Source organism: Aeromonas sp. R4-1, assembly GCF_040908325.1.
GTDB lineage: Bacteria > Pseudomonadota > Gammaproteobacteria > Enterobacterales > Aeromonadaceae > Aeromonas > Aeromonas veronii.
On the sequence record NZ_JBFODM010000098.1, the window covers coordinates 138,470 to 195,853 of the forward strand.

Genomic DNA, 57,384 nt, shown 5'->3' on the forward strand with positions numbered 1-57,384 from the left:
AGAATAATCAGCCCTTTACCCTTGTAGCTCTGGTAGAGCTTCTCCAGATCGCGGAACTGGCCGCTGTAGCCGCAGTAGGAGGCGGTATTGACCACCAGCACCACCTTGCCCTCGGTCAGCTGACAGAGGTTGTGGCGCTGGGCATTGTTGAGTTCCCGCATCTCCACATTGAAATAATCGGGGCACGCCGCAGAGGCCGCGCCGGCCCCCAATAACAGCAACAGAGTGAACCATTTCATCGCCAAGACTCCTTTTGTTTTGTCCATCATACGCGGTTGCCAGAGCCGCAGTTCACTCTCAATGCAATGGAATGCCGGTCAGCCAGCCGTGGCCCCAGAACACCAGCAGCGCAGTGGCAGCCAGGCCCGCCCCGACGCTGATGCCAGTGCCCGTCCAGTTAGCCGCCGGGCGGGGATATCGCTGCCAGTCCCGCACCGAAATCCAGACCATGCTCACCAGCGCCCACAGCCCGATGCCGCCAAACAGCACCAGAGATCGCGCCTCGCTATTGACCAGCAGATGGGCCACCGCCCAGAGCAGGGTACCGAGCAGTTGGGGATGCACCAGCCAGCGCCGCAGATGGTTGGGCCCCTGGCCGGAGAAAAAGAGGATCAGCGCAAAGGGCATCATCACCGTCATGGTCATCGGCCCCCACTCCGGCAGGAAGTAGAGCGGCAGCGAGCTGGCCGAGCGCCAACCGGCGATGATGCAGGCGATGGCGACAAACACCAGCAGGGAGAAGAGCCCCTTGTAGCGGTTCTCACCCAGCCGCTCGCGCAGTCGCGCCCGATGGGCCACCGCAAAACAGGGGTAGAGATGGATCAGGGTAAACAGCGCAACCCCCAGGGTCAGCAGGAACATGAGTCTCTCCTTGTACTTGGTACGACCACTATGCCGTAAAGGGAGATGTGCGCCTATCAAAACCGCGCTGACCCATGGAGTCAAAAGTGTGGCAAGACAAAGGAACGGAAAGAAAAGAGCCGATCACGATGGATCGGCAAATAAGTGCCAGGGCAGTCAGACATCTCGCGGGATGGGAGATGCCCCAAACGGGGATATTGAGTGGCCGATGGCGCGCATCGGCCGAACCGGATCAGCCCTTGAGCTGATAGAGCGCCGCTACGTTGCGCGCAGTGAGTTGAATATTGGTGCAGGCGCTCTCCAACGCCTCCGGCAGGGACATGGCGCGGTTGACCACGGCGAATACCGCGTCCAGCCCGTGCTCGTGTACCACACCGCAATCATCGGTCAGGCAACCGGAGATACCGATCACCGGCTTGCCGAACTGCTTGGCGCAACGTGCGACACCGATTGGCGTCTTGCCATGGATGGTCTGACTGTCGATGCGCCCTTCGCCTGTGATGACCAGATCCGCATCGGCCACTTCCTCGGCCAGTTTCAGCGCTTCGATGACGATCTGAATGCCGGGCTTGAGCTCGGCACCGAGCAGACCGACCAGTGCGGCCCCCATGCCACCGGCAGCGCCCGCCCCCGGAATATCCTTCACCTGCTTGCCGAGCGACTGCTCGATGCAGTCGGCATAACGGGAGAGGTTGGCATCGAGTTGTGCCACCATCTCGGGGGTCGCCCCCTTTTGCGGGCCAAACACCGCAGAGGCGCCTTTCGGGCCGCAGAGCGGGTTGTTCACATCGCACGCTACCTCGATAACCAGATCGCTCAGACGCGGATCCAGACTGCTCAGATCGATGGTCGCGAGCTCACCGAGACCCGCGCCACCCAGCTCGATGGCAGAGCCATCGGCTTTGAGCAACTTGCCGCCGAGCGCCTGGATCATACCGGCTCCGCCGTCATTGGTGGCGCTGCCGCCGATACCGAGGATGAGGTGCTTCACTCCCATCTCCAGCGCAGCCAGGATCAGCTCGCCGGTACCGAAGCTGGAGGTGAGCAGCGGATTGCGCTGCTCGGGCGCCACCAGATGGATACCGGAGGCGGCGGCCATCTCGATGACGGCGCGCTCGCCATCGCCCAGCAGGCCGACGAAGCCCTGTACCTTGTTGCCAAGGGGCGCGGTCACTTCGACCGGCAGGATGCGGCCACCAGTGGCATCCACTAGCGATTGCACCGTGCCCTCGCCGCCATCGGCCATCGGCAATTTGACGTAGGTGGCGTTCGGCAGCACCTGCTTGAAACCGGCCTCGATGGCATCAGCCACCGCCATGGCGCTCAGACTCTCCTTGAATGAATCGGGGGCAATAACAATTTTCATATCAATTCCTTAGGCGAGGCCAAACACGCCAAACATCAGGGTGGAGACAGTGGCAATGGTCAGACCGACTGCGGTTTCGTAAGGGATAAGTTTCAGGCGCTCACCCACCCCCATGTGGACGCTGCCACCGGTGGCATGGAAAAAAGAGCCGTGGGGCATGTGGTCAAACACGGTGGCACCGGCATGGATCATGGCCGCTCCGGCCAGACTGCTGATCCCCAGTTCAATCAGGGTGGAGCTGAATACGTTGGAGGCCACCACGGTACCGGCGGTGGTCGAGGCGGTCGCTAGCGACATCAAAGCACCGGAGATAGGCGCCAGCAGGTAAGAAGGCAGACCGGAGGCGGTCAGGCCGCTGATCAGCACATCTTTCAGGCCGGAGTTGGCGATGATGCCTGCCAGGGTACCGGTACCCAGCAGCATGATGGCAACCGGCGCCATGCGGGCGAGGCCGGAGACCGCAAACTGGTTCACCTTGCTGAATTTACCCATCATCAGGGCACCAACCAGACCACCGAGGGGCAGTGCAATCAGCGGATCCACCACGATACCGGCGACCGGCCGCAGGGCCAGCAGCAGGATGGCGACCAGCGGCGCGCTGATGGCGGCGGCAAAGCCCGGCAACTTGGCACCGGCAAAGCTCACCACTTCATCAGCAGCAACCTTGCTGCCCTTGTTGTTCAGCCGCTTAGCCAGCCAGTAGGCCATCACCAGACCGAACAGACCCGGAATGATGCCTGCCGCCATCACAGAGGTGAGGGGCAGATGGAAAGCATCAGCCGCGGCAATGGCGTTGGGGTTGGGGGACATCACGTTGCCCGCCTTGCCGCCGCCGATCATCGCCAGCAGGATGGCCGCCTTGGAGAGGTCGGCACGGCGGGCGATGGCCAGCGCGATGGGGGCGACCGTGATAACGGCCACATCCACGAATACGCCGACCGCAGTCAGGATCAGAGTCGCCAGCGCCAGTGCCAGCAAAGCGCGGGTTTCACCCAGCTTCTTGACGATGGTCTCGGCGATAGTGGTGGCCGCACCCGATTCGATCAGCACGCCCGCCAGTACACCGGCCGCCAGGATCCGCATCACCGCAGTGGTGATCCCCTGGGCGCCGCCGATCATCAGGGCGACGGTCTGGGTCAGGTCGGCACCGCCAATCAGGCCACCGGCCAGGGCACCCACGATCATGCCGTAAGCGGGCGGCACCTTCTTCAAAATGAGGATGATGGCGATGGAGAGCGCCGCGATGGCGCCAAGGGCTGAAACCGGGATCATGACGGACACCTTCAATGGGAGTGAATGGCCGCCATTATGGAGATCTGCAATCAGAATTCTTTGGCTGAATAGCCAAAAATCACGTCATGTAAAAGTGGTTTTTTGTCTAAATTTACAATCGCAAGTCGAGATTAAGGCCGAGATAGAGCAAAAATTTGTCGTCTAACTTGTTGAAATTCAATCCAGTTATCTGCTCTATCCGCCCCAGCCGATAGCGCAGGGTATTGGGGTGAATGAACAAGGCTTCGGCACAGCGATGCAGATCACAATCCTGCAAGAAATAGTGGCGCAGGGTCTTCTGCAGCGCCCCCTTGCTATCTTCCCGGGCCAGTTTTTGCAGCGGTGTGCGCAGCTGATCCGCCTGCCAGGAGTCCGCCAGACTGCCGAGCAGCACTGGCAAACGGTAGTCCTCAAAGAAGTAGACCTGTTTGCGCGGCGCCTGCCGCATGCCACTGCGCAGGGTATCGCGCGCCGTCTGGTAAGAGCGCGCCAGCCCGTCGATCCCGGCGAAGTAATCGCCCACCGCGATATGCACCTTGAAGTGGGGAATGCGGGCCAGCAACTGCTTGATCCGGCTGCGCTCCTGCGCCGATTGCCAGACGCCATCACTCAATTGCGCCGGTTTGAGCACCACTATCTCATCGAGCCCGTTGATGGCGACCAGATTGTCCCGCTCCGGGTTCTCCAGCTGATGAACCAGCTCCCGCAGACGCGCCGGATCCGCCTCCTCCAGCGCCAGCACAGCTACCACCCGAGGCTGGGCCAACTCCAGTCCGAGAAAGCGGGCCGCCTGCTGCAATTGATCGACTCGCCCCTCGCCCCGAATGAGCTGCAACACCAGCTCCTCTTTGTGGCGCTTGTCCCACTGCAACTGCTCGGTGAGCGCCGCCTGCTCCAGGATCAGTTCGGCGGTCATTCGCACCAGCTCGGCGTAAGCGCGAACTTCCTCCGGATCGCCGGAGATGCCGATCACCCCGATCAGCTCCCCCTGATAGGAGATGGGCAAATTGATGCCTGGTCGCACCCCTTTGAGCTGCAAGGCAGTCGCTTCGCTGATCTCCACCACCCGGTTTTCGGTGAGCGCCAGCACGGCCCCTTCGTGGCGCTGATGGATCCGCTCCGGATTGCCGGACGCAATGATGAGACCGTGTTCGTCCATCACGTTGACCGAGAACGACAGGATCTTCATCGCCCGTGCGACGATCTGGCGGGCAAGATTATCGTTTAGCTGCATAACATCTCCGGACAAGGGGCTGATCTGGCTACGCCACCACGGGCCGATTCAGGGCACATGGGCGCAAAGATGCCACATCATCAAGACAAGCGAGAGGGGGATCGCTAGAATAGGCCACTTTACCCGATGTGTGCCCCGCCATGGAGCAGGAATTGCGTTCTTGCACCCGCCTGCCCGTGATGGCCCATCCCTCCGATCTGGACTGTGCTATGGATTATGAATTTCGCCGCGACCCGTTTGGTGGCTATCGCGCCCGGTTCTCCATGGGCCATGAAGCCATCGGTCAGTGGCTGATCGACGAGGTTGGCAAGGATGAGGAGAAGCTCGATGAGCTCTTCTCCATCATTGATCAGCTCTCCAACCGCACCCGAGTCGAATACCGGCTCAACGGCGGTGACTACTCCCTGCTGCTGACCCATGAAGAGGCGGAGGTGAAAGCCAACGCCCTCAATATCGAGCTCGGTGAGGATCTTGACGATCTCGCCTACTACGATGATGAACAGCTGGCCATGTGCGGGCTGGAAGATTTTGCCCAGGTGCTCACCTCCTGGCGCGCCTTTATCCGTAACGAGGATATGGGCTGATTGACCCAATGTCGGATTACTATGTCGGGCAAACGTGCCCTTTTGCCTAACTCAACAGGATTGACTATGTCTATTTACGATTTTGATGACGAACTGCCGGAAGACGAAGAACAGGAATCCACCAAGAAAGCGGCTGCACCTGCCAAGAAGAAAGGCAAGCAGGTGATGAACACCCAGGTCAACCTGAGCCCGCGCGATGCCAGCCGTCTGAACGGCATGCACGTTGAAGCGATCGCCACACTGGACGACGTCAGCCTGCCGAAGAACGTCATCTTCAAGGCTGGCCTGATCGCCCTGGGCGAACTGGAAGCCGGCAAGCGCGCCGATATCATCGCCCGCGTCATCGCCGAATCAGGCCGCTAATCGCCTCTGAAACAATTAAAGAAAGCCGGAGCCACTGCTCCGGCTTTTTGTTTTCCGGCCGTGCACTCTCAACGGCAATCGATCCCCTTTCCGGCTCGGGAGATCAGTTGGTCATAGCGACCATCGGCACGGGCGGCAGCCAGGGCATGATTGAAGCGCTCAAGCAGGCTGGTGGCCTCCGGGTACTGCCGTGAAATGATCAGATAAAAAGTGTCGCTCTGGCGAAAGTGGGGCAAGGCCTGCAGATGGCAGGGGTCGCCAAACAGTTGGCGGCTGGCATCCCGAGTCACCGTCTCGTTCATCGGCAGCAGATCGATCCGTTTGCGATCCAGCAGTTGCAGACACTGTGCCAGGGTCTTGGGGCGCTGCAGATCCAGCCCGAAACGCTTGATCACCCCGTCGGCATGGCTGGTGCTCCACCCCAGCGGAATGCAGACTCGAAGCCCTTGCCAGCGGCCAGCCTGAATGGCCTCTCTCCCCCGATAGGTAAACCAGGAGAGGCGATCAATATGAATGGGAGCGCTGTAGTGGAAGAGCTTGGCCCGCTCGGCAGTCCAGGCGTAGGGGAAGGTGGCCGCGACCAACCCATTGCGGGTCAACTGATAGCCGCGGGGCCAGGGCAGGTAGTCGACCTGGATCTCCCGATACCCGGCCTCTTGCAGCAGGGTCGTCACCAGCCTGGTGCTCTCGCCACCTTCAGGTAGTGCCTTGCCGGTATAGGGGGTGAACTCACCGGTCACCAGCAGCAAGGGTGCCGCCTGCAGCCAGACACACCAACAACACAACAACCACAGACAGTGCTTCATCAGTTGCTCTCCCTTTACCCTGTTGATGAGTATAGAGAAGGGATCCGACCACCTCCTGCGCGGTTGTCCTGCTGACGCCCACTTGTTAAGGTTGCCGCCTGCCTCGATCAAGGAGATCCAATGTTACCCCTCCCCGACTCATTTATCTGGGGCGCGCTGGCGCTGGCCGTGCTGCTTGCCCTCTTCCGCCAGCGTCTTCCCGCCTTTGCTCTGCTGGGACTCTCCCTGCTGCTGGCACTGTGGCTTGAGCGAATGACGCTACCCGCCCTGCTGGTCTCGGTCGCAGGATTACTGCTGGCGTGGCGTACGCCAACCCTCCCCGCCCGCTGGGCGATGGCGGCCAGAGTGGTGCTGATCCTCTGGGCGATTGCGCTGACCCTGCACCTCATCCCCGGCTTCAGCAATCTCAAGGTGCTGGATCAGGCGCTGGCAGGCCCCGCCAGCGTGCCGTTCAACATGTATCTGAACCTCGACAAGCCGCTGCTGCTCTTTGGCTTGCTGCTGGCCTGCCCGATGCTGCTGGGTAAGGGGGGCGCAATCCGCTGGCGCTCTTTGGCCCTGTTGCTGCTGCCGCTGGGTGCCCTGCTGGTCATCGCCTGGCAGTTGGGGGCACTGAAACCGGAAGTGGGTCTGCCCCACTGGTGGTGGCTGTTTGCACTCAACAATCTGCTGTTCACCTGCGTGGCGGAAGAAGCGCTGTTTCGTGGAGCTATCCAGCAGGAGCTGACCGAGCGTTACCGCCTCTGGATTGGCATCGTCGTGGCTGCGCTACTGTTCGGAGCCATCCACCTGCCCGGTGGCCCACTGCTGGCGCTGTTTGCGACCCTGGCAGGCTGCTGCTATGGCCTGGCCTTCCAGCTAAGCGGCCGTCTCAGCGTCGCCATCGCAGTACACTTCGCCTTCAACTTCGCCCATCTGGCGCTCTTCACCTACCCGCTGGCCCACCGCTAACTCCTGAAGGCGCCTGACACGGGCGCCTTCCCTCGCTCTTCCCTCTCTCTTTAAGCGTGCTGCCTCGCTCGCTTTACACCTCCACAAAGCTCCAAACAAAACCAATTCATTTGCTTGTAACCAAAATGTAAACAAACTGACCTCTGCATTCGCCATAACAGTCACTTTCCATTGCCCTGCAACCAAAAGGATCCTGTGATGCAGAAAACCCTCAGTTATGCCGCCCTGCTGCTGGTCAGCCAGTTCCCGCAACTGGCACTGGCCGATACCGATGTCTATCTCACCAACAACAGTCCTGAACCGCTTCAGATCGACATCCGCCAAAGCGGCAGCGGCCAGCTGCAACCCGGCAGTCAGTGGAGCCAGCACCGCACCGAGCTGGGCCCGTGGGAGAGCGCCATGGTACTCAGCTTCAATCGCTATGAGGGGGTCAAGGCGGGCAAGAGCTATCTGTTCGAAACCCGCGTGACCACAGCGGGTGGCGACGTCTATCGGCTCAACCAGCTGATGGAGGGAACCTGGTGGAACACCACCTTGCAGCACGGTGGCGAAACGCCAACCGGCGCATCTGGCTGGCAAAACGATCGGGCGATCCATCGCGTTGCCGGGCCACAAGAGCTGGCCTTTGCCGCCAAGTTCACCGGCCGCTACGACGATCTGCACTATATGATCACGCCCCCCCAAAAACAGGAGCAACCGGAACCGGCAGAACACAGGCTCAAGGTGGCCAGCTACAACGTCTGGGCACTGCCGGTCATCGCCTCCAGCATCGGCGAGCGGTTGACCTTGCTGCCTGATTATCTCAAGGGTTATGACGCCCTGCTGCTGCAAGAGGTATTCGATGGCCGCCGCGAGGGCTTTTTGCAGGCGCTGGCGAAAGAGTACCCCTACCAGACCAAAGTACTCGACAAGCCCGGGGTCAACATTCATGACGGCGGCGTGGTGATCGTCAGCCGCTATCCCATAGTGCGAGAGGGCCAGCTGGTCTATCCCCAATGCACCGGCACCGACTGCTTCGCCGACAAAGGGGTGATGTACGCCGAGGTGATCAAGGGGGGCAAGGCGTGGCACCTGTTCGCCACCCACACCGCCAGCTTCGACACCGACGAGGCGCGCAAGCTGCGCCAGATCCAGTTCGGTCAGATCCGCTCTCTGGCTGCCAGCCTCAAGATCCCCGCCAGCGACACCGTCATCTACGGCGGTGACTTCAACGTCAACAAACGCAAATTTGCCGATGACTACGCCAACATGCTGGCCAATCTGAACGCCCATGAACCCGCCTATGGCGGCTATACCGAAGCCACCTTCGACCCCAGGATCAACCCCTATGCCGGTGGCCCGCTCTCCGGTGGCGCCAACATCGAGTATCTGGACTACCTGGTAGTGAGCCGGGAGTACGGCGCCGTACGCCACAACCTCAACACGGTCTGGATCCCGCGCAGCAACGCCGCCAGCCTCTGGCCCGCCAGCAACCTCTCCGATCACTTCCCGGTCAAGGGAGAGATCAGCCGATGACTCGCCGTTACGGGATACTGGCACTGGCTATCCTGACCCTTTTGCTGGTGAATCTGGGCTGGCAGGAAGAGCAGTCCCCGCTATCGCCAGAACGGTCGGCAACGCCTTCTCCGGCCGATGTGCAGTTGCCAGCAGAACCGGGGAGCCCGCCTCCCCGCATACCAAACGCTGAGGGGATGGATGGCAAAAGCAAAGAAGTGCCCAGCAGCTGGCAGGCGATGCCGGATGAACTGATCAACCAGCTTGCCAGCGAGATCAGCGACAGCGAGTTGCCGCTGGCGCAGCGCGTGAGCAATCTGGAAGCAACAGAGGCCGGGTGGCTGAGCGAGGGGGAGAGTCTGATCCGGTTACAGGGGCGCTATGCCCTGGCGCTGGATCAGTTGGCACAGGAGAGCGAGCAGTTACCGTTGGCCGAGCGGCTGGACGCCCTCAGCCGCTTGCAGGATCGGTGGGCGGTGGATCATCCGGATCTGGCAGGCGAGCTGTTCAACCCTGATGCCCGCCTGCAGCAAGCTCGTCAGCTGTGGGGAGATGAGGAGCTGGCCACCCTGGCCCATCACTTCCTGCCCGCAGAGCAGGCCGAAGCCACGCTGGCGTTTGCCGGGGCGCGCCAGCAACAGCTGGCTCAACGCAGCCGCTACCAGCGAGAGCTGGCCGAGCTGGAGCAGCAACTGGCGGCCAGCCAACAGCAGATGGATCCTGCGCTGTGGCAACAACACAAGGAGGAGGTGTTGAGCCAGTGGCGTCGTGACTTCTTCGCGCGGGAGCAAGGCAAACCCTGAGGTCAGCGCTTGCCCTTGAACTGCTTGACGCTGCGTTTGGCCTGAGTACGGCGATTGGCCTGCTTGTCACGAGGGGGGCGCTTGCCCCCCCGCTGGCAGGCTGGTCGGTAACCGGGAATCCAGCCAGATCGCCCAACGACAGCTCGCGGCCGGTCAGGGTGCGAATGGCTTGCAGCATGTCACTCTCGCCATGACAAACCAGCGAGATGGCCAGCCCCTCGCGGCCAGCCCGGGCGGTACGACCAATGCGGTGTACATAGACAGGGGCGCTGGCGGGCAGATCCAGATTGATCACCACCGGCAGCGCCTCCACATGGATGCCGCGCGCCATCAGGTCGGTGGCCACCAGCACCCGAATTTTGCCCTCTTTGAAATCGCCGAGCGCCTGCTCGCGAACCGCCTGCTCCTTCTCGCCATGAAGGGCGGCCACCGCAATGCCCGCCTTGGCCAGCTTTCTGGCCACCCCGTCGGCATCATCCCGCGCACTGATAAAGACCAGCACCTGCGGCCATTCCTGCTCCTTGAGCAGGCTTATGAGCGCTGGCACCTTGCTGCTCTTGTTGACCAGATAGAGTCGCTCTTCGATCTCGTTCACCACGCTGTTGAGGGGATTGGCCTCGATACGGGTGGGCTCGCACAGCAGGCCGTTGGCCAGCGCCTCCAGCTCGGCAGGCAAGGTGGCGGAGAAGAGCAGGGTTTGGCGATCCGCCGGAATAAAGCCGAGCAGCGCCTTGATGTCGGGAGCAAAGCCCATCTCCAGCAGGCGATCCGCCTCATCCAGCGCCAAGAGTTGCAAACCATCCAGCCCCAGCACCTGTTGGGTCAGCAGATCCCGCAGCCGCCCCGGCGTCGCCACCAGCAGCTGTGGCCCCAGCGCCAGCTCGGCCTGTTGCCGCTCCTGCACAACGCCCCCACACAACGTCACGATGCGCAGCCCCAGCGCCTCGGCGCCCTCTTCAAGCGCGGCAGTGACCTGAGTCGCCAGCTCGCGGGTTGGCACCAGCACCAGACCCTGCACCTGACTGGAGGAAGGATCCAGCCGTTGCAGCAGCGGCAAGCCAAACGCCAGGGTCTTGCCGCTGCCGGTCTGGGCCAGTGCCAGCAGATCCTGCCCCGCCAGCGCCGCCGGAATGGCCAGCTGCTGGATGCGGGTCGGCGTCTGCAAGGTGACGGGCAACGAGGCAAGCAGAGCGGGATGAAGGGCAAGTTCGCTAAAGGTCATGGCGCTACGTCAACAAAGAAGTGGGAGGCGAAGTCTAGTGAGCGGGGGCCGAGAAGTAAAACCCTATCCATGATGGCCTGGCCGAGGGACGCTGGCGACCGGCTGACTACACTTTAGCTGACCCATCACCAAGAGAGACCGGCCATGACCAGACACATCCCCCTTCTGCTGCTCGTGGTCACCCTGCTCGGCAGCGCCACCCTCGGCCTGTCGCAGACTCCGAAGAACGACGCTGCCCCCGAGCCGCCTAAACCGGCGCGCATCCTCAATGCCCACCTTGGCGAGCTGCCGGGGCTGATCAATGCCGACAAGACAGGCCCCTTTGTCGACCTGGTGCACGCCATCGATGATCTCTACCCCGATGTGACCATCAAGATCACCATCTACCCCATCGCCCGTGCCATGGCAGGGGTGATCTCCGGCAAGGCTGATCTGGGGCTGCCCGCCATCCGCAACCTAAAGGATATCGATATGCTGGCTTATCGCTTCAGCACCCGCAGTTTTGGCAAAGTTGCCCATGTGATTTACAGCAATACCGCCTATCCGGTCACCACAGATATGGCCTACGGCATAGTGCCCACCAAACGGGACCTGCTAATCGAGGCGGTTCCCGACTATATGCCCTTCCCGGTGCAGCGATCGATGAGTATCGAGCAGTCACTGCGCAAGCTCTCACGCGGCCGTATCGACGCCTTTGTCTGGGCGCAAGAGGAGGCCGACCTGATGCTCAAGCAGCTGGGGCTGACCAATATCAGGCGAGAATTTTTCGGGGATTTCGAGGATGTCTTCATCATCCAGAAAGGGGCTGCAGGTGATGAGATGGACGAATTTCTCCGGCAAGCCATCGATCAGCTGGCTGCCACCGGCAAACTGGCCGAGATCTACGAGAAGATCCACCGCCCCTATGTGGAGTGGCAACCCTCCCCACCCGCCAAGGCTGAACCGGCAACCACCCTGCCCGCAACCCCCTGAACAGACAATTCCCGCATAAAAAATCCCGCCGAAGCGGGATTTTTTTATGGCTTGCAGCCTTACAGCACGGCCAGCGCCGCAGCGTAGTTCGGCTCGTCGGCCACTTCGGCGACCAGCTCGCTGTGCAGCACCTTGTTGTCACCATCCAGCACCACGATGGCGCGAGCGGTCAGCCCTACCAGCGGGCCGGAAGAGAAAGCAACACCGTAATCTTCCATGAAGGCCGCACCGCGCAGGGTGGAGAGGGTCACTACCTTGTCCAGACCTTCGGCGCCGCAGAAGCGGGACTGGGCGAACGGCAGATCGGCGGAGATGCACAGTACAACTGTGTTATCCAGCGCGCTGGCCTGCTCGTTGAACTTGCGCACAGAGGTCGCGCAGGTCGGGGTATCGACGCTCGGGAAGATGTTCAGGATTTTGCGCTGACCGGCAAAGCTTGCCAGGGTCACGTCGGAGAGATCCTTGGCCACCAGGGAGAAGGGCTTGGCTTGCTCACCGGCGACCGGGAAGTGACCAGCGACGGAAACCGGGTTGCCTTGCAGAGTGACTGAGTTGCTCATGTGTTATGTCCTTTATTGGTGTAGTAAAAATCCGGGTGATCAGTATAGGGGCGGCGGGACCAGACAAACACCCGCGAAGACAAGGGATATAAAGGGGTTGACCTTGGACTTAACACCAAGGTTTAGACTCCTTCTCAGTAATCAGGGATCTCGCAGGGGCGGGATCCATCAAGAGGGACTCATCATGAGCAAATCCTGCTGCAATCATCAGCACGCCGCCCCCATCAAGGCCGTCAGCAAGGCGGCCCCCGGCCAGAGTGAACATCACCACGATAGCCACTGCTGCGACAACACCACGCCCGTCAGTTGCTGTTCAACCCAGACGCCTCATGAGCACACATCCCGTGACGGCAATGAATCCCCCGGGGATGAAGAGCCTCCCCGAGGAAGCTGTCACGCTCAAGCGTGCTGCAGCGCCCCCTTATCGCCAGCTCACGATCATAAGCATGAGCATGAGCATGAGCATGAGCATGAGAACGATATGCCCCCTGCCGACCCGCTGGTTGCGCCGGTGCAAGGCAACAGCCGCCACAGCTGGCAGGTATTGGGGATGGATTGCCCCAGCTGCGCCCGCAAGATCGAGACCGCCGTCAGCCGGGTGAGCGGCGTGCAACAGGCGCGCGTGCTGTTTGCCACCGAGAAGCTGGTAGTGGATCTGGCACCCGGCCTCTCCCCCGATCCCGTCACCGCCGCCGTGCTGGCCGCCGGTTTCCAGCTCAAGGGGGAAAGTGCTGACAAGCAGGCAGCTGGCCGTAAGCAAGCGTCACAACAGCCCCTGCAAGGCAATCTATTCGGTAACTTTTTGGGCAAATATTGGCAGCCCCTGTCACTGGCCGGCCTGATGCTGGTCGCCGCCCTACTGCCGAAAGAGTTCGGTCAGCCACTCTTTACCCTGGCCACCCTCTGGGGTCTGTGGCCCATCTCTCGCAAGGCGTGGGCGCTGACCAAAAGCGGCTCCCCCTTCGCCATCGAGACGCTGATGACAGTCGCCGCCGTGGGCGCCCTGTTCCTCGGTGAAACCGCCGAAGCGGCCATGGTGCTGCTGCTCTTTATGCTGGGTGAGCATCTGGAGGCCTACGCCGCCGGACGCGCCCGGGCCGGGGTGACCGCCCTGATGGCGCTGGTGCCTGACAAGGCGCTGCGGATCCGTACCACTGCCGAGGGCGAGGTGCGGGAAGAGGTAGCTGCCGATGAGCTGCGTCCCGGCGATATTATCGCAATCGCCCCGGGTGCCCGCTTGCCTACCGACGCCCGCCTGCTCGATGAGCTCGGTGCGTTTGACGAGAGCGCCCTGACCGGTGAATCCATTCCGGTGGAACGCCGTCAGGGTGACAAGGTGCCAGCCGGCAGTCTGGCTGCCGATCGGGTGCTGCGTCTTGAGGTGGTATCGGAACCGGGCAACAACGCCATCGACCGCATCCTGCACCTCATCGAGGAGGCCGAGAGCCAGCGCGCCCCCATCGAGCGCTTTATCGACCGCTTCAGCCGTTGGTATACCCCGGCCATGATGCTGGTTGCCCTGCTGGTGGTGCTGGTGCCGCCCCTTGCCTTTGGCCAGAGCTGGGACGAGTGGATCTATCGCGGACTGGCGCTGCTGCTGATCGGCTGCCCCTGCGCGCTGGTCATCTCCACCCCGGCAGCGGTTACCTCGGCGCTGGCTGCGGCAACCCGTCAGGGGGCCCTGATCAAGGGTGGTGCCGCGCTGGAGCGATTGGCCCATATCGATACCGTCGCCTTTGACAAGACCGGCACACTGACGCTGGGCAAGCCGCAACTGACCGAGCTGGTGAGCCTCAATGGCCAACCGGAAACCGAACTGCTGGCACTGGCGGCTGCCATCGAGCAGTGCTCCCACCACCCGCTGGCCCGCGCCGTGGTCGCCAACGCGACCGAACAGGGGCTGACGCTGGCGGAGGCTCGCGACCTGCGTGCCCTGCCGGGCATGGGGGTTGAGGGTCGCATCAACGGTCAACTGTGGCAACTGCTGGCACCGAGCCGGATAGCTACGCTGAGCAAAGATCAACAGGCCCAGATTGCCATGCTGGAGAAGCAGGGCAAGACGGTGGTCGTGCTCTGCCAGAGCAGCAGCGAACAGGCTCTGCCGGTGGCCCTGCTGGCCCTGCGGGATCAGATCCGGCCGGAAGCGGCAGAGGCGCTGCAAGAGCTCAACCGACTCGGCCTGCAGAGCATCATGCTGACCGGCGACAATCCCCGCGCCGCCGAGGCCATTGCCGGTGAACTCGGGATGGGCTGGCGCGCCGGCCTGTTGCCGGAGGGCAAGGTCGATGAGATTGCCAAACTCGCCAGCTCGCAGAAAGTCGCGATGATCGGTGATGGCATCAACGATGCCCCTGCCATGAAGCGGGCCAGTATCGGCATCGCCATGGGTGGCGGCACCGACGTGGCACTGGAGACCGCCGATGCGGCGCTGACTCACAACCAGCTCGGCGGCATCGCCGCGATGATCCGCCTCTCCCGCTCTGCGCTGGCCAATATTCACCAGAATATCGCGCTGGCGCTGGGACTGAAGGCCATCTTCCTGGTCACCAGTCTGCTCGGCATCACCGGCCTGTGGATTGCGGTGCTGGCCGATACAGGTGCCACCGCACTGGTCACCGCCAACGCCCTGCGCCTGCTGCGCAAGCGTTAAGCCAGCCGATAGCATCCCAACCAAAAGCCGTACCCCAACCGGGACGGCTTTTCTTTTTCCTCTCATTTCTCTCACTGCTCCCCGTAAAAGAAAAAGCGCGCCTGCCGGTCGGCAGTCGCGCTTTGCTTACTCTCTCGGAGTTATCCCACCCTTGGCAAGGTGGAATTCAACCCGGGGGCGCCGAGCCATCCCCCGGACTCAATGGCTTGCTTACTTGACGCTGCACTCCTGAATGACGGCAGTACCCGCCTTGACGCCAGCCGGGTCAACCTTCACCAGCACACTCCACAGCCCCTGCGGCAGGGTGATGCTGTTATTGGCACTGCCCCCCTTGGAGAAGGCGAACGAATAACCGGTTTCAGCGTTCACCGCGCCGCCACCGTTGAGCAGGTACTCCTTGCTCCAGTCCTCGTTGGCGACCTTGAACTCGGTGCTGCCGGCATAGTTGAACGCCGCCTGATAGATGGCGAGATCGCCGTCCATCCCCTTGTAGCTCAGCTGGTACTGAGGTTGGGCATTCCAGCCTGAAAGCTCACCCTTGACGAACAGGTTGTAGCCGAGCGGATTGCCCGCCACCGTATCCAGCACCTTGCAGCTCTGCACCGGCTCGGTGAAGCTGACGCTCAGGGTCGGTTTGTCCTTGTTCATGGCGGTAAAGACAAACTTGTAGCTGCCTGCCTTGGCCAGATCGACACCGATATTGCCGGTTTCTCCCCCCTTGCAAAGGGTCAGCGGAGTGCCGACCACCAGCTTGTCACCAGCGTTGCAGCTGCCGTAGTTGACCGGCCCCCAGCTGGCGTCAGCGATCTTGACGTTGGTGGTACCCAGCTTGTCGGTGCTCACCTCGGTAGTGAACTCATACATAAAGTTGCCGCTGAAGGTCATCTGGTTGGTGTTACCCCACTCATCGAGGAACCCCTTCAGATAAATATCGGTGTTGCCAAACGGTGGCAGGGTGCTCAGGTCGGTCTTCTTGCTGACCGGCAGGCCCGCGCCCTGTGCACCAGACTGCGGCTTGACGAACACGGCGGCAGACCAGGCCCCCAGCGTCAGCTGGCCGTTATCATAGGCGGCGCCACTGGCGATGCTGTCGACAGCGCGATGCTTGCTGCTTAGCACCATACCGCTCAGATCGATGGGCTGATCGTTGCCATCACGGAAATCGCCGATGCTCTGGCTCTGGTTGCTGGCGTTGATCATCACCACCAGACCGTCGATGGCCGGATCCATATCCGCCCCGGCACTGACGCCATCATCCACCGTCATGACGATAAGGCCGGGCACCTGATCCGGGCCGGTATTGCGGAAGTCGACCCGCTTGATCACCTCGGCGCCACTGCCCAGACGCAGCAGGCGGGAGGAGTTGCGCAGCTCCGCCAGCTCCTGATAGAAGCTCACCATCTGCGCCATCTCGGCCGAGCCCGGCTTGGCATGCTTGCCGAGCACCTGCTCGATCAGCGGATAGTTGTCGCCATCCTTGTCCTTGCGCGGCAACCCCTTGTCGAAGTTGTTGTCGCCCAGGGTGTAGTCGACCTTGTTGTACCAGTCGCCCGAGTCATAGCTGTCCCGCTCCATGGATTTGGAACGCAGCAGCTCGACACCGGCGTGGGTGAAGGGAATGCCCTGACCCAGCATGGCTGTCGCCAGCGATACCCCCTGCATCCGCACCAGATCGGCTCCGGCAGATGCCTTGTAGATCAGGTTGTCGAACAGGGTCTGGTTGTCGTGCTTGTCGACATAGTTCTGCACTTCCACCGGATCCTGGGCATAACCGGCAGGCTGACCGTTGTAGTCAATCTCGGCGCCTTTCTTCGGCATGCCATCCTTGTCGGTCAGCACGAACTCCTTGAGGTTGCCCGCCATGCCGAGCCGCACCAGATCGGACTGGTGCAAGGCCGTCGCCAGATCCACCTTGCTCATTTCGTTAGGATCGACGAAGGCACCGTTGCCAAAGCCCTGGGTCTTGCGAATGGAATCGCCACCGTCGAACGGACTGCCGCCGCGCACCGCATCGCGCAAGCGGTCGGAGAAGGAGCCGATACCGGTACCGCCCAGATGCTTCTGGGTAGCCTGCACGAAGCGCTTGTCATCCTGCACTTCGCCGAAGTTCCACCCCTCGCCGTAGAAGTACATCTCGGGATTGACCTTCTTCACCGCGGCCAGCGCCTGCACCATCTGATCTTTCGGATGGTGGCCCATCAGGTCGAAGCGGAAGGCGTCGATCTTGTAGTCGCGCGCCCAGGTGACCAGAGAGTCATCCATCAGCTTGGCGAACATGGCGTGTTCCGGCGCCGTGTTGGAACAGCAGGTGGAGTTCTCCACCGAGCCGGTCTCCGGATTGAGGCGCTGATAGTACCAGGGCACTATCTTGTCGAGCACCGACTTGGGGCCGAGCCCGGATTCGTTGGTGTGGTTGTAGACCACGTCCATCACCACGTTCATGCCGATGTTCTGCTTGATGGCCTTGACCATCTCGCGGAACTCCAGAATACGTTTGGTGCCCTCGGCGTTGGTGGCGTAGGAGCCTTCCGGCGTGGTGTAGTGGTAGGGATCATAACCCCAGTTGAAGGAGTCGACGCCGCGCAGATAGCCGGAGAGCTCCTGCACCTGCGGATTATCCTTGCTGTCGCCCCCTTGCAGGTCGGCCAGCACATCTCCCACGGTCTGACCGCCACCGCAATAGCCGCCAAATTTGGATGTTTTCACATCCGGATTGACCTGACAGAGCTTGCTGAAGTCATCGCCGAGATTGGCCACCTTGGCCGGGTCCTCGTTGACGGTGGCGATATCGAACACCGGCAGCAGGTGCAGGTGGCTGACGCCGCTTTTTGCCAGCGCTTTCAGATGGTTGACCGGTACAGAGTCGGGCTGGGTCAGACCGACAAACTTGCCGCGCTTCTCTTCATCGGTGGAGGCATCGTTACCGGTCAGGTCGCGAATATGGGCCTCATAGATGGTGATGTCGGCGGGGTTCTGCTGGCTATGTGGCGCCTTGAGGCTGTCCCATCCTTCCGGTTTCAGGGCCGGATCGTCGAGATCCACTACCTGACTGAACTCGGAGTTCATCGCGAGGCTCAGGGAGTAGGGATCGGTCACCTCATAGTGCTCAACCTTGCGGCTCAGCGGGTGGTAGACCTCCATGTCGTAGCGGTAGAACTGACCGATCAGCTCGCTGCTCCCCTCGTAGCTCCAGCTGCCGCTGGCGCTGTCGAAAGTCATGGCCACTTCACCACTCTTCTGGTGGCTGGCGTTGTAGAGGGCCAGCTTGACCGACTTGGCGGTCGGCGCCCAGAGGCGGAAGGTCACCCGGTTGCCCTCTACCACGGCGCCATAGCTCAGCTTGGTCGCCTCTGGGGCATAGAGCGCATCGAGGGCGCCGGCGCTCTGCACTAGGGTCGCTCCTTGCAGGATACCGTCGGCATCGGTGCCGATAGCCACCAGTTCCCCCTTGAGCAGGGGCTTGAGATCTTTACCGGCAGGCAGGGCAAAGGCGGCGGCATCCTTGAGATGCGGATATTTGGCCTGCTGCTCGGCAGTGAGGCTGGTCGCGGTCAGGCTGATATAGGGGAAATCGAACACCCCATCGGCATTAGCCTTGATGGTGCCCGAGTCGGTGTAATAGAGGCGAACGTGGGGCTTGTCCTTGCCCCCTTGCCCCCTTGCCAAATCAGGGTATTGCCATCGATAAGATGAGCGCTGGCCCCCGCCACGCCAAAGGCGGCGGTAAAGGCTTCGGCACGGCTGCCAAACAGATCTTTCTTGCCCGCGACGATAGCCACGGTGCGATCCGGATGCTCACTGAAGCTCACCTTCATATCGCTGCCGGTCAGGTTGGCCAGATCGCCGTTGCGAGCGATAAAGTTGATGCACCCTTCCACATTTTTGAGCGGCACGACCCAGGCCGGACCAAAGCTGTCGGCAGTGGCAGGAGTCTTGCTCTTGTCATCCCACCCGGTATTCAGGCCGCTATCAGAGGTAGCGTTACAGGCATCGTTGTTCCAAAGGTGCAGGCTGTGGCTGTCAAACGGTGCCTTGGCCCCTTTGGCTGCCGACTGGGTATCCACCAGCGCAATGACCACCTGATTTTCGCCGGCAACCAGCAACTCTTTCGGGGGATCCATCTTGGGCAGACGAGCGACAGGCCCATCGGTGACTTCAGGTGTAGGCGGTGTAGGGGGGACGGGGTTCACACCGGAGGCATCAGAGCTGTTGTCATTACAGCCAGACAAAAGCGCGAGCAGTGAGGCTGTTACCAGCGCCACTTTGGTCTTTTTCATATCCATATTTTTATAATTCCCGCTGTAGTTAGTCTCGATAGTCGAGCACCCGGTCATTGCCAGGCGGTGCCATATTAATCAGCGGAAATCGATTCAAATGTGAGCGGAAAGGCAAAAAAACCATCCAGTTTCAACAAGATAACGTTTTCAGGCTGAAACTTCGATCTGGCTCACAGACCTCGCAGCCATTTGGCCTCATATCTGGAAAACGGCAGTCACGGGGTCAGAAAAGCAATGTCTGATCAAGTGGATAGACAAGGAGTAAACAATGAAACGGATTGAAGAACAGGCAAGACGACTCGATCAGGAGTATCAGGCGATCGGGCAACTGTTCGACCAGTTTTGCCAGCAGGCGGGCGCCCTGGCCGAGCAGTATCACTTCTTCAACTGGCCCGATTATGAAGACTCGCCCCCGCTGAGCCGCGCCTTCACCCTGCTGGGGGAACCCCGCGAGCTGCGGCTGCGCTGTCAGCCCGGCGAGCGCTCCGCCCTCAATGGCCTGATCCAGGTGGTCTCGGAGGATGGCACCATAGATGCAAGCCTCGGGTTTCGCGCCGATGGTCAGCTGCTGCTGGAGTCCGGCAAGCTGCTGGACAACCCGCCCGGACTGCTGCTCAAGCTGCTGCTCGGCGCTGTGTGGCAACACAAGCCCCAGGATGAGATCACCGGGCAGTCGCACTGACATCAGAGTGCCAACAGCACTGAAACCAAGGGGGCCAACGGCCCCCGTTATTTATCCTGTTCGCTGGCGATCTCGATGGTCACATGCACCAGCTCTTCATGGATCGCCAACCGTTCGCGGATCTGCTGCGCCGGTAGCGGATTGACCATCAGCAAAGAGAGCACGCAGGCATACTGCTGCTGCCCTACCCGCCAGACGTGCAGATCGCGGATCTCGGTCTGTGGCAGTTCGGCGATGACCTCGCGGATCTCCGCCACCAGCGGGGTATCCATCTCGGCATCCAGCAGCACCCGACCGGAGTCGCGCAACAGGCCCCAGGCCCATACCGCGACCAGTCCGGCACCCACTATGCCCATCAGCGGATCCAGCCAGTCGGCCCCCCACAACATACCCCCAGTCAGCGCCAGAATCGCCAGCACGGAAGTGGCCGCATCCGCCAGCACGTGGATATAGGCGGCGCGCAGGTTGAGATCCTGATGGCCGTGGTGATCGTCATGGTCATGATGATGATCGTGGTCGTGATGCTCATGATGGTGGCCATGCCCATGGCCGTGGTGATGGTGGCCGTGATCATCCTTGAGCAGCCAGGCACAGGCGAGGTTTACCAGCAGCCCCACCAGCGCGATAGCGATCGCCTGTTGATAGTGGATCGGGCTGGGATCGAGCAGCCGGAACACCGACTCGAACAGCATCAACCCGGCCACTCCCACCAGTAACAGGGCGCTGGTGAAGCCACCCAGCACCTCGATCTTCCAGGTGCCGAAGCTGAATCTGTGGTCGCGGGCAAAATGGCGGGCGGCGCGGTAGGCCAGCACCGAGAGACCGAGCGCTAGCGCGTGGGAGCTCATGTGCCAGCCGTCGGCCAACAGCGCCATGGAGTTGTAGAACCAGCCGCCGCCAATCTCCGCCACCATCATGATGACGGTCAGCAATACGGCCCAGCGGGTCTTCTGTTCGGCCAGCGGATTGCCCTCGTGGATGACGGGTTGATGGCAGTGTGATTGAGTGAGGGATGACATGGATTTCTCCTGAGAGCGACGATGCAATATACTATACCCCAGTATAGTTTTATTGATCGAGAGGATCCGTCATGTCCCACACCATTCACGACAAAAAGAAGTTGCTGGCACGGGTGCGCCGCATCAAGGGACAAGCAGGTGCGCTGGAAAGCGCGCTGGAGCAGGAGAGCGACTGCACCGCCATTTTGCAGCAGATCGCCGCCATCCGCGGCGCCGTCAACGGCCTGATGCTGGAGGTACTGGAAGGGCATATGCGCGAGCATCTCGGCGCCCCCGATGCCACCCCGGCAGAGCGGCTGGAGGATCTGGATCAGGTGGTCAGCGTCCTGCGATCCTATTTGAAGTAAGCAGGATGGCGGCACCATCCCTTCAGGCTCGACCAGTGTTGGGCTTGAGCCACTGCCAGCTTTGCGCCATGATGTCCAGCCCGGCTGACCGCCGGTTTTACTGGACAGTCAATTTCAAGGATCCCCCATGTTTGAACACGTCGATGCCTATGCTGGCGACCCCATCCTGACGCTAGTCGAGACCTTCCACAAAGACACCCGCGAGCAGAAGGTGAACCTGGGGATCGGCCTCTATTACGACGAGCAGGGCCGCATTCCGCTGCTGCCGTCGGTGCAGCAGGCCGAAGCCCAGCGCGCCGCCGCCCCGGCCCCGCGCCCCTACCAGCCGATGGAAGGCGCCGCCAACTACCGCACCGCAGTGCAACACCTGCTGTTTGGTGCCGACCATGAAGCGGTCAAGGCGGGACGTATCGCCACCATCCAGACCATCGGCGGCTCGGGCGCCCTGAAGATCGGCGCCGATCTGCTCAAGCGCTACTTCCCGACCTCCGAAGTGTGGGTCAGCAACCCGACCTGGGACAACCACAAGGCGATGTTCGAGGGAGCCGGCATCAAGGTGCATGACTACCCCTACTACGATGCGGCTACCGGCGGCGTGCAGTTCGATGCGATGATCGACTGCCTGAGCAGCCTGCCGGCCAAGAGCATCGTGCTGCTGCACCCCTGCTGCCACAACCCGACCGGGGTGGATCTCTCCCGCGCCCAGTGGGATCGGGTGATCGCGCTGGTGGTCGAGAAGAACCTGATCCCCTTTATGGATATCGCCTATCAGGGCTTCGGTGACGGGCTGGAAGAGGATGCCTACGCCATCCGCGCCATGGTGGCCGCCGGCGTCAGCTTCTTCGTCAGCAACTCGTTTTCCAAGAACCTCTCCTTCTACGGCGAGCGCTGTGGCGGTCTGTCGGTCATCTGCAAGGATGCCGAAGAGGCGAGCCGGGTGCTCGGCCAGATGAAGGCCACCGTGCGCCGCAACTACTCCAGCCCCCCCACCCACGGCGGTCAGATCACCGCGGCGGTGATGAGCCAGCCCGAACTGCACGCCATGTGGGTCGGTGAGGTGACCGAGATGCGCACCCGCATCAAGGGGATGCGCCAGAAGCTCTACGAGGTGTTGAGCGCCAAGGTGCCGGGCCGCGACTTCAGCTACTTCATCAACCAGCGCGGCATGTTCAGCTATACCGGCTTCACCCCGGAGCAGGTTGACAGACTGCGCGAAGAGTTCGCCGTCTATCTGGTGCGCTCCGGCCGCATGTGTGTGGCGGGCCTCAACAGCCGCAACGTCGACTATGTGGCCGACGCCATGGCGGCGGTGCTCAAGGGCTAATCCGTATCAGCCCCGCTTTGGCGGGGCTTTTTGTCTGTTGCGTTCGCGGTCACCTCTTGATGGGTCTGCTCACCCTCCCCCTGCTGTGAGAGAATGCCAGCAGGTCACGTTGAATCTTTCTGATTCCAAGCCTGTTTATCTTCATCAATTTCAGGAGCCACTATGGATCTGATCGCTCTCTCTCGGCTGGGAGGTCGCCATCTGGTCACCCTGCACCTGTTGCTCGACAACCAGAGCGTCACCCGCACCGCCGAGCGACTCTGCACCACCCCTTCCACCGTCAGCAAAACCCTCAACCAACTGCGGGATCTGCTGGGGGATCAACTGCTCTACCGCCAGGGCAACCAGCTGCTGCTCACCCCCATGGCCGAGCGACTGGCTCCCACCCTGCATCGACTACTGGGGGAGCTGAACGGCCTCACTCGCCAGAACACCTTCAACCCCCAACAGTGGCAGGGCAGCTTGCGGCTGGGATTGCGCGAGAGCGTGATGACCTGGCCGGTGGGCCCCATTCTGGGTCAGCTGATGCAGGAGGTACCGGGCATGGTGCCGGAGATCTGGAACAAGGATGAGCAGGGACTGGAGGCGCTGGCAGCGGGTAAACTCGACTTCGTGATCCTGCCCCATGACCAGAGCCAGCCATTGCCACGCCAGCCCGGGCTGGTGTGGGAGACCCTGCGGGAAGAAAAACTGGTCTGCCTGCTGCGCAAAGACCATCCCGCGCTGGCCAAGCCCTGGGATCTCGATGCCTACCTGAGCTGGCGCCATATCGCCATCCGGGATCAGGAGCTGGCCAACCCCTTCTTCGAGCAGAGCCTGGCCCAGCAGCAGGTGCGTCGCCAGATTGGCGCCACCCTGCCCGATTTTGCCAGCGCGGCGGCCCTGCTGCCCCAGACTGATCTGATCCTCACCGCCATCGGTGGCTGGGCGGCCTGCATGGCCAGTCAGCCGGATCTGATGATGCGTCCGGCACCGTTCGATTACGGCAAGGTGAGTCACAGTCTGGTCTGGTATGGTCCGGCCGGTGATGGCTCGGCCCGTCACTGGTTCCGCCAGCGGATCCTGCAACTGGGTCGCGAATTGATTGAGCCCTGAGCCGGACGACAGCGAGAAGAAATTGATGTTTCACCGCGGCGAAACATCAAGGGCAAGCAGGGACTAGGGACGTTTGGTATAGATGGGGCTGGGGAAGGAGGCGACATTGCTGCCCAGATCCGTGATGCGGGCAGCCCCCTGCTTTTTCACCTGATCGATGCGCAGCACCTGATGCATGGGAATAAGAGTCTGGCGCACATCGGCAAATTCGCTCTTGAGCTTCTCGTGACTGGGATCGACGATAAGCGCCGTGTGGTTGTCCCAGACAAAGTCGGCAATTTCGATAAAACCGAACAGCTGGCCCTGATTGACTTCGCGCACATACACTTCGTAGCGCTCGCTGTGGCAAATAAACTGAACCCGATATAACGCCTTGCTTTCACTCATGATTATCTGTCATTGAGGGGTTAAGAAGATGGCCATTATTCTAGCCGCCGTTCTCGCCCCCACCAATAGACAGAAATCACAGTTGCGGCCTTTCCATGCCGCACCTCACACCATGACGGTCACCGGATGACGCAACCACTCAGCCCATCAAGGCAGGCAGTGAGACCGCCCCCAATCCCGCTGCACGCAAACGGCTGGCCAGCTGTTCCAGCTCGGTTTGGTGAGCCTCTGGCCATTGCGCCGCCTCTCCCCGTACCCCATGGTGGCGAAAGCCGTTGAGGCGAATGGGCACAGGCCCAAGCTGCTGCAAGAAGGCGGCAAGATCCTCGTCCAGCTCACCACTCGCATCCAGAAAATCGCTCTTGCCCGGCACATGGAGCAGCCGCAGTTCGGCCAGCTTGCCGTGGCGTGCCAGCAGTTGCAGCGATGCCAGCACCCGCTCGCGACCATAACCGGTCAGAGTGTGATGCACCGAGTCACGCCACCCCTTGAGATCGAGCATGGCGCCGTCGAGCACCGGCAGCAGCCGCTGCCAGCCAGTTTCGGCCAGAGAACCGTTGCTGTCGAGCAGGCAAGTGAGATGGGTCAGATCCGGCGCGCCCTTGATGGCGGCAAACAGCGCAACCACAAAGGGGAGCTGGGTGGTCGCCTCGCCGCCGGAGACGGTAATCCCGCTCAGCAGTGGGCCGTAGCGGCGCAACAGGGCCAGCACGTCGTCCACCGTCATGGTTGTGGTCTTGGGATTGGCACTACGGGGGCAGACATCCAGACAGGCATCGCAATCGGTACAGAGCGCCTCCTGCCAATGAACCTTGCCCTCGCTCATGGTGAGGGCTCCACTCGGGCAGACCGCAAGGCAGTCGCCGCAATCGTCGCACAGTCCGATGGTATGGGGATTGTGACAACCGGGGCAGCTGAAGTTGCACCCTTGCAGGAAGAGCACCAGCCGGTTGCCCGGCCCATCAACACAGGAAAAAGGCAGCACCCTGCTCACCAGGGCGCTGCGCGTCAGCAGAGCTTCATCCATCGGACTCGGCTCAGTACTGGCTGATGGTCGACTCATTGGCCACAACTCGCGGCGCCCGTTGGCGGATGGCGGTCACTTCACTCGCCTCGGCACCAAGACAGGTGGTCTGCAACCGCGAGCCCTCCTCTGCAAAGCGGGCCACATCGCTCTTGCGGATCATGTAGCCGGTCACCCGCACCAGATCGCTGTCGGCCACGTTGGCGGTAAACTCGCGCATGCCGATGGCGAGCGCCCCCTTGCAGAGCTGCAGCAGCGCCTGCGGATTCTGGCGGATGGTGGGATCCAGCGTCAGGATCTCGCTGATCCCCGAGTGGTAGTAACCGTGGTGCGGCGCCAGCGCCAGCACATGACTGGCCGGATCCGGCTCCTGCCCGTAGGGAATCCGTACCCCCGGGGTCACCGCCACATCGATGCTGAGGCCGCCCTGTGAGTGCAGCAGAGCGTGCCCACCCCAGGCATGGGCCTGCGGCGTCGCAGTGACATATTCCGAAAGCTGGGCAGAGATGCGATATCCAAGCTGATTTGCCTCTTCGTCGTGGCCGTAGCGGCCCGGCAGATTCTCTTTATCCATCAGGATGTTGACCGCTTCCGCCATGCCGTAGATGCCGAACATGGGGACGAAGCGATCCTCATCCAGCAGCCCCTCCTTGACCAGGAAGCTGTCGAAGAAACCGGACTCCTCGTGCAGGAAGGCGGCGCGCACCGCGATCAGCTGGGACGTGAGACGGCAGTAGTGGGGCAGCAGGCAGCCGAGGAAGTCATCGATCCCCTGACACTGCTCGGCGACCCGCTTGAGGGAGATACGCACCAGGGTATTGGCGCCACCCGCCTGCGGCAGGGCGTTGTAGCAGCTGACGATGCCAAAACCACGCTGGTCAAAGGTATCGCGATGGATAGGGTAGTTGGCGATGTGCGGCTTGCTGCACTCGGCGATATTCTTCACCGCCTGCAGCAGCAGGCTGTCCGGGGTCTGCTCCGGATCGTGGAAAAAGGTGAGGTTCGGCGCCACCTGCTTGAGCTCGTTGTCGATACGCAGGATCAGGCGGCAGATGCGGTTGTCATCCGGCCCGATGTTGACGTGCATGAAGGCGTCCGGCAGCACCCGATCCAGATAGATCCAGAACCCTTTCAGCTTGCGGTAGAGAGTCTCGTCATCCAGTTCGCCGACAAACGGCAACAGCAGATGGTCGAGCCGACCCAGCCAGACCGGCATGCCGGTGACGGAGGGGACATGGTGATAGAGGATGCGCAGGGCATTGAGCGCCTCGTCGAAATCCTGCGGCGCCGTCAGCTCCAGCCAGGCAGAGCCCTGAGTCAGGAATTTTTCATAGTCCGGCAGCACATAACGTGGCTTGTAGGGGGCGTGCCCTTCGAACATGTCGCAGATAAATCCCTGCTCCATCGCCTCGGCGACTGCGGCAGGCAGGTCGGGGTAGGGCAACGCATTCTCGGCGGCCAGCGCCAGCGCGTGGCTCTTCTGGGCGGCGGAGAGATGGGGATCGCGCACGATGCGCTGACAGGTTTCGCTCAAAGACATGGGACACTCCTTCACGGATAGAGCCCATATCCTCACCATTTGCAGGCTTTTTTTGAAGTGACATTCACAACAATACGAATGTCTCAAAAAGACATCCGTGAGAGAGGATCACACCCCAAACAGAACGGGGGCCTTGTCTACCGACAAGGCCCCCGTTGTACGGATCAGGGCTCGATGACGATGGGCGTACCCGGGTCAATAGCGTCCCACACTTCATCCAGCTCGTGATTGAGCATGGCAATGCAGCCGTTGGTCCAGTTGGAAGGCTGAACCCTGCGGTTGCCAATGCTGTTGCGCTGGCCGTGGATCATGATCATGCCACCCGGACGAACACCCAGCTCATTGGCGCGCTTGATGTCATCCAAGTTCGGATAGTTGATATGGATGGCTTTGTAGTAGCCGGAATTGGTCTTCTTGTAGTCGAGGGTGTAGCGCCCTTCCGGAGTACGCTGATCCCCTTCCTGCTGCTTGTGCCCCTTGGGCGCCGGGCCCAGAGCAATCCAGTAGCGCTTCAGTTCCTTGCCATCCTTCATCAGGGTCAGGCTATAGGTCGACTTCTTGACCACCACCAAATCGGCTTTTTCGGTCAAGGCAAAACTCAATGCGGGCCAAAGCCCCAACAAACACAGTAATACGGCTCTCATTCCATCCCTCGACAAGCCTCTGGTGCGGGCTTTTCTTGTTACCAGATCATCTGAACGATGCCCGCCGAGCGGCGAGCGAGCGCCATGATATTGGATCGCCATCAATACTCAATATGCCCGGCAAAACATATCTTGCCGCAGCAAGGCCATCTTCCTTGAACGCCGTCATTTGGCATTGGTAATTAACAGTTAAAACAACAAGATACAAAAATTATCGCGCTGGCACCCGGGGCAATGATCGGCGAAGATAACACTCCACTCCCCGACAGGATCATGCCATGAGCTCTTCGTGCCGCCTCGCCACCCTGCTGTTCTCGCCACTTCTGCTCTGGCTGCCCGCCAGTGTCGCCGCCGATGCACTCTGGCTGCGCGAGCCCGCCCTCTCCCCCGATGGCAAGCAGCTTGCTTTCACCTGGCAGGGGCGCATTTTTGTCGCCAGTGCCGAGGGTGGCCCCGCTACGGCGCTCACCGGCAGCGACTACCTGAGCCAGCGGCCAATCTGGTCGCCGGATGGCAAACAGCTCGCCTTTGCCGCCAATCTCTACGGCAACGAAGATGTGTTCGTGGTGCCTGCCAGCGGCGGCGAGATGGTGCGCCTCACTCGCGATTCGCGCACCGATCTGCCGCAAGCCTTCAGCGCCGATGGCAAACGGCTGTTGCTGAGCAGCCAGCGCCTGGGGGCACCCGCTGCCGACCATTTTGTCGCGGAAGGCTACCAATGGGGCGAGCTCTACTGGACCCCGATCACCGGCGGCACCTTGCAGGCCGACCTGCCGCTGCCTGCGACCCTAGCCCGTCCCCACGGGGAGCGGCTCGTCTACCAGATGCCCGCGGCGGATCAACCCTTTCGCAAGCATCAGCACTCGTTTGCGGTGCCCCGTCTCTGGCTGTTTGATGGCAAGCAGCACAAGCAGCTGACCGAAGATCGGGTGGCGGCCACCGATCCGGTCTGGAGCGACAAGGGGGATACCCTCTTTTACCTGAGCGAGCGCAGCGGCGATTTCAACGTCTGGCGCCGGGATCTCGCCAGCGGCAAGGAGCAACAGCTGACCCACTATCAGGGCCATCCGGTGCGGGGGCTCAGCGCCTCTCGCAATGGCGATCTGGTCTGGTCATGGCTGGGTGAACTCTATCGCCTCGATGCCGGTAGCAGCGAGCCACGCAAGCTGACCCTCACCCCACAAGTGGCGAGCGCGCCGGATGAGGCGAGCGAGGCCCTGACCCTGGCCGACGAAGCGCTGGTCAGCGAAGAGGCGGACGAGCTGATCCTGGTGAGCGAGGGCAACCTGTTTGCCGTCGACCCCGAGCGGGAGCGGGTGCGCCAGCTGACCCGAGATCCGAGCGAGCAGTCCAGCCCCCTCTTCGCCGAGCAGGGCCGTGCCCTCATCTATCTGTCGGAGCAGCAGGGGCACGCTGCCCTCTATCGCCTGCGCAAGGGAGATCCGGATCTGCTGTTCAGCGATCCCGGCACTCTGACCGAGAGTCTGCTGCTGGCCATTCCCGACAAGGGGATCAGCCGTCCGGTGCTCTCCCCCGATGGCAAGCAACTCGCCTTCGTGGTGGATGGCCAGGCAATCCATCTGCTGGATCTGGCGAGCAACAAGCAACGGGAGCTGGTGCCTGCCAGCTTCAACCCGTCTCGCCACGAGGTGCATCTCGCCTTTGCCCCCGACTCCCGCCATCTGGCGCTCACCTTCCGCCCCGATGCGGCGGAACAGGAGATCGCGGTGATCGACACGGCCAACCCCAAGGCCAAACCGGTCAATGTCAGCCTCAACGGCTATCAGGATGGGCAACCGGGCTGGAGTCAGGATGGCGCCATTCTCTACTGGCAATCGACCCGGTTTGGCGCACTGGGGCCCGATGGCGAGCCCCTCGTCACCAACCTGCTCGGCATCTACAGCAGCCGCGCAGCCAGAGCCGATGCCATTGCCGAGCTGGAGCCGCCGAAAGGGGGATACGGCTTTGAGAGCGATCGTCTCAACCATAGAGAAGCGCTGCTGCTGCAACCCACCGGCACCCTGCTCGCCAGCCGCATCATCGGCGACCAAGTGATCTATCTGGTGGAAGAGATGGGGGTCAACAGCGAGAGCGAGATCAAGGGCTACAGCCAGGATCTGCGCAAGGGCAAAACCAGCGAACTGTTTGGTGAGCAGCCCGGCCCAGCGCTGGCAAGCCTCAACCAGCAGGGCACCCTGGCTACCCTGGTGCGGGATGGGGAGATCACCCGGATCCATCTCGACTCCGGCGAGGCCACCAGCGCCCCCTTCGCCTTGCAACCCACCAGCCGCTGGCAGGAACGCATGACCGCCGCCTTCGATCAGATCGCCCGCCTAACCCGGGACGAGTTCTATCTGGACGATATGAACGGGGTGAACTGGGATAGCTATGTCGCCGCTTACCGCCGCCTGCTGCCGGGCATCGGCAACCCGCGGGACTTTGGCAACCTGCTGGCGGAGCTGGCTGGCGAGCTCAATGTCTCCCACACCTGGGGCAGCGGCCCTGCCCCCTTCCCGCGCATGGCGGACGAGACCGCCAGCCTGGGCGGCTACTGGCAGGATGGCGAGCAAGGGGTGATGCTCACCGCCCTGCTCTCTGGCGGCCCGCTGGATCAGGAGAGCGATATCGCCCCGGGCGCCCGCCTGCTCGCCATCAACGGCGTCCCGATTGCCAATCTGGCCGAGCTGGATCAGGCCCTCAACCATCAGGCTGGCGCCCGGCTTGCCCTCACCTTCCAGCAGGAGGGCAACAAGCAAACTGACGAGGTGGTGCTCACCGCCATCGACAAGCAGCAAGAGTACCAGTTGCAACAGGATCGCTGGATTGAGAAACGGCGGGAGCTGGTGGCCAGACTGAGCGGAGGACGTGTCGGCTACGTCTATCTGCCGGCGATGAATAGCGAGGTCTACGATGCGGTGGTGGCGGATGCCCTCGGCAGACAGCGCAATCGCGATGCGCTGATCGTCGATGTCCGCTTTAACAGCGGCGGCTATCTCGCCAATACCCTGGTGGAGTTTCTGACCGGCAGCGGCAGCACCAAGGGGATGGCCAGCAGCTGGCCCCGTCAGGGCAAGGGGGAAACCGACGCCGCCACTCGCCAGTGGACCAAGCCTTCGGTGGTGCTGGTGAACGCTGGCAGCTACTCGGAAGGCTCCGCCTTCCCCGAGTACTACCGTGCCCTCAAGGTCGGCCCCATCGTCGGCGATCCGGTGCCCGGCACCGGCACCATGGTCTACAGCCACGACTCCCGGCTGATCCCGGGACTCTCCTACGGCATTCCGACCTTGGGGCTGCGCAAACCGGACGGCACCTTCTACGAGAATCAGGAGCTGATCCCGGATCTACAGGTGCCCCTCACTCCCGCCGACATGGTTGCCGGGCGCGATCCGCAACTGGAGGCGGCGGTACAAGCCGCCCTCAAGCAGTTGCCAGCCAGCACCAAATAACGGCGCCCGTCGAGCTCAACGAAAGCGAAACAGCTCGCGATGCAGATGCCCGTCCGGCAACAGCCGGGTCAGGGCATCTGCCATCCCCTCCGGCCCGCAAAACCGCACCTGCTCGGGCGCATCCTGCGCGATGCGAGCCAGATCCAGCCGCCCGGCCGCCTTGTCCAGACGCAGCTGATAGCACACGCCGGTGCGATGACAGAGCTCGGCCAACCGTCGGTGGTAGACAGCTCCCGCCAAATCCGGCGCGCACTGGATCAGGGTGATCCCCTCGCCGCGCTCCCCACGGGCAGCCAGCCCCTCCAGCCAGGCGACGAACGGCGTGATACCTATCCCGGCCCCCAGCCAGAGGGCTCTACCTCCCCCTTGCGGGGCGACAAAGGCGCCATAGGGCCCGGTCACCACCACCCCATCCCCGGCGCGCGCCTCTGCCACCAGCTGACGGGTATGATCCCCGAGCGCCCGCACCGCGATCACCAGCTGGCGCCGATCCGCCGACACCCGCACCAGGGTAAAGGGGTGCGGCCCCTCTTTGGCATCAAATTCGAAAAAGGCAAACTGACCCGGGCGGTAATGGGCGAGCGGCCGCTCCAGCTCCATGGTCAGCTCGCAGGTGTGATCCGCCAGCGCCCGCACCGCAATGACCCGGCCCGGATGGCGATCCCGCGCTCCCACTTGTCCCAGCAGGGAGTAGAGGGCCCCGATAGCACCGATCCCGCCGATCAACCAGATCGATACCCCAACCGGCGTCATGGCTCCCACCTGAGGCAACAGGCAGAGCCCGTGCCCCCAACCCGCCAAATAGATGAGCGGCGCCAGCCGGTGGATCAACCGAAAACGGCCATAACTAACCAGCGCCAGCAAGCTCAACACCACCAGCGCGATCAGCAGATAGAAACTCCACTCACCCAGGGTATTGCCAAGGGCATGGAGCGAGATGCCATTACCTGCACCAGCGCCAGCTGTACTGGCCCCACGCCGCGCAGGACGACTCAGCCAACCCGCCGAGACAGCCCATTTGGGCGCCTCCACCAGCAGCCAGTGGGCGGTCAGCACCAATGCGCCACCGATGGCCGTCTGGCGGTGCAATCGCAACATCCGGTCCAGACCGCCACACCACACCTCCAGCTGCGGCAGGCGCAATGCCAGCAACAACGAAGTCGCCATATAGGTCATCCCCAGCAGGCCGGTCAGTAACAACATCTCATGGCGCCAGGGCCACACCCCATTGGCATCCCCCGCATAACCGAGCCACCAGACTCCGACCGCCAGCAGTGGCAACAGCCACCACATCCATTTGTTCGTCATAACATGCTCCCTGGTTCCATCGCGGCAGGGCCTCATCTCCCTGCTCATGGCACCATTGCACACCCGTCTGGTCACAAGACTTTGCCAGAGGGGGAAGGTTGTGTGGCAATGTGTGACAAACGGAAACAAAAGAGGGGCCGACCGGCCCCTCGTGATCACCCTTGTTGGCTCGCCCCTCTTCATAGGAGATGGCGCACAATTCGCCTCCGCTGTGATTGACGATCCGCCAGCAAGAGGAATCAAATGGGGACGTTACATATCTGCGGCGGAAAGCCTGCTGCCCACTCTTCCGGACAAGGAGATCCCCTTGCTTTCATCCACCGAACAACGCTACTGCCCGAGTTGTCAGCGCGAGACCAACCATGTCGTAGTGCTGGTCGACAAATCCTATGGAAAAGAGGTGAAACCAGAGCAAAAGCGCACAGCATTTATCAAAGACTTCATTACCGGCTGGGCCGCCGGTCCCTTTCTGGCCAACATGGATCGCTTTGAACGCCACGTCATCTGTGAAAATTGCGGAAATAAAGTCATTGATGAATGAAGAATAAGGAGCAAAACGACTGGTTTTTTGAGGGGGCGGCGACATCACGATGGCAAACAGGCCCGGAAAAACGCTCCGGATGCCCCGCCCGTTTCGCAGCCCGTGACCGGTGATAAAAAGTGAGGGGCCGATTGGCCCCTCATGCTCACGGCGCTTTCGAGGCCGCTCGCTTGCCCACCAGCCGGTGCAGCAGCTTGTTGTATTTCGCCCAAGAGTGGATCAACAGGAAGATGCCGAACAACAGGGCCAGAAACAGTTGCCCCACCTCGATGGCATCCAGCGAACCGATAAAGCTATCATCCTCCTCCGTCTCCAGATAGTTGAACCAGGGTTGCAGCGCCAGAAACAACCAACCCCCCCAGGTCACCAGCAGGATCAGCAGATCCCGCAGCCGATACTTCCAGCTGCGCCGGGTACCGTTGCTGATAATCATCTCGTTCGCCAACTTATGTTTTGTCACGGAACGACTCCCCCCTGTCAGGACTCTCCCACACCGCCAGCTGGCCACGGCGACGCAGGATCGCCTTGGGCACCGCCGCCACCACGGTCACCAGATTGAGCAGCCAGTAGATGAGCGGATACCAGACGCACCAGATAAAGCTGCGGGCCATGCTCTTGTCGTAGTGGTTGTCGATAAAGATGCTGACCCCGAACTGCACCAGGCAAATAGCGGTCATCATCACCCCGGTCCACTGGAACAGATGACCCACCGCCAGTCCGCTCACGTCAGGCTCAATCAGCCAGATCAGTGCCAGCAGCAACATGCTGTAGCACCAGGCCACGCTGGAGAGATACTCCAGCAGCAGCAACCAGAAGCGGCGGTTGCGCCAGCGCATCGCCTGCAACCCGTAGCGCAGAAACACCTCGGCGCCCCCCTGCGCCCAGCGCAGCCGCTGCTTGTAGAGACCGCGCACCGTCTCCGGCATCAGCACCCAGCAGAGCGCTTGGGGCTGATAGTGGATGAGCCAGCCGGCCAGCTGCAACTTCCAGCTGATGTCGATGTCCTCGGTCACCATGTCATTGCTCCAGCCACCGACCGCCTCGACCGCCTGCTTGCGAAAGGCCACCACCACCCCGGAGACGGTAAAGACAGTACCGTAGATCCGCTGGGCCCGCTTGATGAGGCCGATGATGGAGCTGAACTCGCCGGTCTGGATCTTGCCGATGATGGTGGAGCGGGTGCGGACCCGCGGATTGCCGGTGACCGCCCCGACCCTCGGGCTCTCGATGAAGTGCTTCACCATCCAGCGCACCGCGTCATAGTCCAGCACCGCATCCCCGTCGATGCCGACCAGGATCTCCCCGCTGGCCACCGCCAGCCCGTTGTTGAGCGCCATCGCCTTGCCCTGATTGTGCTGGTGGAGCACGGTCAGGCGCGGATCCTGCTGCGCCAGCCGATCCAGCCGCGCACCTGTGTCGTCCTTGCTGCCATCGTTGATGGCCAGCACCTCAAAATCGGGATAGCGCTGGCGCAGCAGGTGGCCGATGGTCTCCTCGACATTGGCCCCCTCGTTGTAGCAAGGCACCATCAAGGTCACTTTGGGGTAATAGGGGAGCTCCAGCCCCCGCTTGGCCAGCGCGATATCCCGCCGCTCCCACTGGAAGTAGTAATAGAGACCGCCACAAACCCACACCATGGCCATCAGACTGGGATAGGCCAGGGTAAAGATGGCGATCCCTTCCAGAAGCGCCGTCACCGCATCGCCTCCCCGTGGGTGGCCGCAGCGCCGCTGACAGCAACCGGCGTCACCGACAGCTGGGCCGGCTGAGGCTGGGTCTGCACCGAGAAGACCGGTTTGAGCACCGCCGGATCCGGCTGGTTGTTGTGAAAATCGTCCGGGTAGTAGCCAAAGTTGGTCACCCCCTTGCGCTGGATGATCTCCATCCAGCGCGCCAGCTCGGCATCGGGGATGGGCTGGTCGGTACGCCAGTTGCGACTCTGCAGCTCGAACACCAGCCGATTGGCCGGTACCTGTGCCAGTGAATCTTCCGCCAGCCTGGCCAGCCACTCATCGGGGTTTTCTGCCTGCTCCATATAGGGCATGGCCATCACGGCGGTGTAGTCATAGGCCTTGGCAAACGCCGCCATGCTCTGGGCAAACCACTGCTGGGATTGCGGCTCGGTCACCAGCGCCGCATAGATGTTGCGGGCAGTCTTGAGACCGTCGGCTCCCCCTTGCCGGTAACGGGCGGCGGCATCGCGCAGCGCCATGGTGAAATCGATCAGCAGATCGGTCTTCTGCTCCCCTTGCGCCTGCAGTGCATCCGGAGTGCGAGCCAGCGGCATCGGCCCCTCGTAGTCGCTGAGGAAGGCATCGTCATGGAACAGCAGGCCATCGAACTTGGTGTAAAAACCGAGATCCTCGTAGATATCCAAAAGGATTTGACGGCTGGCAGGATCCCAGGGCGAAAGGCGCAGATACTGCCCCTTGGCCGGAGTGCCGGTACGGCTGTCGGTGACATAGGCGTGGTTCGGCCCCATGTCGTAGGCCATCACCGGCATCCAGGCGAACACCTTGACCCCGGCCCGGGTCTTGAGCTGCCAGGCCACCCGATTGAAGAGATCTGCCTTGACCGGCATATGACGGTTGGGGAAGTAGAGCGCCTCCGCTACTCCGTCGCCGTTGTCATCGGCATAGGCCTGCAGATAGACGGTGGTGATGCCGTAGCCCTTGATCCGGTCCAGCAGCATGTCGATGTTCTTGTTCATCTGCAGCGGATCCTTGTCGTAGACATAGTCCAGATCCACGTGTACCAAGCGTTCCACCTGCCGCTCCCAGGTGTTGCCCCCCATGATCTCGTCCAGGGTTTCGAGGCTGGTGTCCTCCTCCAGCAGATAGCGGCGCACCGTGCTGCCCGAGTCACTCAGCTTATTGAGCCCTTCCGCCAGGGTGAAGGTGTAGGGCATCCCCGCCGCACGGGCGAGATCCAGCGCAGTCTGATTGAAGGCGCCGTAGGGCCAGACCAGGATCCGTGGTGCCCGACCGGTCTGCTCCCTGAGCTGACTGGCCGATGCGTCGAAGTCGGCTTTTATCCGGGCCCGGTAGTCGGCCATGCTCTCGTAGCCATTCTGGCTCCAGCCTGCGGTGGTAACCGCCGGCTGCACGTTACCCTGCGGGTTGGCGAGCAGCCCGTAGTGGGAGGTGAAAGTGTGGGAGGCCAGCTCCACCAGTCCGGAGTCCTGCATCTCGCGGATCTGCGGCCAGCCGACGAAGTAGCTGCGCGGCAGTTTGTCATTGCCGTAGGGGACCATCTTGTCATCAGCCACATCCAGCCAGCTGCCCACCAGCGCAAAGACCGCCGGATAGTTGTAGAGCTTGAGCAGCGGATAGACCAGCCGGTAGAAGCTCTCGTATCCATCATCGAAGCTGAGCAGGATCGCCTTCTCCGGCAGCGGTGCCTTGCCCGCTTTGGCATCCAGGATCTGCTGGAAGCTGACCGGGTGATAGCCCTGCTGTTTGATCCAGTTGAAGTGGCGGATCAGGGTGTCGCGTCGGATGGTCTGGGGATAGAGCTTGAGGTTGGGGGTCAATTTCAGATCGACGATGTCGTGGTAGCAGAGCACCACGTAGTCATCGGGTTGCCGGGCCGCCTGCGTCAGCGAAGGCAGCAGTGCAAGCAGCAAAACGAAAGGAGCAAGCCAGCGTTTCATCACATGAAACTCCATTGCAGATTGGCGAAGATGAAATTTCCGAACTCGGGGTTGCCGTCATAGATGGCCTGACGGCGGCCCAGACCATAGCCCAGGCTGAGAGCGGGAGAGAGGATCCAGTCATGGCGATAGCTGAGCTGCCACCCCTGATCGCTGCCATAGCCCTGCTGCCAGTAGTGATTGCCACTCATGGTCAGGCTCTGCAGCAAAGAGCGACGACCGTCCAGCGGCAGTCGGTAGCGCCCCGCCAGCTCCAGCTCCAGATTGCGATCCTGCAGGGGGTTGAAGTAGTCGACCTCCACCGCCTCGTTGCGGGAGGTGGCACCACGCAAGGTGGTATCGAACCACCAGCGATCCCGGCGCCAGAGATCCTGACGCAGCCAGCCGGAGGCCGTCAGCCGCCGGTTGCCATCGCTGATATCCATCTGCTCCAGTCGCAGTGCCCCCTCGCGGGTCTCATCCTGACGCCAGCCCAGATCGAGCTGGTATTGATCGGCGTAGTTGCCGCGCGCCAATGCCCGCAGCGGGGTGTCGGCACTGTTGAGATTGATGGCTGCACCCAATGTCCAGTGATCATCCAGCCGCCAATCGAGGCGACTCCAGAGATAGCCTTTGTGGTTGAGCTCGCTGCCCGTGCCCCCCTCCAGCGTCAGTTGCAGCGGGTAGAAAAAGATCTCGGCCCCCAGCCCGGTATAGGCGGCGCGCTCGGGCTGCTGGTCGAACTCGCCAAAGCTGCCCTGACGACGGACAAACAGCCGATCACCGCCATCAGTGCGAGCGCTGTAGAGGCGGCTGTCGTAGCTCCAGTCACGGCTGGCCTGCACCGAGCCCCCTTCGTTGCGGCCATGGGTCAGGTCGGTAACAAATTGTGGCGCCTGCTCCAGAGTCAGCCGCTGCTGCAACTCCTGACGATCCCGGGTCAGGTTGCCAAGGGTGCGCACGGCCTGCGGCGTGCCCTGCCAGTCCCCCTTGTCGAGCCGGGCGTTGAGGCGACCCGGCTCGGCCAGCACGGTGCGTCCTGCTGGCAGCCAGCGCACGGCCTGCCGATACGCCTGCTCGGCCCCGTCGGGATGACCCCGCCAGCGGCGAATATCCCCCAGTTGCAGCCAGAGCCAGGGATTGGCAGGCGCACTCTTCAGCCACCCTTCCAGCTGCTGCTCTGCCGCACCCGCCTCACCACGCCAGGCCTGCAGCAAGGCTTTCAGCTGCAACACCTTCTCGTAGTCGTCATTGGCCATCCGCATGTTGCCAGTGAAATCCCAGCGAGTCGGCGGCTCCTGCCAACCGGCCAGCAGCCCCTGCGCCGCGCCATAGCGCTCGCCATCTGAATAGGCGTAGAAGCGCTTCTCCAGCAGGCGCTTGTCTTTGGCCCGTGCCGGGGTCGCCAGTTGCTGGTAAATCACGGAAGCCTCATCCACCCGCCCCAGCCCGGCCAGTGCATCGGCGCGCGCCTCCAGCACATAGTCAGGCAATGGCCACTCGGCCTGCAGCGTAGCGGACTCCCGTTCGGCTCGGGCAAACTCGCCGAGGGCCACCAGCGTCACCACGACATCTCGGCGGGCACTGATATAGAGCACATGATCGTGGGGGGCGCGGGCCAAGATCCGTTCTTGCAGCGCAAGAGTGCGGGTCAGGGAGCGTCGGGCCAGCACCGGATCCTCGGTCTGGGCCGAGATCCGCAGCAGATTGACCGCCTGGTAGTAGTCGAGCCAGAGCCGGTCGACCGGTTTGAACAGCTTGGGGTAACGGCCCATCAGGTCTGCTGCCGCAGGCCCCGCCCCCAGGCTCACCGCTACCCGATAGAGCGCCAGTACCTGCTCGTGGTTATCCGGCTCCAGCTCCAGCCACTGCTGGCGGGCCAGCAGCTCGCCCATGGGGTCCTCACCCTGGCGGGCGGCATAGATGCGGGCTTCGAGGATCGCTTGGTCGCGGCCAAAGTTGACCTCATATTCACCCGCTGCGCGGCGGGCCAGCTCGCGGTTGCCCTGATCACTGGCAGTGAGAAACAGCCCGAGCCAGCCATTGCGGTTGGCCGGATCGCGTCCCTGCAGGATGCGGTAATAGCTGATCGCCTCGGAGTAGCGCTTCTCGTCGCGGGCGGCACGGGCCACCCCTTCCAGCGTACTGTTGCTGATGGGGCTGAGCTCGCACGGCTCACAGGCGGCCAGCGCCCCCTTGCGATCACCCCGCCACAGCTGCACGGCGATCAGATCATCGAGCACCTTGCCATCACCACTTTGTCGATAGAGAGCATCCAGCCCGTGCGCTGCCGCATCCAGCTCTCCCGCTCGAGCCTTGATGACCCAGGCTTCACGCACTCTGTCCACCTCACTGGCACACACCAGCAGGGGCAACAGCGCCAACATCAAAAAGATGCGATTCATTCGCAACATACCACCCATAACAAACGCTGGTCATATCGTCCCTGCACGACCATACGGATATACACACCCGTCCGCTCCTGCCTGATGAGCAAGAGGGCTTCCTGACTTGTGTGCTGATTTCGAGGGTGAAAGGCGGGCAACGGCCACACCTTTCCTATGTGCGGCCCAGCCATCTCCGAGCGGAGATCTGAGGCTTTCCGAACCCGATTCACATCGGGAGTGGCAAGGTGGGCGATTTTGCAGCTGTGGACAATTTAGTCAATCCAGAAAGATGGGAATGGTTCTCAAACAGATGAATAGATCAATCTTTATGCACAAAGGTGAGTACAAAAAACACTATTAACAAAATAAACAAAGATATGAGGCGATAAGGTTCTATGAGCTTATGGCCTGCTCTGTAGAGACTTGTTCATATGAATACATATTTAATCTGAAATCCGCATACCAAAACCATCATGCGACAGCCTGTGTCATCAGCATTTCTAAAGTCGCACCAGCCAGTCATCGCCGCGAACAGACATCAGAACCACGCCAAGAGTGCCCCCGGCTCAAGAACCGGGAGCATTCCAGCTTACGCAACAGAGGCTCGTGCGCTGTGGCTCAGGATCCACGCCTCGAAGTCGGCCAGCATGCGGGTTTCCGACTCGCTGTTGTCGGCGATAAGCTCGGCGCCGTGTACCACCCGGATATGGGCATCGAGCGGGCTTCCCTCGCCAGTTGCGGGGCGCTGCTGGGCGGCGGCCATGCAGGCCTGCGCCTGTTGCCACGCCTCGGCGGCGCTCAGGTTGCACGCCTCGGCCAGCGGCACCGCGCTGAATCCCTCGCCGGTCAGGCTGCGCAGGGTCTCATCGTGACTCATGCCATTGCCCGGCCCCCAGTAGTGGGCAGCCAGATCCGGCCCGATGCGCGGGTTGTCGGTAAGGTAGCCATCGCGCTTGAGGAAGTAAGCGCGGGTCTGCTCCACCGCCATCAGCGCCAGCAGGTAGCCGTGATAGGCGCAGGCCGACTCCTGATTAAGGAGGTGCGGAATGGCCAGCAACGGGCGCGGGCTCTCGACCCCGAGGATCTTGCGCTCCCACTTGCGGGCCAGTGCCAGCACAGCCTCGGGAGTGCGCTCGCTCTCATCCATGGCATAGAGATCCCGCTCGAAGTAGGCCACCAGCGCGATCTGGCGTTCGTTGAAGGCTCGAAACGGCTGACGCGCTTCGAGCATCTCCTGGATAAGCGCATCGGGGATCGCCTCTCCTGCTGCGTTTCTGGCGTAGCGTTTGAGCCAGTCGGCATCGTCCAGCAGGCTGTCGCAGAACATTGACTGGGTCTCGGCATAAGCCATGGAAGTTGGCGGGAACTCCTGGGAGAAGCAGGGCGCGTTGCCGGTGACATTGGCAAAGTGCGCAGCGTGGCCCCCCTCGTGGAACAGGGTATTGAGGCCACTCCAGCCGCTGCCCACCTGCGCCGGATCGGCCAGGCTGGTGAAGTTGACCACCGCCGGCACCCACTCCCCCTGTTGGAAGAAGCTCGGCACCGGGCCGTGGCAGAAGCCGTTCTCGTATTTCCCCTCTCGTGTCAGCAAGTCCAGGGTCAGGGTCGCACCACGGTACTGGATGCCGAGCCGGCGGAAGCTCTCAACCCAATCCCGCAACGCCCGTGAGAAGGGCACGTAAGGATCGAGCTGGCGGGTGACGTCGCCGCTCACGCTGTAACGCAGGTTGTGGGGCCGCAGGGCCGCCTCCCCCTTGGCAACCTTCAGCTCTTCCAGACTCTGCTGCAACCGAGCGTCGGTGCGGGCAATAAAATCGTCGAGGATGGCGAACAGCTGCTCCGGGCCCATCTGCTCGTTCTTGCGCACCTTGTAGTCGAAGTAGTCGCGATAGCCCATGGCGCGGGCAAAGCGGTTGCGGATCGCCACCACCTCGAGAAAACCGTTGCCGACCACCCACTGCTCCAGGGTGTGGAACATGGCGAGCGCGCTCTGGCGCACTGCCTCGTTCGGACTGGCGGCGAGCGAGGTACTGGCGGCAGGCAGGCTGCCAGCGACCTGCTGGCCCTGCTCATCCAGCAGGGTCAGTTTCAGCCCCTTGCGGCGGGCGAACAGCTCCGCCTCGGCAGCTACCAGCTCATCCATCAGGGCGGCAGCGGCGGGATCTTCAATCACATTGCACTCGAAGAAGGCGATCCAGCCTTGCAGACCGCGCTTGAGATCATCCTCGTCGGCCTGCACCAACATCTCCCGCAATTCGGGCAGACGGGCCGGATTGGCACAAAAGGCCTTGTAGGTCTGCTCGGCCGCGGTGAAACCGGCCTGATCGTCGCTGGTGCCCATATAGGTGGACCAGAAGAGATCCTCCTTGCGCCTGTGCACCTGCAGGTAGTCGGCGTTGAGCTGGTTGAAGTAATTCCTGGCAATGGAACTCATAAATTCCCTCTTGTTATGGGGTCACCCGCAGCGGGGCCCACTCCTTTTTTTAGTGAAATGCCAAATGATTCACACTCTTTGGCAAAAATTGCGCAGGGATGCGCCTGAACACGCTACCAAAAAGTGGGGGTTGCTGTCTGCTGACTATACTGATGTTAAAACGCTCATTTGAGAAAGCTCGGCAAGAGACTGAAAGTAAATGAGTTGTTAACTCTTACGAACTGGCTGCCGCAGTACAGAGCCACATAAAATCAACAGGGAAATGAGGGTTTAGTCATGTTCAAGCTCGGTGATATTACCGTGAGCCGCAAATTGATTTTGCTGCTCGCACTGGCGTTTGTCGGTTTTGTCTCGCTGCTGCTTATCTCGGCCAACGCGCTCCAGCGCAATCTGATGAGTGAGCGAGAGGCGCGGCTCAATGCGGTACTGGAGCAGGCCATGAGCCAGATCCAGTTTCTGGCCAGCACCCTGCCAGCAGAGCAGGCCCAGCAGGAGGCGCGCAAGCTGCTGACCAACACCCGCTTTGATGGCAACAACTACCTGTTCGTCATCGACGAGAACCGCACCATGGTGGTTCACCCCATCCGTCCCGAACTGGTCGGCCAGAAGATGGGTGAAGGGGGCGCCGCCACCGCAGGGCAGTTCTGGTATCAGATGGTGGATATCGCCAAAGGGGGCAAACAGGGCACCCTGCAATATGTCTGGACAGGCCCATCGGGCGAAACCGCCGACAAGCTCTCCATGGTATCCGGCTATCAGCCTTGGGGCTGGATCCTCGGCTCCGGCATGCTGCTGCAGGATATTCAGCAGACCATCTGGGCCCAGTACATGAAGATGGGTACCGCCACCGCCATCGTGATCCTGCTGATGGGGCTGCTGGGCTGGCGTATCACCCACTCCATCGTCTCCCCCCTCAGCCAGATCAACAGCGCCATGCAGCGGGTCGCCAAGGGGGATCTGGTGGTGAGCATCCCAGTACAGGGCAAGGATGAGCTGGGAGTGGTCGCCCGCTGCACCAACCAGAGTCTCGATGCCATTCGTCACGCCCTGCTGGAGGCCAGCCAGGGAGCTCGCAACGTGGCGGATGCCGCCCTGCGCATCGCCGCCTCTGCCGAGCAGACCAATCAGGCGGTGACCAGCCAGCGGGATCAGCTGGCCCAGCTCGCTACCGCCATGAACGAGATGAGCGCCACCATCTCCGATGTGGCCGGACACGCCGAAAATACCGCGCGGGATACCCAGGAAGCGACTGGAGAAGCCGGGCTCGGCAACCGCGACGTTCACGCCAGCGTGCACGGTATCAAGGCGCTGGCCACCGAGGTGGAGCAAGCCACCCAGCAGGTCAACCAGCTCAAGGAGGGGGTGATGCAGATCAGCGAAGTGACCGCCGTCATCAGCGCCATTTCGGAGCAGACCAACCTGCTGGCCCTCAACGCCGCCATCGAAGCAGCACGGGCTGGCGAGCAGGGCCGCGGCTTTGCCGTGGTGGCCGACGAGGTGCGCCAGCTGGCCAGCCGCACTCGCCAATCCACCGAAGAGATCCAGAGCACCATTGCCCAGCTGCAGCAACGGGCCGTCACCGCCGCCAACGCCATGGATACCAGCCGCAAACTGGCAGAGAGCAGCGTCAACCAGTCCCAGCAGGCGGGGCAGGATCTCACCCTGATCGTCAACCACATCCAGCATGTAAGCGACATGGCGACCCAGATCGCTACCGCCGCCGAGCAGCAGAGCATGGTGGCCGAGGATATGAACCGCAACGTCAGCGGCATCAACGACTCGGCGCTGGAGATGTCACAGTCCGCCTCGCAACTGGCGCAGGAGAGCGAGCTGCTGGCCGGTCTCTCCCGCAGCCTTGATGAGCGGCTTGCGGTGTTCAAACTGGGCAAGGAGTCAGCTACAGCGCCAATGATGACTCCCGTATCTCCCCCCTCCGGAGAGCAGCGCGCCCGCCATTGATGGCGTCAACCCGTGTCGCTTTGTCACCCAACCTGCCAGCCAAGCTGGCAGGTTTTTTTTACGTCAGCAACACGCAATCAACATACATCTTATCGACATATTCAACGTTAATCGGCGCCATTCACAGATAAGAGAACAATTTAAAAACAGCGAGTTAGAATGATTTTCGCGCCATTGAATGGCGCATTTAAACATTTAACTTCAAATAATTAATCAATGCAGTGCACAATGCTGATGGCCGAACATTTGGCCCATCACTAACCATCTAGTCATTTGGCAAACTGACCGAAAGGTCGGGACGCAAAGCCTCCGGTCTACAGACGTTTTGTCCAGGATAGCGGGGTTGCCACACGCAAGTGTGCATCGGGGAACTCCCCGGCCAACTGACTGCCCACATCTATCGAACAGAGGAATGTATGGCAGCAAAAATCCAACTCAATCACATCGCGGCGATGCTGGCCCTACTGGCCAGCAGTAGCGCCCTGGCTCATGGCTACATCAGCCAACCCGAGAGTCGCAACTACCTGTGCAAAACCGGTGGCAACAGCCAGTGTGGCGGCGTGCAGTGGGAACCCCAGAGCGTGGAGGGGCCATCAGGCTTCCCACAAACCGGCCCGCAGGATGGTCAAATCGCCTCGGCGGGCAGCCCGCGCTGGAGCGAGCTGAACATCCAGACCAGCGACCGCTGGACCAAGCGTGAAGTACAGCCCGGCCCCTTCGCTATCAGCTGGACCTTCACCGCCAACCACGTCACCCGCAACTGGCGCTACTACCTCACCAAGCAGGACTGGAACCCCAACCAGCCGCTCACCCGCGCCTCGTTCGACCTGACCCCCTTCTGCGTCATCGACGGCAACATGGTGCAGCCGCCCAAGCAGGTGACCCACAACTGTGTCCTGCCGGAGCGCACCGGTTATCAGGTGATCCTCGGCGTGTGGGAAGTGGGCGACACCAGCAACAGTTTCTACAACATCATCGATGCCAAGTTCAAAGATGGCAGCCAGCCGCCGCTGGAGTGGAGTCAGGCCGGCACCATCTACCCCTCCATCGACCTCGCGGCAGGTGACAAGGCAATGACCCGGGTATTCGATGCCAACGGCGAGCGCCCCGATCTGCAGACCGTGCTGACCATCACCACCGCCGAGCAGGGCCAGAAGAACAGCTGGGCCCATGCCCTCGCCAGCAAGATCAACGCCGAGCAAAGCCTGATCCGCGCCGGTCAGCAAGGAGCCGATGGCCAGTTCAATCCGGTCTACGGTATGAACTCCGTCTATCTGCATCGAGACAGCAAACTGGATCGAGTCGAGATTGATCTGCAACAGCTGCAGCCGCCGGTAGTGGACAGCATCAGCGTCAGCGGTCTGGCCAGCGACTATGTGCTGGACAACGGCAAGGCAACCCTCGATTTCACCGTCACCGCACAGGGCGATCTGGCCGTCACCAACACCCTCTATGACCACGGCGGCGTCGCCAAGGGTGAAAGCAGTGCCGACATCAAGGACAGCAGCCACACCTTCACCATGGCGCTGGAAGGTCTCAAGGCTGGTCACCACCAGCTGGTGATCAAGGCCACCCCGAAAGCGGGCGGCGAGACCATCCAGCAGACCATGGATCTGATGTTCAAGGAGCAAAGCAGCGGCGAATACGACTTCGTCTTCCCGAACTCGCTCAAATCCTATGCCGCCGGCACCAAGGTGCAGCAGCCGAAAAATGGCAAGGTCTATCAGTGCAAGCCCTTCCCCTACAGCGGCTACTGCCAGCAGTGGACCACCACAGCCACCCAGTACGAGCCGGGCATTGGCTCCCACTGGCAGATGACGTGGGATGAAGTGCACTAACCCACGGTTTGGCAAATAAAAAAGGGCGTCCTCTCTAGCAGGGGACGCCCGGAAAAATCAAACCTTGCGGTTTGCATACCAACGGAACCAAGACCTCACTCTTCACTTACTTCACACACTCAACACACTCTTTAGAACAGGGGTTGTCCATTAACCCTGCCATTTTCCTCCTTCGACGATCACATCATTCGGATCGGTATCAGGGCTCAGCTTGTCACGCACATACTGGTCATAGAGTTTCAGCAGGTACTTCTCCTCCCCCAGCTTGGCGAGACGGTCGTTGACCCAGTCACGCAGCTCGATATTGCCCTTCTTCACCGCCGGGGCGATGGGATCTTCCGAGCCCAGTTTTTCGGGCAGTACCCGATATCCCGGATTCTCCTTGGCCCAGCTTAACAGTACCAGGTTGTCCTGGGCATAGGCGTCGCCACGACCCTGCGCCAGCGCCTGCAGGGATTCAGTATTCTTCTCGAACTTGAGCACCTTCCACTCCGGGTGGTTACGGGTCAGCCAGATGTCGGCCGTGGTGCCGGTGGTCACGATCAGGGTCTTGCTGGCCAGATCGTCGAGCTTCTTGGCCGGGCTCCCTTCCGGCACCAGCACCTGTACCGCCACTCGCAGGTTCGGGTTGGTGAAATCAACCACCTCCCGCCGCTCCGGGGTCACCGTCATATTGGCGAGGATCAGATCCACCTTGTCGCTCTGCAGGAAGGGGATGCGACTGGCTGGCTCCACCGCCACGAACTCGATCTTGTTCTCGTCCCCCAGCAGATCCTTGGCGAAGCGGCGGCCGAGGTCAGTATCAAAACCGACGTAGTTCCCCTTCTCGTCCACGTAGCCAAACGGCGGCTTGTCGGTGAAAACGCCGACGATGAGCTTGTCCCGCGCCTTGATCTTGTCGAGGGAACCGTCCGCCGCATGGGCAGCGCCGCTGGCGATACCCAGTCCCAATAAGGCACTAAGCAGAACCGAGGTGATTTTTTTCATGCTGACTCCTTTCGTTTGATGACATTTGTATAAGAAAACTTGGCGAGGAACTGGCGCGCACGCTGGCTCCTGGGATTGTCAAAAAATTGGTGGGGGGCGGCCTGCTCCAGAATGTGGCCGCCATCCATGAAGACGATGCGATCCGCCACCGCCCGGGCGAAGGCCAGCTCGTGGGTGACGATAAGCAGGGTCATGCCGCTGCCGGCGAGATCGCGGATCACCTCCAGTACCTCCTGCACCATCTCGGGGTCGAGGGCGGCGGTTACCTCGTCAAACAGCATCACCTGCGGGTTCATGCACAGCGCCCGCACGATGGCGATGCGCTGCTGCTGACCACCGGAGAGCTGGCGCGGATAGTCATGGCGCCGCTCCCACAGGCCGATGCGGGTCAGCAGCTGCTCGGCTTGCAGCAGCGCCTCTGCTCGCTCCCGTTTTTGCACCTGAAGGGGGCCAAGCAGCACATTTTCCAGCACCGTCAGGTTGGGGAAGAGGTGATAGCTCTGGAACACCATGCCAATCCGCTGGCGCACCCGCTGCCAGTCGGTGGCACCATCCAGCAGCACACCATCGAAGCGGATCTCGCCACCCTGAATGGGCTCGAGCCCGTTGAGAGTGCGCAGCAAGGTGCTCTTGCCGCAGCCGCTCGGCCCCAGGATGACGATCACCTCCCCGGCGCGCACGCTGAGGCTGATCCGATCCAGCACCAGATTCGGGCCGAACTGTTTACTGACAGAACCGAGTTCAAGCAGAGGTGTCATACCGCATTACCCCAATGTTGCTCCAGCCGGCGCGAGGCGAGCGAGAGCGGATAGCAGACCAGAAAAAAGAACAGAAACAGCAGACCGTAAATAAGCAGCGAGCCATAGGTGCGCTCGATGATCTGCTGGCCCACCTTGATCACCTCTACCACCCCGATCAGCACAGCCAGCGAACTGGTCTTGATGATGCGGGTGTAGATGTTGATGGTCGGCGGCGTCAGCCGCTGCAACGCCTGCGGCAGCAACACATGGCGATAGAGCTGCCAGGTCGAGAGCCCGAGCGCCAAGCCGGCCTCCTGCTGACCACGGGCGAGGGAGTTGAGGCCACCGCGCACCACCTCTCCCACCTCGCTGGCGCCCCAGAGGGCGAGTACCAGCACGGCGCACCAGAAGGCCGGAATATCGAGGCCGAAAAAGATCGGCAACCCGAAGAAAAAGAGATAGAGCCACACCAGCACCGGCACTACCCGAAACAGCTCGAGATAAAGCCGCAGCAGACCCCGCACCAACCGGCCGCCCTGTTGTGCCAACACGCCGTAAGCGACACCGCCGAGGGTGGCAAACAGGATGGCCAGCAGCGAGATAGCGAGGGTCTGGCCTGCGCCCACCGCTAGCAGTGGCAACGCCTGCGTCAGCTGCTCAGTAACGGAATTGACCATATTGAGCCCTCCTTTCCTGCGCCTCGGTGGCGAATGACTGCGGCAGCTGGAAGATAAGTGCCCACATCGGGATCCTCGCCTGCATTAGCGATTCAGTGACCGAACTGACCATGTTGCAGCCTCCTTTCAACGACGCGCAGAGCGAGGGAGAGCGGCAAAAAGATCAGCACGCACATCAAGGTCAGCACCGCCAGCATCTCGTAGGTCTTGTAGTAGAGGGCGATGTAATTCTTGGTGGTGTAGAGCAGCTCTGGCACCGCCACCGCCGAAGCCACCGTCGTCTCCTTGAGCAGGAAGATGAAGTTGGCAAACAGCGCCGGCAGGCTGGCAAGCCAGGCCTGGGGCAACTGCACGTGGCGCAGCAGTTGCCAGCGAGAAAGCCCGATAGCCCTGCCAGCCTCCAGCTGACTGGCGGGCACCGCCTGAATGCCTGCACGCAGAGCCTCGGTCAGATAACCACCGCCGAGGAAGGTCATCGCAATCACCGCGGTGGTAAACCCGGAGAGCGACAAGCCGAGCGCAGGCAGCCCGAAATAGAGGAAGAAGAGCTGGATCAGCAGCGGCGTGTTGCGAGCCAGCTCGACATATCCGCGGATCAGGGCGGTTAGCGGCCGCTTGTGCAAGCTCAGCAGGGCGACGTTGAGCAGGGCGACCGCCAGCGAAGTGAAGATCACTATGGTTCCCAGCTGCAAGGTGACCCAGACCGCCTTGCCGAAGGCGGGCAGCGTTGTGACGATAAAGGGCAGGTCCAGATTCATGCAGGGATCCTCCCGTCACGCTGCAGACGCTGGGGCAGGACAGTGATCGCATCCGGGTACTTGATGCCGGTACCGGTATTGAGCACCACGACCTGCTCTCCCCCACGGATCCAGCCAGCCTCGCGCAGTTGACGAGCAGCAGCAAACGCGGCGGCCCCCTCAGGGCAGACAAAACTGCCTTCGCGAGAGGCAAGCTGGCGGATCTCGCTCTGGATGGCCTTGTCATCCACCGCGATGGCGCAACCCTCGGTGCGATAGAGGGCGTCCAGCACCAGAAAATCACCCAGCGCCTTGGGTACATTGATGCCGAACGCCAGCGTTTGGGAGTCGGGCCAGAAGCTCGATTCGGTGGCTCTCTGTTGCCACGCCTGCACAATGGGCGCGCAGCCACTCGCCTGTACCGCGACCAGTCTGGGCAACGCGCCCTTGACCCAGCCCAGCTCCTGCAGCTCGCGCAGCGCCTTGTAGATACCGATAAGGCCGACCCCGCCACCGGTCGGATAGATGATCACATCCGGCAGGGTCCAGCCCAGCTGTTCGGCAATCTCCAGCCCCATGGTCTTCTTGCCCTCAATCCGGTAGGGCTCCTTCAGGGTTGAGGCATCAAACAGGGCGTGCTCCGCCACCGCCTGCGCCACCTGACGACCGGCATCGCTGATCAGGCCATCCACCAGATAGAGACGGGAACCGGCGAGGGAGGCCTCCAGTCGGGTGATGGCGGGAGCGGCCTGAGGCATGACGATGGTGCTGCGCAGTCCGGCGCGGGCACCGTAGAGCGCCCATGCTGCCCCTGCGTTGCCGTTGGTCGGCATGGCGAAGTGGGTGACGCCGAGTTCACGCGCGCGGGAGATGCCCACCGCTGCGCCACGAGCCTTGAAGGAGCCGGTGGGGATGACGCTCTCGTCCTTCATCCAAAGATCCGGAATACCGATCTGCTTGCCCAGCGTGGGCAGCCGTAGCAGCGGGGTAAGCCCCTCCCCCAACGTCACAACATGGGCGGGATCTCGCACCGGCAGCAACTCGTGATAACGCCACAGGCTGGCCGGGCGACCCGACAATGCCGCCGGGTGCCAGGCTCGCTTCAGCGCATCGAGATCGTAGCTGGCCAGCAGTGGTGCACCTGCCCGGCTCAGTTGCCAGGGCTGGTCGGCATCATGGATCTCGCCACTCTTGCTGCAACGCAGATGTGATAGGTAGCTATACGACATGCTTTATCCTGAATGGATCGACTTTGTTCAGTCACTTATTCCATCTTGCAATCCAAGCACCTGATAACAAACAAAATTAACTGGCAAACCTAAGTGAAAAAATTCATATGAAGCCGTCTGTTTTCGCTGGCAATCTCCTCTGCCAGCAATAAAGAAGGGGAGCCATTGGCTCCCCTTCTGCTCTTCTCTTCCGATTCAAATCTGGAAGTCGATGGCAGGCTCGCTGCCCATGGCGCGGGCCTGAATATCCGCCAGCGCCAGCTCGGGGTTGCAAAGCTGGATAAACTGCCAGGCAAAGTTGTGCTGGAACTGCCCCTGCTTGAGGCCAATCCAGGCGGTGTGGGGGGCAAACAGATGGCTGCCGTCGAGCTGTACCAGCCCCTGATCACGCTGCGCGTCGAACGCCATGTCGGCCAGTATGCCGACACCCATCTCCAGCTCGACATAGGTCTTGATGACATCGGAGTCCTGCGCCGTCAGCAGGATCTGCGGCTCGATGCCAGCCGCAGCAAAGGCTTCATCCACCCGCACCCGCCCGGTCAACCCGGCTTGATAGGTGACGATGGGCCAGTTGGCCAGCGCCGCCAGCGTCAGATCCCGCTCGCCTGCCAGCGGATGTTGCTCGGGCACCACGATATTGTGGTGCCAGCGGTAGTAGGGGAATGCCACCACCCCTTCGCTCTTGTCGAGCTGCTCGCTGCTGATGCCGATATCCACCTCGCCGGTCTGCACCAGCCGCACAATCTCCTCCGGGCTGCCCTGACGCAGCTCCAGCTGCACCAGCGGGAACTGCTCGCGAAACGCCTTCACCACCCGCGGCAGGGCATAGCGGGCCTGGGTATGGGTGGTCGCCACCAGCAAGCGGCCCGAGTCGCGGTTGGCAAAGGTACTGGCCAGTTTGCGGATGTTGTTGGCGTCATTGAGAATGCGCTCGGCAATCACCAGCAGCTCCTTGCCAGGCTCGGTCATACCGAGCAGCCGCTTGCCGTAGCGGATAAAGAGCTCGATACCGAGCTCCTCTTCCAGCTCGCGGATATGGCGACTCACCCCGGATTGCGAGGTAAAAAGGGCGTTGGCCACCTCGGTCAGGTTGTAATCCCGCCGCGCTGCCTCCCGGATAATTCGTAACTGCTGAAAATTCACCTTGTCGCCTCCTGCGAAGAGTGGGTGACACAAGCTGGTCAACCCCTCATTTTTGTTATTTGGCCGGATCATACCCCGGCAGAGCGCCTGAACCCGGGCAGCCATGCCACCCGCAACACCACATCAAATCTGGTAATCGGGATAGAACTGCGCCTGTCTGGCCACCAGCCGCACCCCCTGTCCCGGAGCAAACTGCTTGGCCGCCTCCTTGCTCAGCTCCGCCTCATAGTGGGCCCCTTTGGTCTCGCCATCGCCACGCAGCTCCACCCGAATGCGTGGCCCCATGGGCAGCAGACGGGTGATGGTGGCACGGATCCCGCCCGGCGCATCGGCTGGCAAGATCTCCAGCTCATGGGGACGGACATAGGCGATGGCGGCACTGCCGTGAGCCAGATGAGAAGCCGACGGCCCGCCGAGCAGCTGCTCGCCGATGCCGAATCCCTGCTCCGCCACCCGACCGCGGAACTGGTTCACGCTGCCGAGGAAGCTGTGGACGAAGGAGCTGGCGGGCTGGTCGTAGACCTCGGCCGGGGTGCCGATCTGCTCGACCCGTCCGGCATTCATCAGCACCACCCGATCCGCTACCTCAAGCGCCTCCTCCTGATCGTGGGTCACGAACAGGCTGGTGACATGCAGCTCGTCGTGCAGCTCGCGCAACCAGCGGCGCAGCTCCTTGCGCACCTGCGCATCGAGGGCGCCGAAGGGCTCGTCCAAGAGCAGTACCTTGGGCTGCACCGCCAGCGCGCGGGCCAGCGCGACCCGCTGACGCTGGCCGCCGGAGAGCTGGGTCGGGTAGCGCTCGGCCACGTGACTGAGCTGCACCAGATCCAGCAGCTCCTTGACCCGGGCACGAATGGCCGCCTCGGCCGGGCGTTCACTGCGCGGTTTGACCCTAAGGCCAAACGCTACGTTTTCGAACACCGTCATGTGGCGAAACAGGGCGTAGTGCTGGAACACGAAGCCGACGTTGCGCTCACGCACATGGAGATCCGAGGCGTCCTCACCGCGGATGATGACGCAGCCACTGTCGGCCTGCTCCAGCCCGGCGATGATCCGCAGCAGGGTGGTCTTGCCGCAACCGGAAGGGCCGAGCAGGGCCACCAGCTCACCGTCGTGAAAGTCGAGGTTGATGTCTGCCAGCGCCGCGTACTGATTGAAATGCTTGTTGAGTTGTTGAACCTGAATGCTCATGGCTGCCTCTTTAAAACGGTAATTCAGTGAGATTTGGTAGGCTGGGCACGCAGCCGGGCCAACAGGGTTTCCCCCAGCAGGGTGAAGATCCCGAACAGAGCCAAGAGGCTTGCCACTGCAAAGGCGGCGCCGGTCTGGTACTCGTTGTAGAGGATCTCGATATGCAGCGGCAGGGTATTGGTCTGGCCGCGAATATGACCGGAAACCACCGACACCGCGCCAAACTCCCCGACCGCACGGGCGGTACAGAGCAGCAGGCCGTACATCAGGCTCCAGCGAATGCCGGGCAGGGTGACGCGCCAGAACATCTGCAGGCCGCTCGCCCCCAGCATGATGGCCGCCTCTTCCTCTTCCGGGCCGCGCGCCTCCATCTGGGGCAGCAGCTCGCGCACCACGAAGGGCACGGTAATGAAGGTGGTGGCCAGGATGATCCCCGGGGTGGCGAAGATGATCTTGATGTCGTGTTCGCTCAGCCAGTCACCGAACCAGCCGCGGCTGCCGAACATCAACACCAGCATCAGACCGGCGATCACTGGCGACACCGAGAAGGGCAGATCGATGATGGTGATGAGCAGCTGCCGACCGGGGAAGCGAAAACGGGCGATGGCCCAGGCCGCAGCAATCCCGAACAGCAGATTGAGGGGAACGGCGCAGAGCGTCACCAGTGCAGTCAGACCGAGGGAGCTCAGGGCATCCGGCTCGCTGATGGCGTGCCAGAAAAAAGCCAGCCCCGGCGTCAGCGCCTGAATAAAGACGGTGGCCAACGGCAGTAGCAACAGGGCAGCAAACCAGCCCAAACCGACCGTGATCAGCAGCCACTTGACCCACTGGGGTTCACGGATCACGACCGGTGCCTTGCGAGCGGGGGTCGCCTCCACAGAGGCCGCCTCAATGGCGATAGCAGATGAACTCATATCCGGCTCCCTCCGATGCGAGACCAGCTCCAGGCCTGCAACTTGTTGATTAGCAGTAACAAAATGAATGAAATCAGTAGCATCACCACTGCGATGGCGGAGGCGCCGGCATAGTCATACTCCTCCAGGTGGCTCATGATCATCAGCGGCGCGATTTCCGAGACCATCGGCAGGTTGCCGGCGATGAAGATGACGGAGCCGTACTCCCCCACCCCACGGGCAAACGCCAGCGCAAAACCGGTGAGCAGGGCAGGCACCAGGGTCGGCCAGAGCACCCGCAGAAAGGTCTGCCAGCGATCGGCGCCGAGGCTGGCGGCGGCCTCCTCTTGCTCGGTTTCAGCCTCCCGCAGCACCGGCTGCAGGGTACGCACCACAAACGGCAATCCGATAAAGGTGAGTGCGATGACCACCCCGATAGGGTTGTAGGCGAGCTGGATGCCGAGCGGCGCCAGCAACTGGCCGATCCAGCCGTTGGGGGCGAAGATGGCGCACAGGGCGATGCCGGAAACGGCGGTCGGCATGGCGAATGGCAGGTCGATCAACGCATCCACCAGTCGACGACCGGGGAAGGTGTAGCGCACCAGGATCCAGGCCAGGATCAGGCCGAACAGGCTGTTGAGCAGCGCCGCGACAAAGGCCGCACCGAAGCTCAGGCGAAAGGAGGCGAGCACCCGGGGTGAACCGATCACCTGCCAGAACTCGGCGGCGGTCAGGTTGTTGATCGCAAACAGCACCAGGGCCGAGAGCGGCAACAGCACCAGCAGGCCCAGATAGAGCAGGCTGAACCCCAGGGTGGGGCCAAAACCGGGCAGGACAGAATAAGAACCAAATCGCATAACACATCCATCTGTTATGAAGAATTTTCGATATGGTGATTCTGCTCACTCCCCTCATCGGCAACAAACATCAATTGCGACTTTGCTAATCACTTTTTTGTCTAACCGCAGAGTCACAAGGCTCTTGGCGCACTCCAAATAAAAAAAGGTCTTTTATATAAATAAAAGACCTAAGAAATGGAGCAATACGGAGCGGAGCATTCAAAGAACGGGGGCATGGAGTAGCCAGCGAACAGCGCGCTCGCCAACCCTCCAACCACTTCACAGATACCTAGCGAAAGCCCAATACGACCGGCCGGGGCGATGCGGCCTTGACCGGAGCCACCACCAGCTCACCACGGCGATAGAGAGCCCCCAGCAAATGCAGCCCCTGATGCCAGTCCCCATGACCGGACTGGGCATTGATATGGCCCGCCTCACCGGCATCGAACAGCGGCACCTGCCACTGACGACTCCAGTATTCGGCTCGCTCGAAGCTCATCCAGGGATCATTGCGGCTGGCCACCAGCTGGGCCGATACCTGCAGCGGCCCGGCCAAGGCCTCATCCGCAATGCCAAAACGGGCAGGATCGGCGGGCGCCACCAGAAAGATCGAGGCCACCTTCTCCGGCTGCAAGCGGGCCGCCGCGATGGCTGTCAGGGCGCCGAAAGAGTGGGCCACCAGATGGACCCGGCTGCGGCGACGTTTCAGCTTGCTCGCCAGCTTGGCACTCCAGACCCTGAGGTCCGGCTTGTCCCACGGTAGCCCGGTCATCCGCTGCCATTGGGGAAAATGATCGTGCCAGCGGCTCTGCCAGTGATCCGGCCCACTGTTGTGCAGACCGGGAACCAGGAGGATCTTGTTCATCTTGGTGCTCCTATCGGCTGGCACAGGGGCCAGTTCAGTGATGGATAACGAAGCTATCAACGACCCGGCTGATAGATCTGGTCAAACAGACCGCCCTGGGCGAAGTGTTTCTTCTGGGCTTTCTCCCAATCCCCTTCCAGATCCTTGACGGTAAAGAAGGCAAGCTGCGGGAACTGGGCTGCCGTCTCCTTCAGGATCGCCGGGTTGCTGGGGCGATAGTGATGTTTGGTGACGATATGCTGCCCCTCGTCAGAGTAGAGATAATCGAGATAGGCCTTGGCCACCGCTTCGGTACCGTGCTTCTTGGCCACCTTGTCCACCACCGCGACCGGCGGCTCTGCCAGAATGGAGACCGAAGGCACCACCAGCTCGAACTTGTCGCTGGCCCCCGCCTGACCAAGCACCAGCAGGGCTTCGTTCTCCCACGCCAGCAGCACGTCACCGAGACCGCGCTCGGTAAAGCTGGTGGTGGCACCGCGGGCGCCTGAGTCCAGCACCTTCACGTTCTTGAATAGATCGCCAACAAACTGCTTGGCCCCCTCTTCACTGCCGCTCTTCTTCAGGGCATAGCCCCAGGCGGCCAGATAGTTCCAGCGTGCCCCGCCGGAGGTCTTGGGGTTGGGAGTAACGATGGCGACATCCTTGCGCACCAGATCATCCCAATCCTTGATCTGCTTGGGATTGCCCTTGCGCACCAGGAAGACAATGGTGGAGGTATAGGGCGAGGCGTTGTTGCCGAGGCGACTCTGCCAGTCGGCAGCGGTCAGCCCCGCCTTGGCGATGGCATTGACATCGTAGGCCAGCGCCAGCGATACCACGTCGGCCTCCAGCCCATCCACCACAGCACGGGCCTGCTTGCCGGAGCCACCGTGAGACTGGCTCACCACCACGTCGTCGCCGGTTTTGGCCTTCCACTCCTTTGCAAAGGCGGCGTTGTACTCCTGAAACAGCTCGCGGGTCGGATCGTAAGAGACGTTGAGCAGGCGGATCTCGGCGGCATTGGCCTGGCTAAATGCCAGCAGAGAGAGCAGGGTCAGGGCGGTCATTCGCAGTTTCATGGTGATACTCCATATCTTGTTGGGTTGAGAACAGCATGCCGTGGAGTTGTTATGCCCAGAAGAAAGAAATAACTCTTTGCTTATCTCTTTTGCTCATATCAACTCAGCCACCCGCACCGGGAGCCGGACGCAGACTCTGTGAGCCATGCCCCTCAGTGACCTCAAGCGCTGTGCCATCATGGGAACAAGGCAGGCAGATGACGAAAAGGAAGTCGTTATGTGGATCAATGCAGAACCGGTCAACGGAGCCCTGGTCTCGCTGGCCATCGGCCTTATCATCGGGCTGGAGCGGGGCTGGCAGGTGCGCCAGCTGGGGGACAACCAGCGCATCGCCGGAATGCGGACCTACGGCCTCATCGGCCTGCTCGGCGGGGTGTGCGGTTTGCTGCTGCCCACCCTGGGCCCCTGGCTGCCGCTGCTCGGCCTGCTGGCGGTGGTGATCGGCTGCGGCCTCTCGGTCTGGCTGGCCCAGCGCTGGCAAGGGGAGTTCGGCCTCACCAGCTCGGTGGCCATGGTGCTCACCTATCTGCTGGGGCTGATGTCGGTACTGCTGAGCCCGAGCGAAGCGGTGGCCTGCGCCGTGCTGGCCGCCCTGTTGATGGGGTTGAAGGGGCAGATCCAGCAGGGGATGCTGTTTCTCAGCGAAACCGAATTCCACGCCACTCTGCGCTTTCTGCTCATCTCGCTGGTACTGCTGCCGGTACTGCCCAACGAGGAGATGGGCCCTCTCGATGCCTTCAACCCCTTCAAGATCTGGCTGATGGTGGTGGTGATCGCCGGCATCTCGTTTTGTGGCCACTTCGCGGTACGCCTGCTCGGTACTCGCGCCGGACTGGTACTCACCAGCATACTGGCGGGGTTGGCCTCCTCCACCGCCCTCACATTGCAGTTTGCCCGCCTCAACAAGGAGCAGGGCGGGCTGGAGCGACTGCTGGCTACCGGCATCCTGCTGGCAGGGGCCACCATGTGGCTGCGGCTGCTGGTGCTGGTGCTGCTCATTCACAGCGAGCTGGCGATGCGCCTCGTCGCCCCCCTGTTGCTGCTGGCCACCACTGTCTACGGCTTTGCCTTCTGGTTCTGGCGCCAGCGCGAGGAGCTGACTGACGGCCCGGTACAGCCGGAAACCAGCAACCCGCTCGATCTGGCCACCGCCATCAAGTTCGGCCTGCTGCTGGCACTGATCGGCTTTATGGCCACCCTGTTGCAGAGCAAGGTGGGCAACTCGGGGGTCTACCTGCTGGCGCTGGTGTCGGGGATCACCGATGTGGACGCCATCACGCTGTCGCTCTCCCAGCTTTCCCACAAGGAGCTGGCGCTGGAGGTGGCGGCCCGCGGCATCCTGCTCGCCGGTCTGGTCAACTCGCTGGTGAAGGGGCTGCTGGCCCTCGGCATCGGCGGTCGCAGTCTCGGGCTGCGGGTATTGCTCCCCTACTTCGTCTCGGCCCTGCTGATCCTGCCCCTCGTCTGGCCCGCAGGTTGACGGGGATCACCTGCAACAAGTGACAGACTGACGGCGCCCCTGACAGTCACGTATACTGCCTGCTCTTGCAGCATGAGGAGGTAGCAATGGCGAGCGACTGGGACAAGGTACTGGCTGGCGGGGCACTGGATAGCCAGAGCGAGGAGATAGCCAACGACCGGATCCGCGGTCAGGCGTTGCTGGCCCGGCTCAATGGTTCATCGGCGGGCGATGCCTCTTTGCGCCAGCAGATCTGCCGCGAGCTGTTCGGCCACTGCCCCGACTCCTGCTGGATCAGCACGCCGTTTACCTGCGAATTTGGCCGCAACATCCACATCGGCGAGAAGACCTTCTTCAACTTCAACGTCACCATTCTCGACGTGGGCGAAGTGCACATCGGCAGCCATGTGCTACTGGCCCCCAACGTGCAGATCTACACCGCCACCCACACCATGAACTATCTGGAGCGACGCAACTGGACCGCCTACAACAAGCCGGTGCGGATCGGTGACGACTGCTGGATTGGCGGCGGCGCCATCATCTGC

Annotated in this window: 46 protein-coding genes, 2 pseudogenes and 1 riboswitch (2 of these 49 only partly in view); of the genes and pseudogenes, 17 read left to right on the forward strand and 31 right to left on the reverse strand. The window is 61.7% G+C overall.

Annotated elements, in window-relative coordinates; genetic code table 11:
• The 5 genes from AB5Y90_RS19000 to AB5Y90_RS19020 all read right to left on the reverse strand — a co-directional run.
• Window positions 1–239, reverse strand: partial view of a glutathione peroxidase gene (locus tag AB5Y90_RS19000; RefSeq protein ID WP_307895564.1) — the beginning only. Its footprint begins 298 nt before the window's first position; the window shows 239 of its 537 coding nt (coding positions 1–239); its start codon is at window positions 237–239; its stop codon lies off the left edge, out of view.
• 58 nt (window positions 240–297) lie between these two features.
• Complete coding sequence (locus tag AB5Y90_RS19005) at window positions 298–861, reverse strand: NnrU family protein (protein WP_042084306.1); 564 nt, start codon at window positions 859–861, stop codon at window positions 298–300.
• A gap of 232 nt (window positions 862–1,093) precedes the next feature.
• Window positions 1,094–2,227 (reverse strand): glycerate kinase, encoded by a 1,134-nt coding sequence (locus AB5Y90_RS19010; protein WP_274160547.1) that lies wholly within the window; start codon window positions 2,225–2,227, stop codon window positions 1,094–1,096.
• 9 nt (window positions 2,228–2,236) lie between these two features.
• The gene (locus AB5Y90_RS19015; protein ID WP_368167567.1) at window positions 2,237–3,499 is read right to left on the reverse strand and encodes a GntP family permease; all 1,263 of its coding nucleotides are present in this window, start codon (window positions 3,497–3,499) and stop codon (window positions 2,237–2,239) included.
• Between the two features lie 112 nt (window positions 3,500–3,611).
• Window positions 3,612–4,733 (reverse strand): sugar diacid recognition domain-containing protein, encoded by a 1,122-nt coding sequence (locus AB5Y90_RS19020; RefSeq protein ID WP_368167568.1) that lies wholly within the window; start codon window positions 4,731–4,733, stop codon window positions 3,612–3,614.
• A gap of 209 nt (window positions 4,734–4,942) precedes the next feature.
• Between AB5Y90_RS19020 and AB5Y90_RS19025 the strand changes: the two genes are divergently transcribed.
• Window positions 4,943–5,317, forward strand: a complete 375-nt coding sequence (locus AB5Y90_RS19025) for a YacL family protein (protein ID WP_026034971.1) — start codon at window positions 4,943–4,945, stop codon at window positions 5,315–5,317.
• A 66-nt stretch (window positions 5,318–5,383) separates the two neighbouring features.
• On the forward strand, window positions 5,384–5,680 hold the full coding sequence (locus AB5Y90_RS19030) for a hypothetical protein (RefSeq protein ID WP_005348860.1): 297 nt from the start codon (window positions 5,384–5,386) through the stop codon (window positions 5,678–5,680).
• Window positions 5,681–5,748: 68 nt separating this feature from the next.
• On the opposite strand, the gene AB5Y90_RS19035 is transcribed toward AB5Y90_RS19030, so the two are convergent.
• The gene (locus tag AB5Y90_RS19035; protein ID WP_201953705.1) at window positions 5,749–6,486 is read right to left on the reverse strand and encodes an ABC transporter substrate-binding protein; all 738 of its coding nucleotides are present in this window, start codon (window positions 6,484–6,486) and stop codon (window positions 5,749–5,751) included.
• Window positions 6,487–6,606: 120 nt separating this feature from the next.
• On the opposite strand from AB5Y90_RS19035, the gene AB5Y90_RS19040 reads away from it, so the two are divergent.
• From AB5Y90_RS19040 to AB5Y90_RS19050, 3 genes are all read left to right on the forward strand, one after another.
• Window positions 6,607–7,437: a CPBP family intramembrane glutamic endopeptidase gene (locus AB5Y90_RS19040; RefSeq protein ID WP_307895568.1), complete on the forward strand. Its 831-nt coding sequence runs from the start codon at window positions 6,607–6,609 to the stop codon at window positions 7,435–7,437.
• Between the two features lie 198 nt (window positions 7,438–7,635).
• On the forward strand, window positions 7,636–8,952 hold the full coding sequence (locus AB5Y90_RS19045; protein WP_307895569.1) for a sphingomyelin phosphodiesterase: 1,317 nt from the start codon (window positions 7,636–7,638) through the stop codon (window positions 8,950–8,952).
• Window positions 8,949–9,734 carry a hypothetical protein gene (locus AB5Y90_RS19050; protein WP_368167569.1) on the forward strand — a complete coding sequence of 262 codons (786 nt, stop codon included), beginning with the start codon at window positions 8,949–8,951 and terminating at the stop codon, window positions 9,732–9,734. The genes AB5Y90_RS19045 and AB5Y90_RS19050 overlap by 4 nt, the downstream gene beginning before the upstream one ends.
• Before the next feature lie 2 nt (window positions 9,735–9,736).
• Here AB5Y90_RS19050 and AB5Y90_RS19055 read toward each other — a convergent pair.
• Window positions 9,737–10,956 (reverse strand): annotated as a pseudogene (locus AB5Y90_RS19055) (DEAD/DEAH box helicase).
• A 144-nt stretch (window positions 10,957–11,100) separates the two neighbouring features.
• On the opposite strand from AB5Y90_RS19055, the gene AB5Y90_RS19060 reads away from it, so the two are divergent.
• Window positions 11,101–11,928: a transporter substrate-binding domain-containing protein gene (locus AB5Y90_RS19060; RefSeq protein WP_201953693.1), complete on the forward strand. Its 828-nt coding sequence runs from the start codon at window positions 11,101–11,103 to the stop codon at window positions 11,926–11,928.
• Between the two features lie 59 nt (window positions 11,929–11,987).
• Here AB5Y90_RS19060 and tpx read toward each other — a convergent pair whose 3' ends face one another.
• Entirely contained in the window at window positions 11,988–12,488 is a 501-nt protein-coding gene (gene tpx, locus AB5Y90_RS19065; RefSeq protein WP_021230929.1) for a thiol peroxidase, read from the reverse strand.
• Window positions 12,489–12,672: 184 nt separating this feature from the next.
• Between tpx and AB5Y90_RS19070 the strand changes: the two genes are divergently transcribed.
• Window positions 12,673–15,138: a zinc/cadmium/mercury/lead-transporting ATPase gene (locus AB5Y90_RS19070; protein ID WP_368167570.1), complete on the forward strand. Its 2,466-nt coding sequence runs from the start codon at window positions 12,673–12,675 to the stop codon at window positions 15,136–15,138.
• 210 nt (window positions 15,139–15,348) lie between these two features.
• On the opposite strand, the pseudogene pulA reads toward AB5Y90_RS19070, so the two are convergent.
• A pseudogene (gene pulA, locus AB5Y90_RS19075) lies at window positions 15,349–19,421 on the reverse strand (pullulanase-type alpha-1,6-glucosidase).
• 262 nt (window positions 19,422–19,683) lie between these two features.
• Between pulA and AB5Y90_RS19080 the strand changes: the two are divergent.
• Window positions 19,684–20,097 (forward strand): hypothetical protein, encoded by a 414-nt coding sequence (locus AB5Y90_RS19080; RefSeq protein ID WP_139441936.1) that lies wholly within the window; start codon window positions 19,684–19,686, stop codon window positions 20,095–20,097.
• A 47-nt stretch (window positions 20,098–20,144) separates the two neighbouring features.
• Here AB5Y90_RS19080 and dmeF read toward each other — a convergent pair whose 3' ends face one another.
• Window positions 20,145–21,116, reverse strand: coding sequence for a CDF family Co(II)/Ni(II) efflux transporter DmeF (gene dmeF / locus AB5Y90_RS19085; protein WP_307895574.1), 972 nt, complete (start codon window positions 21,114–21,116; stop codon window positions 20,145–20,147).
• Between the two features lie 71 nt (window positions 21,117–21,187).
• On the opposite strand from dmeF, the gene AB5Y90_RS19090 reads away from it, so the two are divergent.
• The 3 genes from AB5Y90_RS19090 (at window position 21,188) to AB5Y90_RS19100 (ending at window position 23,882) form a co-directional block, all read left to right on the forward strand.
• Window positions 21,188–21,463: a metal/formaldehyde-sensitive transcriptional repressor gene (locus AB5Y90_RS19090; protein WP_005340299.1), complete on the forward strand. Its 276-nt coding sequence runs from the start codon at window positions 21,188–21,190 to the stop codon at window positions 21,461–21,463.
• Between the two features lie 127 nt (window positions 21,464–21,590).
• Complete coding sequence (locus AB5Y90_RS19095; protein ID WP_113740072.1) at window positions 21,591–22,787, forward strand: amino acid aminotransferase; 1,197 nt, start codon at window positions 21,591–21,593, stop codon at window positions 22,785–22,787.
• Window positions 22,788–22,949: 162 nt separating this feature from the next.
• On the forward strand, window positions 22,950–23,882 hold the full coding sequence (locus AB5Y90_RS19100) for a LysR family transcriptional regulator (RefSeq protein WP_139441934.1): 933 nt from the start codon (window positions 22,950–22,952) through the stop codon (window positions 23,880–23,882).
• A 63-nt stretch (window positions 23,883–23,945) separates the two neighbouring features.
• Here the strand turns inward: AB5Y90_RS19100 and AB5Y90_RS19105 are convergent, their stop codons facing one another.
• From AB5Y90_RS19105 to AB5Y90_RS19120, 4 genes are all read right to left on the reverse strand, one after another.
• Entirely contained in the window at window positions 23,946–24,269 is a 324-nt protein-coding gene (locus tag AB5Y90_RS19105) for a DUF1820 family protein (protein ID WP_005340296.1), read from the reverse strand.
• A gap of 139 nt (window positions 24,270–24,408) precedes the next feature.
• The gene (locus AB5Y90_RS19110) at window positions 24,409–25,296 is read right to left on the reverse strand and encodes a YjjW family glycine radical enzyme activase (RefSeq protein ID WP_307895577.1); all 888 of its coding nucleotides are present in this window, start codon (window positions 25,294–25,296) and stop codon (window positions 24,409–24,411) included.
• A gap of 10 nt (window positions 25,297–25,306) precedes the next feature.
• Entirely contained in the window at window positions 25,307–26,833 is a 1,527-nt protein-coding gene (locus AB5Y90_RS19115; RefSeq protein ID WP_307895578.1) for a YjjI family glycine radical enzyme, read from the reverse strand.
• 164 nt (window positions 26,834–26,997) lie between these two features.
• Window positions 26,998–27,477: a murein L,D-transpeptidase family protein gene (locus AB5Y90_RS19120; RefSeq protein WP_005340284.1), complete on the reverse strand. Its 480-nt coding sequence runs from the start codon at window positions 27,475–27,477 to the stop codon at window positions 26,998–27,000.
• Between the two features lie 278 nt (window positions 27,478–27,755).
• Between AB5Y90_RS19120 and AB5Y90_RS19125 the strand changes: the two genes are divergently transcribed.
• On the forward strand, window positions 27,756–30,923 hold the full coding sequence (locus AB5Y90_RS19125; protein ID WP_307895580.1) for a S41 family peptidase: 3,168 nt from the start codon (window positions 27,756–27,758) through the stop codon (window positions 30,921–30,923).
• Window positions 30,924–30,938: 15 nt separating this feature from the next.
• On the opposite strand, the gene AB5Y90_RS19130 is transcribed toward AB5Y90_RS19125, so the two are convergent.
• Window positions 30,939–32,231, reverse strand: coding sequence for a ferric reductase-like transmembrane domain-containing protein (locus AB5Y90_RS19130; protein WP_307895582.1), 1,293 nt, complete (start codon window positions 32,229–32,231; stop codon window positions 30,939–30,941).
• A 112-nt stretch (window positions 32,232–32,343) separates the two neighbouring features.
• Between AB5Y90_RS19130 and AB5Y90_RS19135 the strand changes: the two genes are divergently transcribed.
• Complete coding sequence (locus tag AB5Y90_RS19135) at window positions 32,344–32,772, forward strand: hypothetical protein (RefSeq protein WP_307895583.1); 429 nt, start codon at window positions 32,344–32,346, stop codon at window positions 32,770–32,772.
• Between the two features lie 145 nt (window positions 32,773–32,917).
• Here AB5Y90_RS19135 and AB5Y90_RS19140 read toward each other — a convergent pair whose 3' ends face one another.
• The 5 genes from AB5Y90_RS19140 to AB5Y90_RS19160 all read right to left on the reverse strand — a co-directional run bounded on the left by AB5Y90_RS19140 (window position 32,918) and on the right by AB5Y90_RS19160 (window position 41,224).
• Complete coding sequence (locus AB5Y90_RS19140; protein WP_307895585.1) at window positions 32,918–33,232, reverse strand: hypothetical protein; 315 nt, start codon at window positions 33,230–33,232, stop codon at window positions 32,918–32,920.
• Window positions 33,219–34,469, reverse strand: a complete 1,251-nt coding sequence (pgaC, locus tag AB5Y90_RS19145) for a poly-beta-1,6-N-acetyl-D-glucosamine synthase (protein ID WP_307895586.1) — start codon at window positions 34,467–34,469, stop codon at window positions 33,219–33,221. The genes AB5Y90_RS19140 and pgaC overlap by 14 nt, the downstream gene beginning before the upstream one ends.
• Entirely contained in the window at window positions 34,466–36,424 is a 1,959-nt protein-coding gene (gene pgaB, locus AB5Y90_RS19150; protein ID WP_307895587.1) for a poly-beta-1,6-N-acetyl-D-glucosamine N-deacetylase PgaB, read from the reverse strand. The genes pgaC and pgaB overlap by 4 nt, the downstream gene beginning before the upstream one ends.
• Window positions 36,424–38,808, reverse strand: coding sequence for a poly-beta-1,6 N-acetyl-D-glucosamine export porin PgaA (pgaA, locus tag AB5Y90_RS19155; RefSeq protein WP_307895588.1), 2,385 nt, complete (start codon window positions 38,806–38,808; stop codon window positions 36,424–36,426). Before pgaA ends, pgaB begins: the two co-directional genes overlap by 1 nt.
• A gap of 571 nt (window positions 38,809–39,379) precedes the next feature.
• Window positions 39,380–41,224, reverse strand: coding sequence for a M3 family metallopeptidase (locus tag AB5Y90_RS19160; protein WP_307895589.1), 1,845 nt, complete (start codon window positions 41,222–41,224; stop codon window positions 39,380–39,382).
• 276 nt (window positions 41,225–41,500) lie between these two features.
• On the opposite strand from AB5Y90_RS19160, the gene AB5Y90_RS19165 reads away from it, so the two are divergent.
• Both AB5Y90_RS19165 and gbpA read left to right on the forward strand, forming a co-directional pair.
• Complete coding sequence (locus AB5Y90_RS19165) at window positions 41,501–43,183, forward strand: methyl-accepting chemotaxis protein (RefSeq protein WP_307895590.1); 1,683 nt, start codon at window positions 41,501–41,503, stop codon at window positions 43,181–43,183.
• 265 nt (window positions 43,184–43,448) lie between these two features.
• A riboswitch (cyclic di-GMP riboswitch) is annotated at window positions 43,449–43,534 on the forward strand.
• A 65-nt stretch (window positions 43,535–43,599) separates the two neighbouring features.
• The gene (gene gbpA / locus AB5Y90_RS19170; protein ID WP_307895591.1) at window positions 43,600–45,021 is read left to right on the forward strand and encodes an N-acetylglucosamine-binding protein GbpA; all 1,422 of its coding nucleotides are present in this window, start codon (window positions 43,600–43,602) and stop codon (window positions 45,019–45,021) included.
• 150 nt (window positions 45,022–45,171) lie between these two features.
• Here the strand turns inward: gbpA and AB5Y90_RS19175 are convergent, their stop codons facing one another.
• The 11 genes from AB5Y90_RS19175 to AB5Y90_RS19225 form a co-directional block, all read right to left on the reverse strand.
• Window positions 45,172–46,008 (reverse strand): transporter substrate-binding domain-containing protein, encoded by an 837-nt coding sequence (locus tag AB5Y90_RS19175; RefSeq protein WP_307895592.1) that lies wholly within the window; start codon window positions 46,006–46,008, stop codon window positions 45,172–45,174.
• The gene (locus tag AB5Y90_RS19180; RefSeq protein WP_040067361.1) at window positions 46,005–46,766 is read right to left on the reverse strand and encodes an amino acid ABC transporter ATP-binding protein; all 762 of its coding nucleotides are present in this window, start codon (window positions 46,764–46,766) and stop codon (window positions 46,005–46,007) included. The genes AB5Y90_RS19175 and AB5Y90_RS19180 overlap by 4 nt, the downstream gene beginning before the upstream one ends.
• A complete protein-coding gene (locus AB5Y90_RS19185; RefSeq protein ID WP_307895593.1) occupies window positions 46,763–47,425 on the reverse strand; it encodes an amino acid ABC transporter permease in 663 nt (220 codons plus the stop codon). Before AB5Y90_RS19185 ends, AB5Y90_RS19180 begins: the two co-directional genes overlap by 4 nt.
• A 92-nt stretch (window positions 47,426–47,517) precedes the next feature.
• Window positions 47,518–48,183: an amino acid ABC transporter permease gene (locus tag AB5Y90_RS19190; protein WP_307895594.1), complete on the reverse strand. Its 666-nt coding sequence runs from the start codon at window positions 48,181–48,183 to the stop codon at window positions 47,518–47,520.
• Window positions 48,180–49,391 (reverse strand): threonine synthase, encoded by a 1,212-nt coding sequence (locus tag AB5Y90_RS19195; RefSeq protein WP_368167571.1) that lies wholly within the window; start codon window positions 49,389–49,391, stop codon window positions 48,180–48,182. The genes AB5Y90_RS19190 and AB5Y90_RS19195 overlap by 4 nt, the downstream gene beginning before the upstream one ends.
• 195 nt (window positions 49,392–49,586) lie before the next feature.
• Complete coding sequence (gene cbl, locus AB5Y90_RS19200) at window positions 49,587–50,534, reverse strand: HTH-type transcriptional regulator Cbl (RefSeq protein WP_042030338.1); 948 nt, start codon at window positions 50,532–50,534, stop codon at window positions 49,587–49,589.
• Window positions 50,535–50,657: 123 nt separating this feature from the next.
• Window positions 50,658–51,725 (reverse strand): sulfate/molybdate ABC transporter ATP-binding protein, encoded by a 1,068-nt coding sequence (locus tag AB5Y90_RS19205; RefSeq protein ID WP_236323302.1) that lies wholly within the window; start codon window positions 51,723–51,725, stop codon window positions 50,658–50,660.
• Window positions 51,726–51,748: 23 nt separating this feature from the next.
• Window positions 51,749–52,639 (reverse strand): sulfate ABC transporter permease subunit CysW, encoded by an 891-nt coding sequence (gene cysW / locus AB5Y90_RS19210; protein WP_307895596.1) that lies wholly within the window; start codon window positions 52,637–52,639, stop codon window positions 51,749–51,751.
• The gene (gene cysT / locus AB5Y90_RS19215) at window positions 52,636–53,475 is read right to left on the reverse strand and encodes a sulfate ABC transporter permease subunit CysT (protein WP_040067348.1); all 840 of its coding nucleotides are present in this window, start codon (window positions 53,473–53,475) and stop codon (window positions 52,636–52,638) included. Before cysT ends, cysW begins: the two co-directional genes overlap by 4 nt.
• Before the next feature lie 271 nt (window positions 53,476–53,746).
• A complete protein-coding gene (locus tag AB5Y90_RS19220) occupies window positions 53,747–54,322 on the reverse strand; it encodes an alpha/beta hydrolase (protein ID WP_040067346.1) in 576 nt (191 codons plus the stop codon).
• Between the two features lie 56 nt (window positions 54,323–54,378).
• Window positions 54,379–55,380 carry a sulfate ABC transporter substrate-binding protein gene (locus AB5Y90_RS19225; RefSeq protein WP_213387643.1) on the reverse strand — a complete coding sequence of 334 codons (1,002 nt, stop codon included), beginning with the start codon at window positions 55,378–55,380 and terminating at the stop codon, window positions 54,379–54,381.
• Window positions 55,381–55,597: 217 nt separating this feature from the next.
• On the opposite strand from AB5Y90_RS19225, the gene AB5Y90_RS19230 reads away from it, so the two are divergent.
• Entirely contained in the window at window positions 55,598–56,860 is a 1,263-nt protein-coding gene (locus AB5Y90_RS19230; protein ID WP_307895597.1) for a DUF4010 domain-containing protein, read from the forward strand.
• Window positions 56,861–56,946: 86 nt separating this feature from the next.
• Window positions 56,947–57,384: the 5' portion of a sugar O-acetyltransferase gene (locus AB5Y90_RS19235; protein WP_307895598.1), read on the forward strand. 153 nt of this gene lie beyond the right edge of the window; only the first 438 of its 591 coding nucleotides appear in the window; the start codon lies at window positions 56,947–56,949; its stop codon lies beyond the right edge, outside the window.

What these genes read in the sequence shown, in the direction of transcription:
- AB5Y90_RS19005 (WP_042084306.1), bottom strand. Translation starts at nt 861, where the DNA reads ATGTTCCTGCTGACCCTGGGGGTTGCGCTGTTTACCCTGATCCATCTC.
- AB5Y90_RS19010 (WP_274160547.1), bottom strand. Translation starts at nt 2,227, where the DNA reads ATGAAAATTGTTATTGCCCCCGATTCATTCAAGGAGAGTCTGAGCGCC.
- AB5Y90_RS19015 (WP_368167567.1), bottom strand. Translation starts at nt 3,499, where the DNA reads ATGATCCCGGTTTCAGCCCTTGGCGCCATCGCGGCGCTCTCCATCGCC.
- AB5Y90_RS19020 (WP_368167568.1), bottom strand. Translation starts at nt 4,733, where the DNA reads ATGCAGCTAAACGATAATCTTGCCCGCCAGATCGTCGCACGGGCGATG.
- AB5Y90_RS19025 (WP_026034971.1), top strand. Translation starts at nt 4,943, where the DNA reads ATGGATTATGAATTTCGCCGCGACCCGTTTGGTGGCTATCGCGCCCGG.
- AB5Y90_RS19030 (WP_005348860.1), top strand. Translation starts at nt 5,384, where the DNA reads ATGTCTATTTACGATTTTGATGACGAACTGCCGGAAGACGAAGAACAG.
- AB5Y90_RS19035 (WP_201953705.1), bottom strand. Translation starts at nt 6,486, where the DNA reads ATGAAGCACTGTCTGTGGTTGTTGTGTTGTTGGTGTGTCTGGCTGCAG.
- AB5Y90_RS19040 (WP_307895568.1), top strand. Translation starts at nt 6,607, where the DNA reads ATGTTACCCCTCCCCGACTCATTTATCTGGGGCGCGCTGGCGCTGGCC.
- AB5Y90_RS19045 (WP_307895569.1), top strand. Translation starts at nt 7,636, where the DNA reads ATGCAGAAAACCCTCAGTTATGCCGCCCTGCTGCTGGTCAGCCAGTTC.
- AB5Y90_RS19050 (WP_368167569.1), top strand. Translation starts at nt 8,949, where the DNA reads ATGACTCGCCGTTACGGGATACTGGCACTGGCTATCCTGACCCTTTTG.
- AB5Y90_RS19060 (WP_201953693.1), top strand. Translation starts at nt 11,101, where the DNA reads ATGACCAGACACATCCCCCTTCTGCTGCTCGTGGTCACCCTGCTCGGC.
- tpx (WP_021230929.1), bottom strand. Translation starts at nt 12,488, where the DNA reads ATGAGCAACTCAGTCACTCTGCAAGGCAACCCGGTTTCCGTCGCTGGT.
- AB5Y90_RS19070 (WP_368167570.1), top strand. Translation starts at nt 12,673, where the DNA reads ATGAGCAAATCCTGCTGCAATCATCAGCACGCCGCCCCCATCAAGGCC.
- AB5Y90_RS19080 (WP_139441936.1), top strand. Translation starts at nt 19,684, where the DNA reads ATGAAACGGATTGAAGAACAGGCAAGACGACTCGATCAGGAGTATCAG.
- dmeF (WP_307895574.1), bottom strand. Translation starts at nt 21,116, where the DNA reads ATGTCATCCCTCACTCAATCACACTGCCATCAACCCGTCATCCACGAG.
- AB5Y90_RS19090 (WP_005340299.1), top strand. Translation starts at nt 21,188, where the DNA reads ATGTCCCACACCATTCACGACAAAAAGAAGTTGCTGGCACGGGTGCGC.
- AB5Y90_RS19095 (WP_113740072.1), top strand. Translation starts at nt 21,591, where the DNA reads ATGTTTGAACACGTCGATGCCTATGCTGGCGACCCCATCCTGACGCTA.
- AB5Y90_RS19100 (WP_139441934.1), top strand. Translation starts at nt 22,950, where the DNA reads ATGGATCTGATCGCTCTCTCTCGGCTGGGAGGTCGCCATCTGGTCACC.
- AB5Y90_RS19105 (WP_005340296.1), bottom strand. Translation starts at nt 24,269, where the DNA reads ATGAGTGAAAGCAAGGCGTTATATCGGGTTCAGTTTATTTGCCACAGC.
- AB5Y90_RS19110 (WP_307895577.1), bottom strand. Translation starts at nt 25,296, where the DNA reads ATGGATGAAGCTCTGCTGACGCGCAGCGCCCTGGTGAGCAGGGTGCTG.
- AB5Y90_RS19115 (WP_307895578.1), bottom strand. Translation starts at nt 26,833, where the DNA reads ATGTCTTTGAGCGAAACCTGTCAGCGCATCGTGCGCGATCCCCATCTC.
- AB5Y90_RS19120 (WP_005340284.1), bottom strand. Translation starts at nt 27,477, where the DNA reads ATGAGAGCCGTATTACTGTGTTTGTTGGGGCTTTGGCCCGCATTGAGT.
- AB5Y90_RS19125 (WP_307895580.1), top strand. Translation starts at nt 27,756, where the DNA reads ATGAGCTCTTCGTGCCGCCTCGCCACCCTGCTGTTCTCGCCACTTCTG.
- AB5Y90_RS19130 (WP_307895582.1), bottom strand. Translation starts at nt 32,231, where the DNA reads ATGACGAACAAATGGATGTGGTGGCTGTTGCCACTGCTGGCGGTCGGA.
- pgaB (WP_307895587.1), bottom strand. Translation starts at nt 36,424, where the DNA reads ATGAAACGCTGGCTTGCTCCTTTCGTTTTGCTGCTTGCACTGCTGCCT.
- pgaA (WP_307895588.1), bottom strand. Translation starts at nt 38,808, where the DNA reads ATGAATCGCATCTTTTTGATGTTGGCGCTGTTGCCCCTGCTGGTGTGT.
- AB5Y90_RS19160 (WP_307895589.1), bottom strand. Translation starts at nt 41,224, where the DNA reads ATGAGTTCCATTGCCAGGAATTACTTCAACCAGCTCAACGCCGACTAC.
- AB5Y90_RS19165 (WP_307895590.1), top strand. Translation starts at nt 41,501, where the DNA reads ATGTTCAAGCTCGGTGATATTACCGTGAGCCGCAAATTGATTTTGCTG.
- gbpA (WP_307895591.1), top strand. Translation starts at nt 43,600, where the DNA reads ATGGCAGCAAAAATCCAACTCAATCACATCGCGGCGATGCTGGCCCTA.
- AB5Y90_RS19175 (WP_307895592.1), bottom strand. Translation starts at nt 46,008, where the DNA reads ATGAAAAAAATCACCTCGGTTCTGCTTAGTGCCTTATTGGGACTGGGT.
- AB5Y90_RS19180 (WP_040067361.1), bottom strand. Translation starts at nt 46,766, where the DNA reads ATGACACCTCTGCTTGAACTCGGTTCTGTCAGTAAACAGTTCGGCCCG.
- AB5Y90_RS19185 (WP_307895593.1), bottom strand. Translation starts at nt 47,425, where the DNA reads ATGGTCAATTCCGTTACTGAGCAGCTGACGCAGGCGTTGCCACTGCTA.
- AB5Y90_RS19190 (WP_307895594.1), bottom strand. Translation starts at nt 48,183, where the DNA reads ATGAATCTGGACCTGCCCTTTATCGTCACAACGCTGCCCGCCTTCGGC.
- AB5Y90_RS19195 (WP_368167571.1), bottom strand. Translation starts at nt 49,391, where the DNA reads ATGTCGTATAGCTACCTATCACATCTGCGTTGCAGCAAGAGTGGCGAG.
- AB5Y90_RS19205 (WP_236323302.1), bottom strand. Translation starts at nt 51,725, where the DNA reads ATGAGCATTCAGGTTCAACAACTCAACAAGCATTTCAATCAGTACGCG.
- cysW (WP_307895596.1), bottom strand. Translation starts at nt 52,639, where the DNA reads ATGAGTTCATCTGCTATCGCCATTGAGGCGGCCTCTGTGGAGGCGACC.
- cysT (WP_040067348.1), bottom strand. Translation starts at nt 53,475, where the DNA reads ATGCGATTTGGTTCTTATTCTGTCCTGCCCGGTTTTGGCCCCACCCTG.
- AB5Y90_RS19220 (WP_040067346.1), bottom strand. Translation starts at nt 54,322, where the DNA reads ATGAACAAGATCCTCCTGGTTCCCGGTCTGCACAACAGTGGGCCGGAT.
- AB5Y90_RS19225 (WP_213387643.1), bottom strand. Translation starts at nt 55,380, where the DNA reads ATGAAACTGCGAATGACCGCCCTGACCCTGCTCTCTCTGCTGGCATTT.
- AB5Y90_RS19230 (WP_307895597.1), top strand. Translation starts at nt 55,598, where the DNA reads ATGTGGATCAATGCAGAACCGGTCAACGGAGCCCTGGTCTCGCTGGCC.